The organism is Streptomyces sp. NPDC047315 (assembly GCF_040643215.1).
Taxonomy (GTDB): Bacteria; Actinomycetota; Actinomycetes; order Streptomycetales; family Streptomycetaceae; genus Streptomyces.
This window is the reverse complement of record NZ_JBEYTZ010000028.1, coordinates 1-57,671: the sequence shown is the minus strand read 5'-3', so window position 1 is coordinate 57,671 and position 57,671 is coordinate 1. Positions and strand designations below refer to the sequence as shown.

The 57,671-nt window shown below is 70.7% G+C and carries 46 protein-coding genes, 1 tRNA gene and 1 pseudogene (1 of these 48 running past the window's edge); 28 read left to right on the top strand and 20 right to left on the bottom strand.

Annotation, left to right across the window (positions count from 1 at the left end):
- A protein-coding gene (locus tag ABZ842_RS28560) for a flavoprotein (RefSeq protein ID WP_361542765.1) crosses the window boundary here: on the top strand, positions 1-526 show its 3' portion. Its footprint begins 32 nt before the window's first position; 526 of the gene's 558 nt are visible here — the last part of the coding sequence; its start codon lies beyond the left edge, outside the window; it ends in the stop codon at positions 524-526.
- Here ABZ842_RS28560 and ABZ842_RS28555 read toward each other — a convergent pair whose 3' ends face one another.
- The 4 genes from ABZ842_RS28555 to ABZ842_RS28540 form a co-directional block, all read right to left on the bottom strand.
- Positions 527-2,224, bottom strand: a complete 1,698-nt coding sequence (locus ABZ842_RS28555; RefSeq protein ID WP_361542762.1) for a relaxase/mobilization nuclease domain-containing protein — start codon at positions 2,222-2,224, stop codon at positions 527-529.
- Positions 2,221-2,670: a plasmid mobilization relaxosome protein MobC gene (gene mobC / locus ABZ842_RS28550; protein ID WP_361542759.1), complete on the bottom strand. Its 450-nt coding sequence runs from the start codon at positions 2,668-2,670 to the stop codon at positions 2,221-2,223. The genes ABZ842_RS28555 and mobC overlap by 4 nt, the downstream gene beginning before the upstream one ends.
- Before the next feature lie 207 nt (positions 2,671-2,877).
- A complete protein-coding gene (locus ABZ842_RS28545; protein WP_361542756.1) occupies positions 2,878-3,798 on the bottom strand; it encodes a DUF2637 domain-containing protein in 921 nt (306 codons plus the stop codon).
- Positions 3,799-4,045: 247 nt separating this feature from the next.
- Complete coding sequence (locus ABZ842_RS28540) at positions 4,046-5,302, bottom strand: DUF3631 domain-containing protein (protein ID WP_361542909.1); 1,257 nt, start codon at positions 5,300-5,302, stop codon at positions 4,046-4,048.
- 294 nt (positions 5,303-5,596) lie between these two features.
- Between ABZ842_RS28540 and ABZ842_RS28535 the strand changes: the two genes are divergently transcribed.
- From ABZ842_RS28535 to ABZ842_RS28525, 3 genes are all read left to right on the top strand, one after another.
- On the top strand, positions 5,597-6,109 hold the full coding sequence (locus ABZ842_RS28535) for a helix-turn-helix transcriptional regulator (RefSeq protein WP_361542753.1): 513 nt from the start codon (positions 5,597-5,599) through the stop codon (positions 6,107-6,109).
- Positions 6,110-6,235: 126 nt separating this feature from the next.
- Entirely contained in the window at positions 6,236-6,613 is a 378-nt protein-coding gene (locus tag ABZ842_RS28530) for a helix-turn-helix domain-containing protein (protein WP_361542750.1), read from the top strand.
- A gap of 32 nt (positions 6,614-6,645) precedes the next feature.
- Positions 6,646-8,151: a LacI family DNA-binding transcriptional regulator gene (locus ABZ842_RS28525; RefSeq protein WP_361542747.1), complete on the top strand. Its 1,506-nt coding sequence runs from the start codon at positions 6,646-6,648 to the stop codon at positions 8,149-8,151.
- 670 nt (positions 8,152-8,821) lie between these two features.
- Here ABZ842_RS28525 and ABZ842_RS28520 read toward each other — a convergent pair.
- The 3 genes from ABZ842_RS28520 to ABZ842_RS28510 all read right to left on the bottom strand — a co-directional run bounded on the left by ABZ842_RS28520 (position 8,822) and on the right by ABZ842_RS28510 (position 11,811).
- Entirely contained in the window at positions 8,822-10,411 is a 1,590-nt protein-coding gene (locus tag ABZ842_RS28520; protein WP_361542744.1) for an endonuclease NucS domain-containing protein, read from the bottom strand.
- Positions 10,412-10,722: 311 nt separating this feature from the next.
- Positions 10,723-10,796, bottom strand: a tRNA-Pro gene (locus ABZ842_RS28515).
- An 88-nt stretch (positions 10,797-10,884) separates the two neighbouring features.
- Entirely contained in the window at positions 10,885-11,811 is a 927-nt protein-coding gene (locus tag ABZ842_RS28510; RefSeq protein WP_361542741.1) for a metallophosphoesterase, read from the bottom strand.
- A gap of 166 nt (positions 11,812-11,977) precedes the next feature.
- Here ABZ842_RS28510 and ABZ842_RS28505 point away from each other — a divergent pair, with 166 nt between their 5' ends.
- Positions 11,978-12,439: a GatB/YqeY domain-containing protein gene (locus tag ABZ842_RS28505; protein WP_361542738.1), complete on the top strand. Its 462-nt coding sequence runs from the start codon at positions 11,978-11,980 to the stop codon at positions 12,437-12,439.
- A gap of 213 nt (positions 12,440-12,652) precedes the next feature.
- Here the strand turns inward: ABZ842_RS28505 and ABZ842_RS28500 are convergent, their stop codons facing one another.
- Complete coding sequence (locus ABZ842_RS28500) at positions 12,653-15,007, bottom strand: transglycosylase domain-containing protein (protein WP_361542735.1); 2,355 nt, start codon at positions 15,005-15,007, stop codon at positions 12,653-12,655.
- Positions 15,008-15,489: 482 nt separating this feature from the next.
- On the opposite strand from ABZ842_RS28500, the gene ABZ842_RS28495 reads away from it, so the two are divergent.
- Positions 15,490-15,834, top strand: coding sequence for a WhiB family transcriptional regulator (locus ABZ842_RS28495; RefSeq protein WP_361542732.1), 345 nt, complete (start codon positions 15,490-15,492; stop codon positions 15,832-15,834).
- Between the two features lie 255 nt (positions 15,835-16,089).
- Here ABZ842_RS28495 and ABZ842_RS28490 read toward each other — a convergent pair whose 3' ends face one another.
- Together ABZ842_RS28490 and ABZ842_RS28485 are read right to left on the bottom strand one after the other, a co-directional pair.
- Complete coding sequence (locus ABZ842_RS28490; protein ID WP_361542729.1) at positions 16,090-17,730, bottom strand: ArsA family ATPase; 1,641 nt, start codon at positions 17,728-17,730, stop codon at positions 16,090-16,092.
- Positions 17,727-18,800, bottom strand: a complete 1,074-nt coding sequence (locus ABZ842_RS28485; RefSeq protein WP_361542726.1) for an ArsA-related P-loop ATPase — start codon at positions 18,798-18,800, stop codon at positions 17,727-17,729. Before ABZ842_RS28485 ends, ABZ842_RS28490 begins: the two co-directional genes overlap by 4 nt.
- A 119-nt stretch (positions 18,801-18,919) precedes the next feature.
- Here ABZ842_RS28485 and ABZ842_RS28480 point away from each other — a divergent pair, with 119 nt between their 5' ends.
- From ABZ842_RS28480 to ABZ842_RS28460, 5 genes are all read left to right on the top strand, one after another.
- Entirely contained in the window at positions 18,920-19,078 is a 159-nt protein-coding gene (locus tag ABZ842_RS28480) for a hypothetical protein (RefSeq protein ID WP_361542723.1), read from the top strand.
- A complete protein-coding gene (locus ABZ842_RS28475) occupies positions 19,075-19,560 on the top strand; it encodes a RidA family protein (protein WP_361542720.1) in 486 nt (161 codons plus the stop codon). Before ABZ842_RS28480 ends, ABZ842_RS28475 begins: the two co-directional genes overlap by 4 nt.
- A gap of 451 nt (positions 19,561-20,011) precedes the next feature.
- On the top strand, positions 20,012-22,987 hold the full coding sequence (locus tag ABZ842_RS28470; protein WP_361542717.1) for a PQQ-dependent sugar dehydrogenase: 2,976 nt from the start codon (positions 20,012-20,014) through the stop codon (positions 22,985-22,987).
- Positions 22,988-23,240: 253 nt separating this feature from the next.
- Positions 23,241-24,101 (top strand): NUDIX hydrolase, encoded by an 861-nt coding sequence (locus ABZ842_RS28465; protein WP_361542714.1) that lies wholly within the window; start codon positions 23,241-23,243, stop codon positions 24,099-24,101.
- The gene (locus ABZ842_RS28460; RefSeq protein ID WP_361542711.1) at positions 24,098-24,928 is read left to right on the top strand and encodes an MBL fold metallo-hydrolase; all 831 of its coding nucleotides are present in this window, start codon (positions 24,098-24,100) and stop codon (positions 24,926-24,928) included. Before ABZ842_RS28465 ends, ABZ842_RS28460 begins: the two co-directional genes overlap by 4 nt.
- A gap of 110 nt (positions 24,929-25,038) precedes the next feature.
- Here the strand turns inward: ABZ842_RS28460 and ABZ842_RS28455 are convergent, their stop codons facing one another.
- Positions 25,039-25,713, bottom strand: coding sequence for a Crp/Fnr family transcriptional regulator (locus ABZ842_RS28455; protein WP_361542708.1), 675 nt, complete (start codon positions 25,711-25,713; stop codon positions 25,039-25,041).
- Between the two features lie 464 nt (positions 25,714-26,177).
- On the opposite strand from ABZ842_RS28455, the gene nth reads away from it, so the two are divergent.
- The 3 genes from nth (at position 26,178) to ABZ842_RS28440 (ending at position 29,429) form a co-directional block, all read left to right on the top strand.
- Positions 26,178-27,131 (top strand): endonuclease III, encoded by a 954-nt coding sequence (gene nth / locus ABZ842_RS28450; RefSeq protein ID WP_361542704.1) that lies wholly within the window; start codon positions 26,178-26,180, stop codon positions 27,129-27,131.
- Between the two features lie 53 nt (positions 27,132-27,184).
- Entirely contained in the window at positions 27,185-28,087 is a 903-nt protein-coding gene (locus ABZ842_RS28445) for a CoA pyrophosphatase (RefSeq protein ID WP_361542701.1), read from the top strand.
- A gap of 142 nt (positions 28,088-28,229) precedes the next feature.
- Complete coding sequence (locus tag ABZ842_RS28440) at positions 28,230-29,429, top strand: MarP family serine protease (RefSeq protein WP_361542698.1); 1,200 nt, start codon at positions 28,230-28,232, stop codon at positions 29,427-29,429.
- A 111-nt stretch (positions 29,430-29,540) separates the two neighbouring features.
- Here ABZ842_RS28440 and ABZ842_RS28435 read toward each other — a convergent pair whose 3' ends face one another.
- From ABZ842_RS28435 to ABZ842_RS28410, 6 genes are all read right to left on the bottom strand, one after another.
- Complete coding sequence (locus tag ABZ842_RS28435; protein ID WP_361542695.1) at positions 29,541-29,729, bottom strand: hypothetical protein; 189 nt, start codon at positions 29,727-29,729, stop codon at positions 29,541-29,543.
- A 99-nt stretch (positions 29,730-29,828) separates the two neighbouring features.
- Positions 29,829-30,758, bottom strand: a complete 930-nt coding sequence (locus ABZ842_RS28430; RefSeq protein WP_361542692.1) for an alpha/beta hydrolase — start codon at positions 30,756-30,758, stop codon at positions 29,829-29,831.
- Positions 30,759-30,939: 181 nt separating this feature from the next.
- The gene (locus tag ABZ842_RS28425) at positions 30,940-31,407 is read right to left on the bottom strand and encodes a phage holin family protein (protein WP_361542690.1); all 468 of its coding nucleotides are present in this window, start codon (positions 31,405-31,407) and stop codon (positions 30,940-30,942) included.
- A 59-nt stretch (positions 31,408-31,466) separates the two neighbouring features.
- The gene (nhaA, locus tag ABZ842_RS28420) at positions 31,467-32,897 is read right to left on the bottom strand and encodes a Na+/H+ antiporter NhaA (protein ID WP_361542687.1); all 1,431 of its coding nucleotides are present in this window, start codon (positions 32,895-32,897) and stop codon (positions 31,467-31,469) included.
- Between the two features lie 295 nt (positions 32,898-33,192).
- Complete coding sequence (gene acs / locus ABZ842_RS28415; protein WP_361542684.1) at positions 33,193-35,148, bottom strand: acetate--CoA ligase; 1,956 nt, start codon at positions 35,146-35,148, stop codon at positions 33,193-33,195.
- 345 nt (positions 35,149-35,493) lie between these two features.
- Positions 35,494-37,980, bottom strand: a complete 2,487-nt coding sequence (locus ABZ842_RS28410) for a bifunctional SulP family inorganic anion transporter/carbonic anhydrase (RefSeq protein WP_361542681.1) — start codon at positions 37,978-37,980, stop codon at positions 35,494-35,496.
- A gap of 282 nt (positions 37,981-38,262) precedes the next feature.
- Here ABZ842_RS28410 and ABZ842_RS28405 point away from each other — a divergent pair, with 282 nt between their 5' ends.
- A complete protein-coding gene (locus tag ABZ842_RS28405) occupies positions 38,263-39,648 on the top strand; it encodes a hypothetical protein (RefSeq protein WP_361542678.1) in 1,386 nt (461 codons plus the stop codon).
- Between the two features lie 262 nt (positions 39,649-39,910).
- Here the strand turns inward: ABZ842_RS28405 and ABZ842_RS28400 are convergent, their stop codons facing one another.
- A complete protein-coding gene (locus tag ABZ842_RS28400; RefSeq protein WP_361542675.1) occupies positions 39,911-40,906 on the bottom strand; it encodes an ATP-binding protein in 996 nt (331 codons plus the stop codon).
- A gap of 102 nt (positions 40,907-41,008) precedes the next feature.
- On the opposite strand from ABZ842_RS28400, the gene ABZ842_RS28395 reads away from it, so the two are divergent.
- Complete coding sequence (locus tag ABZ842_RS28395) at positions 41,009-41,848, top strand: oxidoreductase (RefSeq protein ID WP_361542672.1); 840 nt, start codon at positions 41,009-41,011, stop codon at positions 41,846-41,848.
- A gap of 387 nt (positions 41,849-42,235) precedes the next feature.
- On the opposite strand, the gene ABZ842_RS28390 is transcribed toward ABZ842_RS28395, so the two are convergent.
- The gene (locus ABZ842_RS28390) at positions 42,236-43,141 is read right to left on the bottom strand and encodes an HAD-IB family hydrolase (protein ID WP_361542669.1); all 906 of its coding nucleotides are present in this window, start codon (positions 43,139-43,141) and stop codon (positions 42,236-42,238) included.
- Positions 43,142-43,608: 467 nt separating this feature from the next.
- Here ABZ842_RS28390 and ssd point away from each other — a divergent pair, with 467 nt between their 5' ends.
- The 7 genes and pseudogenes from ssd to ABZ842_RS28355 form a co-directional block, all read left to right on the top strand.
- Complete coding sequence (gene ssd, locus ABZ842_RS28385) at positions 43,609-44,709, top strand: septum site-determining protein Ssd (RefSeq protein WP_361542666.1); 1,101 nt, start codon at positions 43,609-43,611, stop codon at positions 44,707-44,709.
- The gene (locus ABZ842_RS28380; RefSeq protein WP_361542663.1) at positions 44,706-45,854 is read left to right on the top strand and encodes a TadA family conjugal transfer-associated ATPase; all 1,149 of its coding nucleotides are present in this window, start codon (positions 44,706-44,708) and stop codon (positions 45,852-45,854) included. The genes ssd and ABZ842_RS28380 overlap by 4 nt, the downstream gene beginning before the upstream one ends.
- On the top strand, positions 45,851-46,711 hold the full coding sequence (locus ABZ842_RS28375; RefSeq protein ID WP_361542660.1) for a type II secretion system F family protein: 861 nt from the start codon (positions 45,851-45,853) through the stop codon (positions 46,709-46,711). The genes ABZ842_RS28380 and ABZ842_RS28375 overlap by 4 nt, the downstream gene beginning before the upstream one ends.
- On the top strand, positions 46,708-47,475 hold the full coding sequence (locus ABZ842_RS28370) for a type II secretion system F family protein (RefSeq protein ID WP_361542657.1): 768 nt from the start codon (positions 46,708-46,710) through the stop codon (positions 47,473-47,475). Before ABZ842_RS28375 ends, ABZ842_RS28370 begins: the two co-directional genes overlap by 4 nt.
- A gap of 128 nt (positions 47,476-47,603) precedes the next feature.
- Positions 47,604-47,795 (top strand): DUF4244 domain-containing protein, encoded by a 192-nt coding sequence (locus ABZ842_RS28365; protein WP_361542654.1) that lies wholly within the window; start codon positions 47,604-47,606, stop codon positions 47,793-47,795.
- Complete coding sequence (locus ABZ842_RS28360) at positions 47,782-48,150, top strand: TadE family type IV pilus minor pilin (RefSeq protein ID WP_361542651.1); 369 nt, start codon at positions 47,782-47,784, stop codon at positions 48,148-48,150. The genes ABZ842_RS28365 and ABZ842_RS28360 overlap by 14 nt, the downstream gene beginning before the upstream one ends.
- Positions 48,147-48,551, top strand: a pseudogene (locus ABZ842_RS28355) (Rv3654c family TadE-like protein); the annotation flags it as partial. The gene ABZ842_RS28360 and the pseudogene ABZ842_RS28355, both read left to right, overlap by 4 nt.
- A 63-nt stretch (positions 48,552-48,614) precedes the next feature.
- Here the strand turns inward: ABZ842_RS28355 and ABZ842_RS28350 are convergent.
- On the bottom strand, positions 48,615-51,074 hold the full coding sequence (locus tag ABZ842_RS28350; RefSeq protein WP_361542648.1) for a DEAD/DEAH box helicase: 2,460 nt from the start codon (positions 51,072-51,074) through the stop codon (positions 48,615-48,617).
- Positions 51,075-51,156: 82 nt separating this feature from the next.
- Between ABZ842_RS28350 and ABZ842_RS28345 the strand changes: the two genes are divergently transcribed.
- The 5 genes from ABZ842_RS28345 to ABZ842_RS28325 all read left to right on the top strand — a co-directional run bounded on the left by ABZ842_RS28345 (position 51,157) and on the right by ABZ842_RS28325 (position 57,388).
- Positions 51,157-51,510 carry an STAS domain-containing protein gene (locus tag ABZ842_RS28345; RefSeq protein WP_361542645.1) on the top strand — a complete coding sequence of 118 codons (354 nt, stop codon included), beginning with the start codon at positions 51,157-51,159 and terminating at the stop codon, positions 51,508-51,510.
- A 142-nt stretch (positions 51,511-51,652) separates the two neighbouring features.
- Entirely contained in the window at positions 51,653-52,099 is a 447-nt protein-coding gene (locus ABZ842_RS28340; protein ID WP_361542642.1) for an ATP-binding protein, read from the top strand.
- A gap of 349 nt (positions 52,100-52,448) precedes the next feature.
- A complete protein-coding gene (locus ABZ842_RS28335; protein WP_361542639.1) occupies positions 52,449-54,866 on the top strand; it encodes a sodium-translocating pyrophosphatase in 2,418 nt (805 codons plus the stop codon).
- A 232-nt stretch (positions 54,867-55,098) separates the two neighbouring features.
- On the top strand, positions 55,099-55,689 hold the full coding sequence (locus ABZ842_RS28330) for a small secreted protein (RefSeq protein WP_361542636.1): 591 nt from the start codon (positions 55,099-55,101) through the stop codon (positions 55,687-55,689).
- A gap of 103 nt (positions 55,690-55,792) precedes the next feature.
- Positions 55,793-57,388, top strand: a complete 1,596-nt coding sequence (locus ABZ842_RS28325; protein WP_361542633.1) for a methyltransferase — start codon at positions 55,793-55,795, stop codon at positions 57,386-57,388.
- The last annotated feature ends 283 nt before the right edge of the window (positions 57,389-57,671 follow it).

The window sequence follows — 57,671 nt, the reverse complement described above, 5'->3', positions numbered from 1 at the left end:
GCCCTTCCTGTACATCGTCGTGTGCGCGTCCGGCATCGCCGGTGACGTCGGCAAGCTGATCACCGCCGCCCAGGAGGCAAACTGGGACGTGGGCGTCGTCGCCACCCCGCAGGGCCTCGGTTTCATAGACACCGGGGCGGTCGAGGCGCAGACCGGCTACCCGATCCGCTCGGCCTGGCGCCGGCCCGGCGACCCGCGGCCCTTGCCGCCCGCCGACGCCATTGCCGTGGCCCCGGCGACGTTCAACACGATCAACAAGTGGGCGGGCGGCATCTCGGACACCCTCGCGCTGGGCATCCTGTGCGAGGCGTACGGCATGGGCATCCCGATCGCCGCGCTCCCGTACCTGAACGCGGCCCAGGCCGCCCACCCCGCGTACGCACGCAGCCTCGACATGCTCCGTGAGATGGGCGTCCTGATCGGCTCGTACGAGCCCCACAGGCCGAAGGCCGGTGGTGGGGCCGACCGCTACCGCTGGGAGGAAGCCCTGGAACTGCTCACCCCCGAGTTGCCCGCGCGGCCTTGATCAGCGCCGTCGAGACCTTGAGGGCTGCGGCGGCGAAACCGCTGCAGCGGTCGCAGTCGGTACGGACTCGCCAGGCCGGTATGTCGTGCTCCGGGCCTGTGCCGCACGGGCGCGGGCGCTGGGTGCCGGCCTTGCGCTGAGGCGTTGGACGCGCCAGGTCAGGACTCGCACGGGGTGGCGGGCATCGTCCAGCGCACGCTGGTCGGCGGCCTGCTGCAGTAGCCGCTTGGGGTCATGCCCTGACGTCTTGGCGTCCGCGAGCACGGCAGCGAGCGCGTCGAATGCCGGGTCCTCCAGGATCTGTTCTGCGTACTCGGGTATGGCCTGATGGATGAGGAGGATGTGCCCCTCCACCACGTGCTGGGGAGGGCGCCTCTGGGCAAGCGCGGCTAGGGGCTGGGGTGCCGTCTGGTCGTAGGCAGTTTGGAGGTGGAGCAGGGCCTGGCGGGCGGCGGCTACCTGCTGGTCGTGGTGGCGGCGCTGATGCCAGCGGGCGGCGGCGATGACGGCGAGGATCGCGGTGTCGAGGAACATCGCCAGCAGAGCGCCGTTCCTGGGGACGGGCTCGCGGACCATGGCCCGCACGGCGCCGCGCAGGGCACGGGCGTGCTGGTGATCGGCCTGGATGCGGGAGCGGGTGGCTCGCTCGAACTCCTCGGCAGCCCGACGGAGCGGGAACCGAACACCCTGGGGTGCGAGGAGTGGCAGGGCATCGAGGGCTTCGCCGAAGGCTGCCAGGTGTGCCTGCGCGGCGGGATCGTCCTGGTGTTCCAGGTGGTGGGGTATGCGCTCTGTGGCGGCGGTCGCCTGGTGCCAGGGGTTGGTCCTGCGTGGCTCCGGCTGCTGCTGGTCGGTGGCGTCGAGGCGTCGGCGAATCTGGGGCAGCGACAGGTCCGGGGCGAGCGTGGAGCCGGAGTACCAGACAGGTTCGCCGTTCTGATTGGTGTCGTCGGCGAGGGCGACCGTGTAGCCGCGTACGTCGCCGGAGGGGAAGTGCTTGATGTCGACGAGGACGCTGTCGGTGTGCTGGAGCAGGTGGAGGAACTCTTCGGTGCTGGTGGCGGCTGCTGCGGCGGTGCGCACCGTGGTCCGAAGGCGCTCGCGGGCTGTGCGGGTCTGTCCGGCGCGCTTGGCCTTCTCCTGTTCGGCGCGGGTGGGTCGCTTCGCGGCGGTGCGGTCGCCGCGCACGACCTGGTGCAGCCCGTACTCCCTCTCGATGGTGGCGAGTTCGCGGTCGGCGGTGAGGTAGTCGTTCCAGTGGCGGGCGGTGCGCAGGTCGGCTCGGACTTTGGTGGCGGCGATGTGGATGTGGTCGGGGGCGTGGCGGACGGCGACCCAGCGGCAGGCGTCGGGGTCGTCCGTGGGGGCGATGCCGGTGGCGGTGACGACTCGGCGGGCGATGTCGGCCCAGTCGTCGTCGCTGAGGTGGCGGTCGGTCTCGGCGGCGCGGATCGAGCAGTGCCACACGTGCCGCTCGGGGGCGCGGCCGAGCCGCTTCGCCTGTTTGACGTGCAGGTCGAGGTCGGCGACGAGCTGTTTCTTGGCGGCGTCGAAGTCGTCGGTGCGGCCGGGGTCGGGGGCGAAGTCGTCCCACGAGGCGACGAGGTGGGGGTCGGTGTGGTCTTTGGCCTTCTTGGTGTCGTACAGGTAGCGGATGAGGCCGGCGGTGCTCTTGCCGCTGCTGATCTTCGCGATCATCGGGCCGCCTTGTTGGTGACGGCCTGGTTCGCAGCGTGCCCGATGTGGCGGACGGCCGTGCCGACGGCGTCCAAGGTGTGATCGGCCTGGGCGAGCAGGGTGCTGTCCCCAGGGTGTGGGTGGCCGCCGGAGTTGACCTTTCGGGCGATCTGGTTGACGTTGTGGCCGATCTTGGCGACCTGCTGGCGCAGGGCGTTCAGCTCGTCGATGTAGTCGTCGAGTGAGGTGCGCTGGCTGGCCAGGGTGAGGTCGCCGTCGATGTAGGCCATGACGGCGGTGGCGACGAGGTGGGCGCCGGAGATGTTCAGGGAACGAGCCTTGGTGAGGATCTTGGTCTTCTCGGCGGTGCTGTAGCGGGCATCGACGCGCTGCTTGCGCTGGGCGGTGTCGCGAGCGCGGCGGCGGGCGACGCGGTGCAGGGCGGCTTCGTCGGCGGCACGCGGCAACGGCGGCTGGGTATCGGTGGGCTTTTCCGGATCGGGCACCCCCTGGTGCCCGACCGCCTCCGCCACCCCCGGGGCGGAGGCTTCCCCGTGGGACCGGCCCTTGGACGGTCCAGCGGCATACCTTGCTGACGCGGTGGTGGTTGCTGTGGTTGTGGTCATCTCCTGTCGCGTGGTGGGCAGTTCGTGCTTTGGTGCGGGCATGGCGACCTACTCGGTGGGGTGTGGATCGGGGAGTGCGGTGATGTCGGGTCGACTCGTCGCCGAAGGGGGACTCGTCCCCGCGCTGACGTGCGCGGGGACGAGAGATGCGGGACGCGGTTGGCAGCGGCCGGTGGTCAGGAAGCGATCGCCGCTGGCGAGGTCTCGCGGTTCGGCTGCTGCGGCTTCGTCGAGTTCGGCCTGGAGCGCGTCCTTGACGCGCTCAGCCTCGTCCTTGCCGATCGTGCGCCCGGTGCTCCGAACCGTTTCCTCGATGTGGCGGCGTGAGGCTTTGCCTCCGCGCCCTCGGGGCGCATGCCGGGCGACAGCGAGCAGTTCGGGATCGACGGCGTCCACCTCCTCTTCGTCGGACGCACGGGAAGCGGCGGAGGAATTCGCCACATCGGCAGCGTCTTCCGCCACGTCTGCCGGGGCGCCCGCCACCTTGAACTGCGTAGGCAGCCGGACGTCCCAGGTGGCGCCGCCGGCAACCGGATCGGTGTCTTCCCGGTCGGCAGCCAGCGCGAGGTCACGCTGGATGATCTGGTAGAAGTGCACCGCGCCGGCCAGCGCGAGCGGGGGGAGCGCGGAGAGCACGGCTACGGTCCAGTCGCCGAGCTGCAGGCCGCCGCCCAGGGCCTGCTGGTTGAGGCGTACGGCGTGGAGCGCATTGGCCCAGATGCTGAGCGCGGTGGCCAGAATGACGAGGATCCACACGTACAGGCGGGCAGCCTTCGACGCGGTGCGTACCAGGAGCAGGGTGCCGATGCCGATGGCGATGAACCCGTCGATGACGAGCGGGAAGCCGATGGCAAAGAGTGGGCGGATGTGGGCGGCGACGGCCATCTGTCGCAGGGCGTCGTAGGACAGAACGAAGCCGATGACGCCGAGCAGCGCGATGCCGAAGCGGATGGCGCCGGTCCTGGGCACGGCGGATTCGGGCGCGGTGGGTTCGTGCGGGGGCAGGGGAGACCTCCGGTGGTTGGGGGCACCTACGAGCAGCCAGGGCAGCGGGGCACGGCGCTGTGGCTGCGAGGTGCTGAGACTCGTACCACTCGTCGCGTGCCTGGTCAGCGCAGGTACGAGTGGCGTGGTGATGTCGAGACGACTCGTTGCGGGCTGTTCACCCGTCCCTGCGCTGACCTGCGCAGGGACGAGTGATGCGAGTGGAGTCGAGTCAGGCTGCGGGGCCGGGCTGCGGCTCGTCTGTCGCCTTCGGCTCGGGGCAGTAACGCGCCCAGGTGTCGAGGAATTGGTTGCGCGCGAAGCCCTTGGCCTGGGTGCCGTCGGGGAAGCGGCGGTTGGCCGAGCCGATGCCGTAGGGCTTCAGGAGCAGCTGCAGTCCGCGCGGGGTCAGCCCGTTGGCGCCGTATTCCGCCCACGGTGCTTCCCTGTCCGCGTTCAGGGACTCCAGCAAGTGCTTCGTGCTGAGCACGGCCGGATCGCCCACAGCGGCGAAGGCGCGGCGAATGCCGACGAGGAGACGGGTGCGCAGACCGCCCTCCTCGTCCTGACCGGCCTCGTAGTCGGTCATGGTGCGGCAGGCGGTGCGGGCGAGCGCGGGCCAGTCGCCTCCGGCGAGGTCGGCGATGATGACCAGCGGTTCCCAGGTGTCCGCCGCTCGGTCCTCGACCGGCATGGGCGGCTCCATCTCCATGGCATGCGCGTACAGCGGCTGGAGCCAGGCGTGGAGGCGGTCGCGGATCGCGTTCAGGGCGGGGGTGTCCCGGCCGGTGCGGAAGGACGCCACCTTCTCGCCCGCCGCGCGGCGGCGCATGCGGATGACCACCGCCCGGTCCTGGATCGTGTCGGGCAGGTCCCCGATCCCGGCGAGCGCGGCCATGGCGAAGGTGGGGAACTCCTGCACCTGGTGCTCGGGCCCGGACACCCGCAGCGTCGGCCTGCCGCGCTGGTGCCCGGCATTGATCAGCCCGCGCACCTCCTCGTTCTTCTCCGCGGCCCTGGGGCTGCTGAAGAGGGTGTCTGCCTCGTCGACCAGTAGGGTGGGCGGGTCGTCCCCGTCGATCGACCGGAAGATCGCCGCCGCGCTGGCGTTGACCGTGATCAGACGGTTGTGCACCGTCTCGGTCACCACATCCAGCAGCCTCGATTTACCGCACCGCTTCTCCGGAGCGACGATCGCCAGGCGAGGTGCGTGCTGCCACGCGCGCTGCAGATGCGTCGCCGCGATCCACAGTGCCACCGCCGTGACGGCCTCCTCGTTCGGCATCGCCACATACCGCTTGAGCTGCGCCCGCAGGTCGTCCAGGATCTGGGTCCCCTCGGGCAGCGGTGTTGACGAGGCGGCGTCATCGTGGCCCTCCCCTGCCGAAGGCACAGCGGCGCCGGACGACTGGCCGGGGGCGGCGACTGGGGGCCACGACGTGCCGGAGCCGTCGGGAAAGGATGGCGTATTCGGCTGGGCATCGGTCATACTGGGCATCAGCTCCTCTGCTTGCGGGCCATATGGGACGGCAATCCCGGACTCCGCAGGTTGATCGCTAGGGATGGCGGTTGAGAGGTTTGCGCTTGAGCCCCCGGCATCGCCGGGGGCTTCTTTCATGTGACGTGCGGGCGTGCGGACTCCTGAGGTCGGTGGGGTGGGGATGCCACCACTATGCCACATGAATTGCGGATCGCAGAAGCATTTTGCATCTCGCAGTGAGATGTTACTGTTGAGACTGTGCTGCAAACCGCAGTGCATCGCTACGAACGGAAGGAGGCGCCGGTGGCGGAGGAAGAACCGTCCGAGGGCGTCCTGCTCAGCGGCGAGGCGAACGTCGCAACCCGCATCAGGGTGGAGCGCGAGGCGCGCGGCTGGAGCACCAATGCCCTGTCCGACCGGCTCAACGAGGCCGGCTTCGAGATGAACCCGTCCGCGGTCTGGCGGATCGAGAACGGGAAGCGCCGCATCAACCTCGACGACGCCATCGGCTTCGCCGAGGTCTTCGGCATCGACCTGCGCAACCTCGTCGGCCCACCGCAGCTGGCGGCCAAGGCCCGTGCCATGGAGCTCATCGACGAGGTCGTGGACGCGTTCCGTGCGACCCAGAGAGCCAACATGGCCTTCACGGAGGCACGCGACGCGCTCGACACCTACCTCGCCGAGCACCCCGACATCCGCGAGGAAGCCGACCTCATGGTCCAGAGCGCCATCGCGGAGGAGGCCAGCAAGACCATGCTGAAGATGCATGGCCCTCCGCCCGGTGACCGCGACGGTCGCCCCACCGACGAGGCATAGCTTCCGACACCCCCTCCCGACCTGGACCCGCAAACCCCCAGGCCGGGCACCTCACCCACATCCCTAGCGATCGACCGGCGGGTCGGCGTTGCCGCGCCCTGGACCCGCCAGAAGAGGATCCACCCCTTGCGCCAACCCGCGATAACCCCTGCCTCCGAACCGACTTCGCCCGCCGAGGCCGGCCTGCCGCGCCTCTACGTCCCCGAGGAAGTCGCCGCCGTACTCGGCTGCTCCGCCTGGTGGGTCAAGGACCGAGCTCGCCGCCGGCTCATCCCGTTCACCCGCGTCGGCCGTGCTTACCGCTTCTCGGACGAGCACCTCGCGGAGATCATCCGCATGCACGAAGAGCGCCCAGCCGTGAATGCGCGGCGCCCTGGCGTCGCTGCTGCGCCGACGCGCAAGCCTCCCACTCGGCACCGGCCTGATGGGGCTGTGCCCGCCGTCCGGCTCCAGGCCCGGCCGCCGCGCCGGATGGCCAAGTCCCAGTACGGAACCGCTGCTTAACGCACCCCACACGCCAGAAGGGAGGGAAATCTGTGGGGTACGCAGAGAAGCGCAGCGGCTACTGGCGTGGCCGTTACAAGATCGAGGACGGCAAGTACGGCACCGTCGCCGATTCCACGGGCGCCGTGGTCAAGTTCGCCACCAAGCGCGAGGCCAAGCAGGCCGCAGACGCCGAAGAGGTGACCGTTCGCCGTGGCCAGTGGCGCGATCCGGGCCTCGGCCAGGAAACCTTCGGCGAGTACGCGAGCCGCTGGTACGCCGCCCAGGACCTGGCCGCCTCGACGATGCAGAACTACAAACGCCACATCGAGGAGCACCTGCTCCCCGACTTCGAGGACAAGGCGCTCGCGGGCATCCTGCGCACGGACGTCGAGCTGTGGGAGAAGAAGGAGCGGGCCGCGTACGCGGCCTCCAGCGTCAAGACCTGGCGCGCGACGCTCCACCTGATTTTCGAGGACGCGATCGACGAGGGCCTGATCACGTCGAACCCGGCGGCCAGGCGACGCGGACGGGGCAAGCGCGCCGGCCGCTCCCGTGACCGAGGCCCGGAGAAGGTCGTCACCGACGCGCTCGGCATCCTGCTCACCGCCGAGCGGGCGGCCCTGCTCTCCGGTCGCGACGACGAGTTCGTCGCCACGGTCCTCAAGGGCTACACCGGCAATCGGTGGGGCGAAATCGTCGGCCTGGAAACGGAGTTTGTCCGGCCTGGCACGTTCCGCGTCGAGTGGCAGCTGTACGAGCTGGACACTGGCGGGCTGGTGCGCTGCCCGCCCAAGGACGACAGCTACCGCGACATCGACTCGACGGACTGGCTGTCCGCCTTGGTCTTCAACCACATCGCCCGTACGAAGCCGACTCCCTGCCCCTGCCACGGCAGGACGTACGTCTTCCGAGGCCAGGGAACGGCGCGCACCGGTGGACACCAGGGCGCCAAGCTCGTCGACGTCGCACGCCGCGCCGGAGTCTCCACCGGCACGGTCTCGAACGTCCTCAACCACCCCGACCGCGTACGCGAGGACACCCGCATTCGCGTCGAACTCGCCATCGCGGAGCTCGGTTTCATACGGGGCGGCACCACGTCGGAGCACGCGGCCCACTGGCGCCGAAACGGCTTCGCCACCTGGCTGTTCACCCCAGCGGTCTCCGGCTGGTACCCGAAGAAGGCGCCACAGGAAGCCCGCCCGGTGCCGATCCTCGGCGAGCCCTGGCCCGGCATCCCGGCCCGAGGCCGAGGGGCGGCCGCTCGGGCGGACGCCTGCTGGCTCCCGATCGCCAAGGGCCTCACACCCCACGGCCTCCGCCATACGCACCGGACGATGATGGAGGACCTCGGCACCGAGAAGGTCCTCATGGACGAACGGATGGGCCACATCGACGGCTCGGTCTCCGCCCGCTACGCCCACGTCACGCCCGGCATGCGCCAGCGCCTTATGGCCGGCCTGACTGAGCAGTGGGAGGCATCTCTCGATGCTCGCCGATCCATGTGCCCGACGTCGCCGGTCGCGGCGCTTGACCGGCTACTCGGAGGACGTGGTTAGGACATACGAAGACGGAGAGCCGCGGTGTCCCCGGTGTCGCACCGTACCGGGGACACCGGGGCGCCTGGTGACGTTAGGGGCTGAACGGACTCTCCTGAACGTTGGCGAGCAGCGCACGATCTGTGAACGGCTCGCGGTTCGCCATGTGGGCGAAGACGACCTCCGCCGTGCCGCCGCGCGCACTGCCGGGGTAGAGCGTCAGCGGTCAAAATGCCCCGGCCAGGAGCTCCCGCCCGGCCCAGCATGAGAACGCGCTTGTGCTGACCTGGCCGGCGCCCTATCCGATCCACCCTCCGAGCTTCGTCCAGAGAGTGAGCAGCTCGCGAATGACGGAGACGGGCCAGGTCAGCGGTCACCGCGAGCCGGCGCAGGAAGCGCGCGGCTCGGGTCTCCTTTCCCTGTAGCTCCGGACCGGCCGGCGAATCCACATCCAGTAACTTCCCCTCGGCGCTGTCGAGGAGCAGGGCGAGATCATCCACGGTGCGACGCCGTGCTGGATCCGCTGCTCCGGCGATCGTGAAGTGGATGCCGTCGGCCCTCAGCCGGGCGCGCAGGCTCCCGCCGTCCTGTTCGTCCATCGGAACCCGTCAAATGTCTCGACGTGGCCACACCGTGGAGGCCGCCGGCTAGACACGTGAACCGAGTATCTGAGAGGTGTGATCCCGTGAAGTCAGCGCCTCCCGTCCGCACCGCCGAGATATTCGATGCGGAGCGTGTTGACCTCATGGCGGTACGTCGTGAGGAAATCTCGAAGGGTCACGAGCTTTCCCCCGTAGGTGTTGAGCTGCCAGGCCATGACGAACTCCGGGGCGTGGGATGAGTATCGGGTCGCCTGCCCGTCCTCGACCAGCCAGAGTCCGCGTTCGTCTTCTGGGGCTGGCGGCCCGGGGCGGTCGCTGATGATCTCAAACATCATGTAGCGCAGCCCGAGGCGGCGAACAAGATCCAGATCAGTCATCCAGGTGGTGCCGCCGTGTCGAGTTGCCATCCAGTTCCCCAGATCGCGGTACACCTCGTGGACGTAGTGGTGAAAGCCTGGCGCACCCCCGGTGCTGTTCGCACACAGCCTGCCCTCGGCGACGGAGCGACTGCCGTCAGGGAAGCGGGCGACGGCTTTGATGCGTGGTTCCCACAGGGTGAGCTCATCCGGCCATCCATAGATGACGGTCTGAATCAGGTCGCAGGGGTTGTAGATCCACAGGACGACGTCAATGTCGCCTGGTTGCTCGGCAACTCGCTCCAGCCACGCCCGGACGAGCATCTCCCACTCGGAGTTGCCGCCGAGGCTGGTCATGGCCTGATCTACAAAAGAGTGCCACCGACTGGTGATCCGGGGGTTGGCAGAGCCGATGTACTTGAATTGCCCGTCCCCGCGATCATGGCCAGCCAGCATCTGCAGCCAGTCGCGTTCCTCATATGCCCCGTTACCCAGGGCAAACGCTCCGGTGCCCCGATACCCGGTGATCTCCCAATCGGAATTGCCTAGGAGGGTGCCCAGCACTCCCGGGTAAGCCGACTCGACTTTGACGCATCGAACGCGCGCGTTGATTTCGCACCACGCCTCGTACTCGGCCGGGTGCTCCGCACCGTACCCGTCTACTTCCGGGGAGTCCGACAGCGCGCTGCCCCACTCCACGGTGCCGACACCCAAGTACAGGCCGTAGTGCGCGATGACGCTGTCTTTGGCGCTGATGCGTTCAAAGTCGGCAGCAAGAAGGTTGGGCGCGCCGATCTCCGCAGCGATCTGCCGTATGTGTTTCCATCCGCGGTCTCGGTCTTGGGGGCTCGCGTAGAGGTAGATGCCGTGCACCGGTGTGATGTACTGCTCAGGGGACAGTGGAAGCATCGCGACGCGCTCAGCGCTGAGCGTCCCATCGTCATGCACCTGGAGTTCGTAACCGCGAAGATCATGGCTCCAGTCACGGGCCATGTTGCTCACCGGGACGAGTAGTTCGCGCCAGTCGGTCGACACGATGAGGGCGCGGATGCGGTCAGGCGCGACCTGCTTGTCGCGCTGGAGAAGCTCTGCGTACTTTGCGACCTCGTGCAACGCCTCACGGGACGTGGAAGTAGCACGCTTCAACTCGATGATCACCCACAGGCCGTGTCGGTCACGAGCAAGGATGTCGATCCAGCCCCTCGTACGGAGCGGCGGGTCGCTCAGCGCAAACTCGCATCGGACGAGGGTCAGTCCTGGTTCGAGAACGTCTAGCTGCTCCGCCAAGAGGTCCCGGAGCTCACGTTCGAGTAGCGCGGTCATGAACGAAGACAGTAGCGGTGCGGGCTGACATGGACCCCGGGGCGGCGGGAGCTCACCATTCGGGCGATCCGCCGGCACGGCGGAGCCATCAGGCGCGGATGAGGTACGTTCGCGGTCGAGTCGACGACTGCACGTTCGCGAACGTGCAGGTGTGGGTCGGCGCAGCCGAGGCATGTTGCTACTGCTCGACGATCACCTGCTGGGAGACGCCGACCAAGATCTTCTCCCAGATTTCTCCCAAACGATCTCTGGAGACGCAGGAAGGGCCTGATCCTCGATGAGGATCAGGCCCTTGACCTGGTGTTTCTCTGTCGGGGTGGCGGGATTTGAACCCACGACCTCTTCGTCCCGAACGAAGCGCGCTGCCAAGCTGCGCTACACCCCGATGTCACCGCTGTCGCGGCGACATCGATTACTTTAGCCCACCCGCGCGCTCACGCGAAATCCGCTTTCGCGGGGTGGGGCCGGGTGGGCTACGGGCGTTCGACCAGGGTCAGCAGGGTGGCCTCCGGGGGGCACGCGAAGCGGACCGGGGTGTAGCGGTTGGCGCCGCAGCCCGCGGAGACGTGGAGGTAGGAGGTGCGGCCCGCGGAGTCGTGGGTGGAGAGGCCCTTGACGCGGTCCGTGTCCAGGTCGCAGTTGGTGACGAGGGCGCCGTAGAAGGGGATGCAGACCTGGCCGCCGTGGGTGTGGCCGGCCAGGATCAGGGGGTAGCCGTCGGCGGTGAAGGCGTCCAGGCAGCGCAGGTAGGGGGCGTGGACGACGGCGAGGGAGAGGTCGGCGTCGGGGTCCGGGCCGCCGGCGACCTCGGGGTAGCGGTCGCGCTTGATGTGGGGGTCGTCCAGACCGGTGAAGGCGATCTCGCCGGCGTCGAGCTTCAGCCGGCCGCGGGTGTTGGTGAGGCCGACCCAGCCCGCCGCGTCGAAGGCGTCGCGGAGGTCCGTCCAGGGGTTGTGGATCGCGCCGACGACGGGCGGGTTGCCGTTGAGGCCGTGGCGCCCCTGGACCTTTTCGAGCAGGTAGCGGGCGGGGTTGCGCGGCCGGGGGCCGTAGTAGTCGTTGGAGCCGAAGACGTAGACGCCGGGGAACTCCATCAGCGGGCCCAGCGCGTCCAGGACCTCGGGGACGCCCTCGGGGTCGGAGAGGTTGTCGCCGGTGTTGACGACGAAGTCGGGGCGCAGGCCCGCCAGGGACTGGAGCCAGGCGCGCTTCTTGCGCTGGCCGCTGACCATGTGGATGTCGGAGACCTGGAGGACGCGCAGGGGGCGCATGCCCTTCGGGAGCACGGGGACGGTGATCCGTCGGAGGCGGAAGAAGCGGGGCTCGAACGCCGCTGCGTAGACGATGCCGGCCGCGCCGACTGCCGTGACTGTCAGGGGGATTCCGTACCGTGCGCGCATGCGCCCATCGTCGCAGACCCGACACGCCCCTTCCGACCTCGGGCGGGGCCGCCCGGAGCAGTGGCGCTGCGGAGGGTGACGGGTGGTGGCGCAGTGTGGTGGAGTGCGGCGGGTCCCGCCCGAAATGGGTGGGCGGGACCCGACCCGTACCTGTCACACTTTCCCCATGACGCTCAAGGCCAAGCTCAAGGAAGACCTCACCGAAGCGATCAGGGGGCGGGACGAGCTGCGCTCGGCGACCCTCCGGCTGACCCTCGCCGCCATCGCCAAGGAGGAGGTGGCGGGTACGACCGCCCGCGAGCTCTCCGACGACGAGGTGCAGAAGGTGATCGCCCGCGAGGCGAAGAAGCGGCGGGAGGCCGCCGACGCCTTCGCCAAGGGCGGGCGGGGCGAGCAGGCCGAGCGTGAGAAGGCGGAGGGCGTGGTCCTCGACGAGTACCTGCCGAAGCAGCTCGGCGACGACGAGCTGCGGCAGATCGTGGCCGAGGCCGTCGCGGAGGCGAAGGCCGGCGGGGCCGAGGGGCCGCGGGCCATGGGGGCGGTCATGAAGATCGTGAACCCGAAGATCGCCGGACGCGCGGAGGGCGGTCGCGTCGCCGCGGTCGTGAAGCAGCTCCTCGCCGAGTGACGCGGCAGTTCCAGGTGGGGTGACACGGCAGTTCCCGGCAGGGTGACACGGACCTCCGCTTCGGGTGACACGGACCTCTGCTTCGGGTGGTGCCGCGCATCCGGTTCGGGTGGTGCCGCACCTCCACGGCGCCGACGAACCGTCCGCCGTCGCGTACGACAGCAGGGCCCGGGTCATCCGACCCGGGCCCTGTCCGTTTGCTCAGTCCGGCGGCTACTGCGTGCCGCCGCCTTCGCCGTCTCCCTCTCCGTCGCCGCCGCCGATCACGCCCGGCGGGATGGTGATCCCGGGGATGGAGTCCTCGCCGCCGCCGGCGCCGCCTTCCCCGTTGCCGTTGCCGTCACCGCCGCCGTTGCGGTTGTTCCAGCCGCCGTCGCCGCCACCACCACCGCCCCGTCGGTCGCCGTCCCCGTCGCCGTCGCCGTTGTCACCGTCGTCCCGGCGCCCGTCGCCGCGGTCCCGGCCGGAGTCGCCGCCCTGGTCCTGGTCCGTCTTCGGCGCGTCGGGGATGGCCACCCGGTTGAAGGACGGGGCGTTCTTCCCGTCCAGCGCGCCGGTCATCGCCATCCGCCAGATGGAGCCGGGGACCTCACCGCCGAAGACCTTCGGCTTGTACCGGCCGCCGATGGTGATGTCGAACATCTTCACCTGCTGCGTCGCGCTGCCGACCCACACCGCTCCGGCCAGGTTCGGGGTGTAGCCGACGAACCAGGCGTTCTTCCGCTCGTCCGTCGTACCCGTCTTGCCCGCGTTGTCACGGCCGCTCAGTCCGGCCTTCGCGCCCGTGCCCTCGTCGGACACCACGCCGCTCAGCAGCGAGTTGATCGTGTCGGCGGTCTTCTCGCTCATCGCCCGCTTGCAGTCGGTCTCGGGCACTTCGAGGTTCTTGCCGTCGGCCGTGCGGATCGACTCGATGGCGACGGGGGTGCAGTACGTGCCCCGGTTGGCGAAGGCCGCGTACGCGCTCGCCATCGTCAGCGGGGACATGCCCTCCGAGCCGAGCGTGAGGGAGGAGGGCGCGGCGCGCAGCTTCTCGCCGTTGCCCACGACCAGGCCCAGCTTGTCGGTCATCTCCTTCACCGGGCAGAGGCCGATGTCGGCGATCATCTGGACGAAGTAGGTGTTGACCGACTTCTCCATCGCCTCCTTCAGGCTGTACGGGCCGACCTCCGACTCCAGCTCGTTCTTGAGCTTGGCGCCCTCGGTGTTCACCCACGGCTTGCCGCTGGAGCAGCCCTGGATCGGGCTCGGGTACGCCATCTCGTACGGCGCCGCGTACGACTGCGAGGCCGGTCGTCCCTGCTCTATGGCCGCCGCCGCCACGAACGGCTTGAAGGTCGAGCCGACCGGGAAGCCGAAGTTCGAGCCGTCCATCTTCTTGTCGACGGAGTAGTTGATCTGGGTCTCGTTCCTGTCGAAGCCGTACGGCTTCGACTGGCCCATGCCCATGATCTTGCCCGTGCCCGGCTCGACGAGGGTCACCGCGGTGGCGACCTTGTCGGACTGGTACACGTACTCCTTTATCGACTTCTGGACGGACGCCTGCGCCTTCGGGTCGAGCGTCGTCTTGACCGTCAGGCCGCCGCGGTTCCAGAGCTTGGCCCGGTCCTCTTTGGTCTTGCCGAAGACGGGGTCGGTCAGGAAGACGTTGCGGACGTAGTCGCAGAAGAAGCCCGCGCCCTTGACGGCGGTGATGCAGCCGTTCTGGGGCTTGCTGACCTTGAGCTCGATCGGGGTCGCCTTGGCCTGGTCCGCCTCGGCCTGGGTGATGTTGCGGACGTCGGCCATGCGCTGGAGGACGATGTTCCGGCGCTTGCGCGCCTCCTCCGTGTCATTGACCGGGTCGTACCGGCTGGGGGACTGCACGATGCCCGCGAGCATCGCCGACTCCTGCAGGTTCAGGTCCTTGGCGGGCTTGGAGAAGTAGCGCTGCGACGCGGCCTCGATGCCGTACGCCTGCTGCCCGAAGAAGGTGATGTTGAGGTAGTTCTCCAGGATCTTCTTCTTGCCCAGCTCCTCCTCGACCTGGATCGCGTACTTCAGCTCCTGGATCTTGCGGCCGAGCGTCTGCTGGGTGGCCTGGGCGACCTTGTCGGGGTCGTCGCCGGCCTCCTCCACGAAGACGTTCTTCACGTACTGCTGGGTCAGCGTCGAGGCGCCCTGCGCCACCCCGCCCGACTGGGCGTTGCGGTTGAGCGCGCGCAGCACGCCCTTGAGGTCGATCGCGCCGTGCTCGTAGAAGCGCGAGTCCTCGATGGCGACGATCGCCTTCTGCATGTACGGGGAGATGTCCTCCAGCGGGACCACCGTGCGGTCGCGGGAGTACACCGAGGCGATCAGGTCGCCCTTGGAGTCCAGGATCGTGGTGCGCTGGCTGAGCGGCGGCGTCTTCAGGTTGGCCGGGATCTCGTCGAACCCCTTGACCGTCCCCTTCGCCGCCAGGCCCAGCGCGCCGGCAGCCGGAAGGGCGATGCCGGCCAGCACTGCTCCGGAGAGCACGCTGACACCGAGGAACTTGGCGGCTTGCTGGGTCGCTGACAGACCCCCACCGGAGCGCGTCTTTGGCATGGAAACAGCCTACGTTCTCATTCGCCGGACACGGGCGCATCCCTTGGCCTAAGCTGCTCCCAACTGTCACAGCAGTGCGGTTGTGCATCAAGCCATTCGCGGAATTCGTCGAAAGTCATTCCTGCCGGCGTGGCGTGTCCCGTAGTCATCGGGGTCTGACGAAGGCCAAAGTGGAATCCGGCATTCCGCACCTTGCAGACGTGCTGCCGTGTCCGGTTTCGCAATAAACCTGCTTTATGTTCAGCCCGATGTGCATCGTGAACTGTCCGATGTGTCTGGTTCATTCGGGTTGGTTCCTCATGTCCCCAGGTCACTCCCCTGGGTGATCTGGCGCGTACGCATAGTCCGTTCGGGCCATTCGAGATTGGGCCCGCAGGGGGTGTTGCACCGCGCCTGCCTTCCGTAACGTCCTCAACTGGCAGCGGTGAATATGCCGCTACCGCCGTGGGGGAGCCTCGATTCGGGAGAGGACGGCAGCCGGGATGGGCTGGGTAACCGACTGGAGTGCGCAGGCAGCCTGCCGCACTACCGATCCGGATGAACTGTTCGTACAAGGGGCCGCGCAGAACAGGGCGAAGGCGGTGTGCACCGGGTGTCCGGTGCGGACCGAGTGCCTGGCGGACGCCCTCGACAACCGCGTGGAGTTCGGCGTGTGGGGAGGGATGACCGAGCGGGAACGACGTGCGCTGCTGCGCAGGCGGCCCACGGTCACCTCCTGGCGCAGACTCCTCGAAACCGCACGCACGGAGTACGAGCGCGGTGCGGGCGTACTGCCCGTCGGGCTCGACGACGACGAGACGTACGCGGCCTACGCGGCCGTGGGGTAGGTCACTCCGCGGGGTGGGTCGCCCCGCTGGCGCGATCGATTACGCCGGCTCCCGCGGGAGTCCGTCGGGTGGGTACGGAGCGGACCGGAAAGCGGTCTGCGGCCTTCCGTACCGGCTGCGGCTCCGGAGTGCCGGGTGCGTGCGCCGGTGTGTACGCCGTAATGGCGTGCCGGAAGTGCGCGCCGGTGTGTGACTGCTACGTGTCCGTGTCCGGTGTCCTGCTGCGGCTTCGGTGTGCCTCCGGGCGCGCCGGCGTCACGCTTCAGCGTCGCCGGCCGCTGCCAGCTGGTCGCCGATGGCGCGCAGACCGGCCAGGTCGTGCACGTCGCCGGGCAGCGCGGTCACCTGTGCCACCGCGACCTCGGGATGGAGCGCGGTGAAGCGGTCCCGTGTGCGCTGCTCGCGTGCGAGCACCTGCATGCGCTCGGCGTGCAGGCGCAGCAGACCGGCCGTCAGCTGCGCCGTGGTGTGCTCGCTGTCGGCTTCGGCGTCGGTGCCGGCTTCGTCCGGGGCTTCGTGCGTGGCTTCGGGGCGTGCGTCCTCGGCGAAGACGTCACGGGGGGAGACGTCTTCGTACTCGGGTGGTGCGGAGTGCTCGGGGGGACTGGGCGAGTGGTCCACGGGCGGGGTTTCGGGAGAGACGTCCGTGGCCTCACGAACACCAGTCTTCCCTCCTCCATGATCCACAATGCCGGTCGCGGCAAGATTTTCTGAGGAATCGGATTCCACTTCAGTCTGACTGGTCGGGCCGGCCGGATCGCTCAGGTCGGCCGCGTCCGCGGACTCCAGGGCGTCGGTCAGGTCGGACTCCAGGGGCTCGTACTCCTCGTACCCCTCGTACTCCTCATGATCCCCAGGCTCCTCGGGCTCCTCGGGCTCCTCGGGCTGCTCGTGATCCTCGGAGCCCTCGTACTCCTCGTGATCCTCGGAGCCCTCGTACTCCTCTGACTCCAGGGTCTCCGCCGCCGTCAGCGCCCGCTCGGCCGTCAGCCGGGCCGCCCCGCTGTCGTGGACCCGGTTCAGGACCAGGCCCGCCAGCGGCATGTCCTCCTCCGCCAGCCGTTCGACGAAGTACGCCGCCTCCCGCAGCGCGTCCCGCTCCGGCGCCGCCACCACCAAGAAGGCGGTGCCGGGGGCCTGGAGCAGCCGGTACGTCGCGTCCGCCCGGGTGCGGAAGCCGCCGAACATGGTGTCCATGGCCGTCACGAAGGTCTGCACGTCCCGCAGCAGTTGCCCGCCGAGCAGCTTGCCCAGCGTCCCCGTCATCATCGACATGCCGACGTTCAGGAACTTCATCCCCGCCCGGCCGCCCATCTTCGCCGGGGTCATCAGCAGCTTGATGAACTTCCCGTCCAGGAACGACCCCAGCCGCTTCGGCGCGTCCAGGAAGTCCAGCGCACTGCGCGACGGCGGGGTGTCGACGACGATCAGGTCCCACTCGTCCCGGGCCCGCAGCTGTCCAAGCTTCTCCATCGCCATGTACTCCTGCGTGCCCGCGAAGCCGGCCGACAGGGACTGGTAGAAGGGGTTCTCCAAGATGGCGCGGGCCCGCTCGGCGTCCGCGTGCGCCTCGACGATCTCGTCGAACGTGCGCTTCATGTCGAGCATCATGGCGTGCAGTTCGCCGGCCGGCCCGGTGCCGTCGGGCTCTATGCCCTTGACCCGGCGCGGGGTGTTGTCGAGGGAGTCGATGCCGAGGGACTGGGCGAGCCGGCGGGCCGGGTCGATGGTGAGGACGACGACCCGCCGCCCGCGCTCGGCCGCCCGTACGCCGAGCGCCGCGGCCGTGGTCGTCTTGCCCACGCCGCCCGAGCCGCAGCACACGATGATGCGGGTGGCGGGGTCGTCGATGAGCGTGTCGACGCGGAGGGGAGTGGCCGACGCGTCCAGGGTCATGAATCGGTCCCTTGCTTGGCACGCCCCTGCCGGGGCTGCTGGGGCTGCTGGGCGGCACTTCGCGGGGCGGTACGAGCCGAGGTACGGCCCCCCTCGCCCTGCTCCTGCTCCTGCTGTTCCGTCTGCGCGCGCAGCTCCTTCGACAGGCGGTAGAGCCCCGCCAGGTCCACGCCCTCGCTCAGCAGCGGCAGCTCGTACGACGGCAGTTCCAGACGGCCGAGCGCCGACCGCTGGTCCCGCTCCAACTCGACCCGGCGCGCGTGGTCCGACGCCTGGTCCAGCAGCGGGTCGACCAGCTCGGCCGCCCCGCCGACGCCGGCCGCGGCGAGCGCCCGCACGATGTCGGTGCGCTTGCCGTTCGCCGCCAGGTGCAGCGCCTCCTCGTCGAGGATGTGCGGCCGGACCATGTTCACGATGACCCGGCCCACCGGCAGGCCGGCGGCGCACAGCTCCGCGACGCCGTCGGCGGTCTCCTGGACCGGCATCTCCTCCAGCAGCGTCACCAGGTGGACCGCGGTCTGCGGCGACTTGAGCACCCGCATCACGGCCTGCGCCTGGTTGTGTATGGGGCCGAACTTCGCGAGCCCGGCGACCTCGTCGTTCACGTTCAGGAAGCGGGTGATGCGCCCGGTGGGCGGCGCGTCCATGACGACGTAGTCGTACGCGTACGAGCCCTGCTTCGTCCGTCGCCGCACCGCCTCGCACGCCTTGCCGGTCAGCAGCACGTCCCGTACGCCGGGAGCGATGGTGGTGGCGAAGTCGATCGCGCCGATCTTCTTCAGTGCGCGCCCGGCGCTGCCGAGCTTGTAGAACATCTGGAGGTAGTCGAGCAGGGCCCGCTCGGCGTCGATGGCGAGTGCGTACACCTCGCCGCCCGCCGACGATACGGCGATCTTCCGCTCCTCGTAGGGGAGCGCCTCCGTCTCGAAGAGTTGTGCAATGCCCTGCCTCCCCTCGACCTCGACGAGGAGGGTCCGCTTTCCCTCGGTCGCGAGGGCGAGCGCGAGGGCGGCGGCGACCGTGGTCTTACCGGTGCCGCCCTTGCCGCTGACGACCTGGAGCCTGCTCACACTTTCGAGACTAACCAGTCGGGCCGCGGGCTACGCACGAGGCCGTGTGCGGGCTGCGTCACGTGCGCCCCGGCACGTGCGGATCACGTGCACCCGGCACGGGCGGATACAGTCGGCCCATGACCAAGTGGGAATACGCGACGGTGCCGCTCCTCGTGCACGCGACCAAGCAGATCCTCGACACCTGGGGCGAGGACGGGTGGGAGCTCGTCCAGGTCGTGCCCGGGCCGAACCCCGAGCAGCTCGTGGCGTACCTGAAGCGCGAGAAGTCGTCGTGAGCGGTGCCGGCGGCGGTGCCGTCGAGGCGCGCCTGGCCGAGCTGGGGCTGACGCTGCCTGAGGTCGTGCCGCCGATCGCCGCGTACCGGCCGGCCGTGGTGTCCGGGCCGTACGTCTACACGGCGGGCCAGCTGCCGATGGTGGAGGGCAAGCTTCCGCTCACCGGCAAGGTGGGTGCGGAGGTGACCGCGGAGGAGGCCAAGGAGCTGGCGCGCACCTGTGCGCTCAACGGCCTGGCCGCCGTCAAGTCCGTCGTCGGCGACCTGGACCGGATCGCCCGGGTGGTGAAGGTGGTCGGGTTCGTGGCTTCGGCCAGTGACTTCACCGGGCAGCCGGCCGTGATCAACGGCGCCAGCGAGCTGCTGGGCGAGGTCCTGGGGGAGAAGGGCGTGCACGCGCGCAGCGCGGTGGGTGTCGCGGTCCTCCCGCTGGACGCGCCGGTCGAGGTCGAGTTCCAGATCGAGCTCACGCCGGAGGCGTGACGCCGCCTGGACGTACCGGGCGCTGTGGACCTCTTCGCCACTGACCTCTTCGCCACCAACCTCTTCGTCACGGACCCCTTCGTCACGGACGAGAACACCGGTCGGCGCGTTGGACGCCCTCGACGGCCCCGACGACCCCGCTGACATGACGCCGCGATCGGCACTGAACCGCCGGTCAACACCTATGAGGCCCCGTGCCTGCCGATTCCTCCGGCAGGCACGGGGCCTCGTGCGTCTGCGGCAATCCCGTGCACCTCTCTTGACGTGGACGCGTCGCCGGGTGTGCTCTGTCCACGGTTAGGAACGCTTCCTATCCATCTGAACAAGCATCTGAACGAGCACCCTGAACGAGCATCCGAACGATCCCGTGCGACCGACTTCGATCGAAGGGATCCGAGCGCCGTCATCCGAACGACCGTTCCGCCCCCGTCGAACCCGTGGGAGGAAATCCGTGGCACCAACCCCCCGCCGCCGGACGCGCAGCGCGATCGGCGTACTCGTGGCTGCGGCCACAGCAGCGTTAACCGTGGCCCTGCCGGCGACGGGCGTCGCCCAGCCCGCCTCCGGGAAGGCCGCCCCCGTCCGGTACGAGGCCGAGTCCGCGTCCATCTCGCAGGGCGCGGTCGAGTCCAACCACGCCGGGTTCTCCGGCGCCGGCTTCGTCAACTACACCAACGTCGCCGGCAGCTACGTCGAGTTCACCGTGAACGCCGCCGCGGCCGGCAACGCCACCCTGGCGATCCGCTTCGCCAACGGCACCACCGGCAACCGTCCCCTGAACCTGTCCGTGAACGGCGGCGCCGCCCCCACCGGCGTCGACTTCCAGCCCACCAACGGCTGGACCGGCTGGACCACCGCGAACACCACCGTCGCGCTCAAGGCCGGCCCCAACACGCTCCGGCTCACCGCGACCGACGCCGCGGGCGGACCGAACCTCGACTACGTCGACGTCACCGCGGCCGACGGCGGCGCCGCCACCGACCACGAGGCCGAGACCGGGACCGTCTCGCAGGGCGCGGTCGAGTCCAACCACGCCGGCCACTCCGGCACGGGCTTCGTCAACTTCCAGGCCGTAACGGGCGCGTACGTCGAGTTCACCGTGGACGCCCCGCAGGCGACCAAGACCAGGCTGGACTTCCGCTACGCGCTCGGCGCCGCCGGTAGCCGGGCCCTGGACGTCACCGTGAACGGCGCCCCCGTCGCGGACGACCTCGCCTTCCCCAGCACCACCGCCTGGACCAACTGGCAGACGGTTCCGGTCGAGGCCACCCTCACCGCGGGCGTCAACAAGATCCGGGCCACCACGTCCAACGGCGACGGCCCCAACCTGGACAAACTCACGGTCACCCCGACCGGCCCGGCCGACACCGAGCGCCCGGGCGCACCTGCCAACCTGCGCAAGGACAAGGAGCCGACGGCCTCCACGGTGTCGCTGGCCTGGGACGCGGCCTCCGACAACGTCAAGGTCACCGGCTACGACATCTATCAGCACGGCCAGCTGGAGAAGCAGGTGAACGGGGACACCCTCGCCGCCACGGTGGAGGGCCTGGACCCGGAGACGACGTACGACTGGACCGTCTTCGCCCGTGACGCGGCGGGCAACGTGTCGGTCGCCAGCAACGCGGTCACCATCGCCACCCTGCCGGCCCCGCCGGACAACCAGGCGCCGACCGTCCCGGGCAACCTGCGCACCACCGGATCGACCGCGACCAGCGTCGACCTGGCCTGGAACGCCGCCACGGACAACGTCAAGGTGACCGGTTACGAGGTCTTCCGCGACGGCGTGCTCGCCGAGACGGCCGACGCCACCACGGCCACCGTCGCCGGCCTGACCGCCAGCACCTCGTACCGGTTCAAGGTCAGGGCCTTCGACCTGAAGGGCAACAAGTCCGACTTCAGCCCCGAGATCACCGCCTCCACCGGCGGCAGCCAGCCGGGCGGCGTCCCCGACCCCGGCACGGTCAGCACGATCGCGAGCGGCGTGGACGTCGGCTGGGGCGTCGCCTTCCTGCCGGACGGCGCGGGCGTCTACACCGAGCGGAACACCTTCAACGTCTACCGACTGACGAAGTCGGGCACGAAGACCCTGCTCGGAAAGGTCCCCAACTCCCAGACCACGGGCGGCGAGGGCGGCCTGATGGGCGTCGAGGTCAGCCCGAACTTCGCCACCGACCGCTACCTGTACTTCCTGCACACCTCCGGCGACGGCAACCGCATCGCCCGGATGAAGCTGGAGTCCAACAACACCCTCAGCGGCTACACCGTGCTGCTGGACGGCATGCAGAAGAGCCGGTTCCACAACGGCGGCCGGCTCCGCTTCGGCCCCGACGGCAAGCTGTACGCCTCCATGGGCGACGCCCAGAACCCCAGCCTCGCCCAGAACCGCAACTCGCTCAACGGCAAGATCCTCCGGATCAACCAGGACGGCAGCATCCCGTCGGACAACCCCTTCGGCAACGCCGTCTGGTCCATGGGCCACCGCAACCCCCAGGGAATCGACTTCGACTCCAAGGGACGGCTGTGGCAGGCCGAGTTCGGCGACGGCACCATGGACGAGGTCAACCTGATCCAGAAGGGCGGCAACTACGGCTGGCCGTCCTGCGAGGGCACCAACGGCAGCTGCTCCGGCTACCTCCCGCCCAAGAAGACCTGGCCGACCTCCTCCGGCTCCCCCAGCGGGCTGACCGTGGTGAACGACCACGTGTTCGTCGCCACCACACGCGGCGAGCGGGTGTACCGGCTGCGGATCGACTCCTCGTCCAACCTGGTCGAGCAGAAGACGTACTTCCAGGGGACGTACGGCCGGCTGCGCACGGTCGAGGTGGACCGCGACGGCGACATCTGGCTCACCACGTCCGCCGACAAGGACGGCACGTCGGGCAACGACCGGATCCTGCTGATCGACGTCGTCTACTCCGGCGGTCCGCCGACCGGTGAGTTCAAGCTGACCAGCAGCGCCTTCGGTGACAACGGGACCATCCCCGCCCGCTTCACCTGCGCCGGCGACAGCGGGGCGGGCCAGGACACCTCGCCGCCGCTGGCCTGGAGCGCCGGCACGACGAACGCACGCGGTTACGCGGTCGTCTTCACCGACGTGGCCAACAGCGGGAACAAGCTGCACTGGGCGATCTGGGACATCCCGCCCGCCAAGCTCGCCCTGCCCGAAGGACTGGGGTCGGGCTTCGCGGTGCCGGGCCAGGACGGTGCGAAACAGAAGGCCATGGGCAGCGGGGCGAACTCCCAGAAGTACTTCGGCCCCTGCCCCGGCGGCTCCACCCATCCGTACACCTTCACGCTGTACGCGCTGAACGCGGCGACGGTGCCGGGGCTCTCCTCGTCCTCGTCGATGGCGCAGATCGAGACCGCGATCAAGAGCGCGAGCACGGCGAACGTGAAGCTGCGCGGCAACTCCAACGCACGGGCGTGAGCGCGAGCGCGCCTTGAGGAGCGCGCATTGAGAAGGGCGTGAGAGCAGCATGAGAGGAGCGGCCGGGTGCGCGCACCCGGCCGCTTCCGCGCGCACAGCCGTGAGCCGTAAGCCCGCGCACGCGAATCCGTTGTAGGGGCCACTCTCGTTCCACGTGAAACAGCGCCGCCGACGCCGTCGCTCCGACCGGGTACTCCGGCGCCCTGACCCCGGCACCCTCGAACATCCTGCTGGATGCGCATAGCATCCGGCCATGTCCCAAGGTCAGTGGTACCCCCCGGAGTGGCCCGACCGGATCCGTGCACTTGCAGCCGGTGAGCTGACCCCCGCGCCGCCGAAGCGCGCCGCCACCGTCATGCTGCTGCGCGATGCGCCGGGCGGTCCCACCGTGCACATGCTGCGCCGCCGCGCCTCCATGGCCTTCGCCGGCGGTGCGTACGCCTATCCCGGTGGCAAGGTGGACGCCCGCGACTCCCGGCCGGTGCGGTGGGCGGGGCCCTCGCCCGCCGAGTGGGCCGAGCGCCTCGGCGTGGACGAGGCATCGGCCCGGGCCGTCATCTGTGCGGCGGTCAGGGAGACGTACGAGGAGTCCGGTGTCCTGCTCGCCGGTCTCACCCCCGACACGGTCGTGGGCGCGGCGGACGGTGACTGGGAGGACGATCGACAGGCGCTGGTCGACGGCGACGCCGCCTTCGCGGACTTCCTGGAGCGGCGCGGGCTCGTCCTGCGCTCCGACCTCCTGGGCGCCTGGGCCCGCTGGATCACCCCCGAGTTCGAACCCCGCCGCTACGACACCTGGTTCTTCGTCGCGGCCCTCCCCAGCGGCCAGCGCACCCGCAACGCCTCCACCGAAGCCGACCGCACGGTGTGGCTCAGACCCTGCGACGCGGCGGCCGGCTACGACCGGGGCGAGCTGCTGATGATGCCGCCGACCATCGCCACCCTGCGGGACCTGAGCGGGTACGAGACGGCCGCCGCCGCACTCGCCGCGGCCCGGGAGCAGGACCTGACGCCCGTACTGGCCGAGGCACGGCTGGAGCAGGGCACCCTGGTGCTCAGCTGGCCGGGACACGACGAATTCACCAAACGCATCCCCACCGGGGGGACCCGATGACCGAAGCCGCAGCACTTCCGGGCCAACCGCGCGGAGGCGTCCACTCCGGGCCCGCCACCGACCGCGCGGTCAACGTCCTCGCCCCGAACCCTTCGGCGATGACCCTGGACGGCACGAACACCTGGATCCTCGCCGAACCGGACTCCGACCTGGCGGTCGTGGTCGACCCCGGGCCGCTGGACGACGCGCATCTGCGCCGCGTCATCAGCACCGCGGAGCAGGCCGGCAAGCGCATCGCCCTCACCCTGCTCACCCACGGACACCCGGACCACGCCGAGGGTGCCGGCCGCTTCGCCGAACTGACCCGTACCAAGGTGCGGGCCCTCGACCCCGCGCTGCGGCTCGGCGACGAAGGGCTCGAAGCGGGCGAGACCATCACCGTCGGCGGGTTGGAGCTACGGGTGGTGCCCACCCCCGGGCACACCTCGGACTCGCTCTGCTTCCACCTGCCCGCGGACGCCGCCGTCCTGACCGGCGACACCGTCCTGGGGCGCGGCACCACGGTCGTCGCCCACCCGGACGGGCGGCTCGGCGACTACCTGGACTCCCTGCGCCGGCTGCGCTCTCTGGCGGTCGACGACGGGGTCCACACCGTCCTGCCCGGTCACGGGCCCGTCCTGGAGGACGCACAGGGCGCCGTCGAGTACTACCTCGCGCACCGCGCCCACCGGCTGGCCCAGGTGGAGACGGCGGTCGAGAACGGCTTCCGCTCCGCGCCTGAGGTCGTCGCCCAGGTGTACGCGGACGTCGACCGGACGCTGTGGCCGGCGGCGGAGCTGTCCGTACGGGCGCAGTTGGAGTACCTGCGCGACCACGGGTTGATCTGACCTCGCCACCCGGCTCCTGACGGGCCGTACGCATGCGGAAGGGCGCCCCGGAAGCTCGGCTTCCGGGGCGCCCTTCCTGTGCGTCTAGGCGTGTGTTCGTGAGAGCGGGCTCAGCGCGAGCGCTTCGCCAGCCGCTCGACGTCCAGCAGGATCACCGCACGCGCCTCCAGCCGCAGCCAGCCGCGCTGGGCGAAGTCCGCCAGGGCCTTGTTCACCGTCTCGCGGGAGGCGCCGACCAACTGGGCCAGCTCCTCCTGCGTCAGGTCGTGGACGACGTGGATGCCCTCGTCCGACTGCACGCCGAAGCGGCGCGACAGGTCGAGCAGGGCGCGGGCGACACGGCCCGGCACGTCGGAGAAGACCAGGTCGGACATCTGGTCGTTGGTCTTGCGCAGCCGGCGGGCGACGGCCCGCAGCAGCGCCGAGGCCACCTCGGGCCGGGCGTTCAGCCACGGCTGGAGGTCGCCGTGACCGAGGCCGAGGAGCTTGACCTCGGTCAGCGCGGTCGCGGTGGCCGTGCGCGGGCCCGGGTCGAACAGGGACAGCTCGCCGATGAGCTCGCCGGGGCCGAGCACCGCGAGCATGTTCTCGCGGCCGTCGGGGGAGGTGCGGTGCAGTTTGACCTTGCCCTCGGTGACCACGTAGAGGCGGTCGCCGGGGTCGCCCTCGTGGAAGAGCGCGTCACCCCGGGCGAGCGTTGCCTCACTCATCGAGCCGCGCAGCTCCGCCGCCTGCTCGTCATCGAGCGCCGCGAAGAGCGGGGCGCGCCGCAGAACGTCGTCCACGAGTTCTCTCCTTGTCGACCTGCTCAGGGACCGTGGCCCCCATGATGCCGGACCGTACAGTGCCCGTCCGGGGGACACCGCGCACGAGACGCGAAGGACAGCTTCGCCGCGTCGGACCTGGCAAGTAAATATTCGTGCGATCAATCACAACAAGTTTGACGCACCGGTGCGCGTGTTCGTGCGCCAGGGGCCCGATTGGGTCCGGATCAGCGGTGACCGGGGCGGATGTCAGTGGTGGACCGTAGGCTGGCCGGGTGTCCAATTCGCCGGTGAGAACGCAGGCCGAGGGGGCCGAAAGAGTGTCCGGTAAGCAGAATTCCGCTGTGGGCGAACAGTCTCCCGCAAGTGTCCGGAATGTCGCACATGTCGAGAATTTCGATGGTGGGGCGGGATCGGTCGCGGCCGGAAAGCGGAGGGGCGCGAAGGGCTCCGAGAAGTCAGTGACGGGGGAGGTCCCGGCAGAGGTGAAGGCTCCGGCAGGCGCCAAGCGGACGCAGAAGAGCGGTGCGGCCAAGCAGCCGGCAAAGGCGGCAAAGGCAGCTAAGGCGACTAAAGCTGCAAAGGCGGCAAAGGTAAGTAAGACCGACAAGGCGGCCGAGCCGGCCAAGACGGCGAAGGTGGCCAAGGCCGCCAAGCCCGAATCGCGGCTCGCGATGGTCCGCCGCGCCCGCCGCATCAACCGGGAGCTCGCGGACGTCTATCCGTACGCCCACCCCGAGCTGGACTTCCGCAACCCCTTCGAGCTGCTGGTGGCCACGGTCCTGTCCGCCCAGACGACCGACCTGCGGGTCAACCAGACCACCCCCGCGCTCTTCGCGAAGTACCCCACTCCCGAGGACATGGCCGCCGCCGTGCCCGAGGAGGTGGAGGAGATCATTCGCCCCACCGGCTTCTTCCGCGCCAAGGCCAAGTCCCTGCTCGGCCTCTCCACCGCACTGCGCGACGACTTCGGCGGCGAGGTCCCCGGGCGTCTGGAAGACCTGGTGAAGCTGCCCGGAGTGGGCCGCAAGACGGCCTTCGTCGTCCTCGGCAACGCCTTCGGCGTCCCCGGCATCACCGTCGACACCCACTTCGGTCGACTGGTCCGCCGCTGGAAGTGGACCGAGCAGGAGGACCCGGAGAAGGTCGAGGCGGAGATCGCCGCCATCTTCCCCAAGTCGGAGTGGACGATGCTCTCGCACCGGGTGATCTTCCACGGCCGCCGCATCTGCCACGCCCGCAAGCCCGCCTGCGGCGCCTGCCCCATCACCCACCTCTGCCCTTCGTACGGCGAGGGCGAGACCGACCCGGAGAAGGCGAAGAAGCTCCTGAAGTACGAGATGGGCGGCCAGCCCGGACAGCGGCTGAACCCGCCCGCGGACTACCCGGGCCGCCCAGCCCCGCCCCTGGGAGCCACCGGAGCCACCGGAGCCGCCTGATCATCGGCGGAACGATCTGAGCACCCCGATGCGTTGTTGGACGAGGGGGTGCCATGCGCGCAGGTGAAGAGACATCCAGCAGGCTCTGCGAGGCCGATGTGCACGACGGTCAGGCGTACGACGCGGACGCGTCCGGACGCGCCCCGAGCGGCGGCCCCAAGGGCGGCCCGAGCGGAGGCACGCCCCCGGGGACGCGTCCGACGGCGCCCACGGGCCCGCCCGCGGGCCCGCTCCCGCCCCTCGCGGCCGACGGTCCGCTCCCAGGGGCGGCCGGAGCTCCGCCCGACCCCGACGTGACGCTGTCCACCTCGGGACTGCCACCCTGGCTCGCCCCCGTCGTGCAGGTCCTGGACACCGTCCAGGGCCGCCAGCTCAGCCGCTTCCTCCCGCCCGAGAGCGGCAGCGGCCGACAGTCCGCCGTACTGATCCTCTTCGGTGACGGCGCCACCGGACCCGAGCTGCTGCTCATGGAGCGCGCCGGCAGCCTGCGCTCGCACGCCGGACAGCCCGCCTTCCCCGGCGGCGCGCTCGACCCCGAGGACGGCGACCCGAACACCACCGGACCACTGCGCGCCGCCCTGCGCGAAGCCCACGAAGAGACCGGGCTCGACCCCGCCGGCGTACAGCTCTTCGGCGCCCTGCCCCGGCTCTACATCCCGGTGAGCCGTTACGTCGTGACGCCCGTGCTGGGCTGGTGGCGCACCCCCAGCCCCGTCGGCGCGGTCGACCCCGCCGAGACCGCCCGCGTCTTCACCGTCCCCGTGGCCGATCTCACCGACCCGGCCAACCGCGCCACCGCCGTCCACCCCCTCGGCCACAACGGCCCCGCCTTTCTGGTGGAAGACGCCCTGGTCTGGGGTTTCACCGCGGGAGTGATCGACCGCATCCTCCACTTCGCGGGCTGGGAACGGCCCTGGGACCGGACCAGGCAGGTCCCGCTGGACCGTCACGCATGACAGGCTTGCCCCGCCCCGGTGCGCCCGCCGTGCTCCGCCACGGCGCGCCGACCGGCGTCGTTCTCCCCATCACCGATTCCCCGGACGGCGTGCCTCCGGGACCGAAACCGGGACCCCCACTGCGACTGCGAGGCAAACGACGGTGAACGTGCTCGACATCCTGTTGCTGCTCGCGGCCGTGTGGTTCGCGATCGTCGGCTATCGACAGGGCTTCGTCGTCGGCGTCCTGTCGGTGATCGGCTTCCTCGGCGGCGGCCTGCTGGCGGTCTACCTGCTCCCGGTCCTCTGGGACGAACTGACGGACGAGTCACAGGTGTCCACCGGCGCCGTGGTCGCCTTCGTCGTCGTCGTGATCGTCTGCGCCTCGATCGGGCAGGCGTTCACCACCCACCTCGGCAACAAGCTCCGCCGGCACATCACCTGGACCCCCGCGCGCGCCCTGGACGCCACCGGTGGCGCGCTCGTCAACGTGGTCGCGATGCTGCTCGTCGCCTGGCTGATCGGCTCCGCGCTCGCCGGCACCACCCTGCCCACCCTCGGCAAGGAGGTCCGCAGCTCCAAGGTGCTGCTGGGGGTGTCCCGCGTGATGCCCGATCAGGCGTCACGCGTCTTCGACGACTTCTCGGCCGTCCTCGCGCAGAACGGCTTCCCGCAGGTCTTCAGCCCGTTCTCGAACGAACCGATCAACAACGTCGAAGCGCCCGACCCGGCCCTCGTCGGCAGCCCGGTGGCCGCCGCCGCGAAGAAGTCGATCGTCAAGGTCGTCGGCACGGCGAACAGCTGCGGCAAGGTCCTCGAAGGCACCGGCTTCGTCTTCGGCAAGGAACGCGTGATGACGAACGCACACGTCGTGGGCGGCGTCGACGAGCCGACCGTCCAAATAGGCGGTGAGGGCAGGCTGTACGACGCCGAGGTCGTCCTCTACGACTGGCGGCGCGACATCGCCGTCCTGGACGTGCCCGGGCTCAAGGCCAAGCCGTTGAAGTTCGCCGACGCGGACGCCCGCACCGGGAACGACGCGATCGTCGCCGGCTTCCCGGAGAACGGCGCGTACGACGTCCGCTCCGCGCGCGTACGGGGCCGCATCGACGCCAACGGCCCCGACATCTACCGCCGAGACACGGTCCGCCGTGACGTCTACTCGCTGTACACGACTGTCCGCCAGGGGAACTCGGGCGGCCCGCTGCTCACGCCCGGGGGCGAGGTGTACGGAGTGATCTTCGCCCGCTCGCTCGACGACAAGAACACCGGCTACGCCCTCACCGTTGACGAGATCGCCGACGACATCTCGACGGGCCTGACGGCGAACCGCCGCGTCGACACGGACAGCTGCGCGCTCTGAACTCCCCGGGCCCGTGTACGTGGACCGGGTGCCGTGTACGTGGTCCGGGTCCGTAGACCGGGCCCGTGCGCGCGGGCGGAGTCCCGAGAAGGGCCCCGCCCGCGGGCGCGGTCAGTCGCGCGGGTGCCGCAGCCGTGCGGACATCCACCGTGCGCGGCGCCGCAGGATGCGGGGAATCCCCATGTCCTGCGCCCCGTGCTGATGGGTCCGGCCCTGCGGACCGTCACCGTCGGGAGAGCCCGGCCCACCGGCCGGGCGGCGGTTGCGTGCGGCGTCACCGTAGTCGTACGTCCAGCCCATACCGGGACGTCTGCCCGGGCCCCAAGGTCGGTAACCGCATTGGGCGCGGTCAATTGTCCTATGCGTCAGGCATTTGGCCGTTCGATGGACATGTGTACGTTACCGGTCGGGCTCGGGGTCCTTCAGCCAGTTGATCAGCTCGGCGGAGAACGCCATCGGGTCCTCCTCGTGGGGGAAGTGCCCGAGGCCGTCGAAGAGCCGCCAGCGGTACGGAGCCTCCACGTACTCCCCCGAACCCGCAGCGCTGCGCGTGCGCATCGCCGGGTCGAGCGAGCCGTGCAGATGGAGCGTCGGAACCCGCACCGGTCGCTTCATGCGGCGGTTGAACTGGATCCCGTCGGGGCGCGCCAGCGAACGCACCATCCACCGGTAGGGCTCGATCGAGCAGTGCGCGGTCGACGGGATGCACATCGCCCGGCGATAGGTGTCCAGGACCGCCCCGTCCGGCGGCTTCGGCCCCGACCAACTGCTGATCAACTCGCCCACCAGCGCCCCGTCGTCCGCGACGAGACGGCGCTCCGGCAGCCACGGGCGCTGGAAGCCCCACACGTACGAGCCGGCGCGGGTCTGTGCGAAGTCCGAGAGCATCGCCGAGCGCCACCGCCGCGGGTGCGGCATCGAGACGACGGCCAGTCGACGCACCAACTTCGGCCGCATCACCGCCGCCGTCCACGCCAAGTAGCCGCCCAGGTCGTGCCCGACGAGCGCGGCGTCCGGCTCCCCGAGGGACCGCACCACGCCCGTGATGTCGAGGGCCAGGTTCGCCGGGTCGTAACCGCGGGGGGTGCGGTCGCTGCCGCCGACGCCCCGCAGGTCCATCGCCACCGCGCGGAAACCGGCGTCGGCGAGCGCCGGCAGTTGGTGCCGCCAGGTCCACCAGAACTGCGGGAAGCCGTGCAGCAGCAACACCAGCGGCCCGTCACCCATTTCCGCGATGTGGAAGCGCGCGCCGTTGGCTGCCACGTGTCGATGGGTCCAGGGTCCGTCGATGCGTACGGGGCTGCCGGGACCGGAGTCAGGGGCCGTCATGCCCCGAGCGTGCCACACCGGGACGCCCGACGCGGCGTCGGCAACGGCGCGACGACCGTCCGACGCACGCTCGACGACTGCCTGACGCACGCCCGACGACCGCCCGACACCGGTCCGACGCTTGCTCAACCGGCAACCGGCAACCGGCAACCGGCAAGCGCCGACCGGCAAGCGCCGACCGTCAACCGCGGGTGAGCTCGCGCTCGGTCGCGGCCGGCAGCGCCGGCTTCCGGTCCGACTCCGGCCGCGGGCGCGGCTTGACGTTCTGCAGCACCGCCGCGGTCTGCTTGGCCGAGGCGATGGACTTCTCCGGCGGCTTGACCTTCTTGAACTTGGAGACGGCCAGCAGCGCCAGCACCGCGGCGAGCAGCACGAACGCACCGCCCACGATCAGGAACGACCAGGCCAGGCCGAGCCCGAGGTTGTGGATGCCGTACGCCGCCGCGAAGCTGAACACCGGCAGCGAGAAGAGCAGGAACACGCCCGCGATGCTGATCGCGATCGCACCGGTGGCACCCCGCTTGACGTCCTGTCGCAGTTCCGCCTTCGCCAGGGCGATCTCGTCGTGCACCAGTGCGGACATCTCGGCGGTCGCCGTGGCGACCAGCTGTCCGATGCTGCGCTCGGCACTGCTGCCGGGGTCGCTCATCGCTGCTCCCTCTCTCTCCTGCGGCTTCCGGGGCGCCCCCTCGTACGCGCCCACCAGCATCATGCCGGACGGTCGCTCCCCGTGCGCGCTGCCCCCGCGTCCGTGCCGTCGGGGAGCACGGCCGACTCCGCGAGGCGCCGGTGCTCGGCCGCCTTCCTCTCGTGGATCTCCGCCATGCGCAGGTGGTACGCGGGGTCGCCCTCCTCGTACACGTCCGGGATGCCGTCCCCGTCCTCGTCGCGCTCCTCCGCGTCGGTGAGCGCCCGGTACTTGCGCACCCGCAGCTTGAGCAGGACCGCCGCCAGCACCGCCGCTATCAGCGAGCCCATCAGCACCGCGGCCTTCACCTCGTCGGTGAGCGCCGGGTCGTCGGCGAAGGCGAGTTCGCCGATGAGGAGGGAGACCGTGAAGCCGATGCCGGCGAGGGTGGCGACGGCGAAGACGTCGGGCCAGGCGAGGTCCTCGTTCAGCTCCGCGCGGGTGAAGCGGGCCGCGAGCCAGGTGCCGCCGAAGACGCCGAGCGCCTTGCCGAGCACCAGGCCGAGGACCACGCCCAGCGTCTCGGGCTGGGTGAAGACCCGGCCGATCGCCGAACCGGAGACGAGCACTCCGGCGGAGAAGAGCGCGAACAGCGGCACGGCGAGGCCGGCGGAGATCGGGCGGACCAGGTGCTCGACGTGCTCGCCGGGGGAGTGCTCCTCGCCGTCGCGGCGGGTGCAGCGCAGCATCAGGCCCATGGCGACGCCGGCGATGGTGGCGTGCACGCCGCTGTTGTACATCAGGGCCCAGATGACCAGGGCGAGGGGCACGTACACGTACCAGCCGCGGACGCCCTTGCGCAGCAGCACCCAGAAGACCGCGAGGCCGATCACCGCGCCGGCCAGGGCCGCGAAGTCGAGGTCGCTGGTGAAGAAGACCGCGATGATGAGGATGGCGAAGAGGTCGTCGACGACGGCGAGGGTGAGCAGGAACGCGCGGAGCGCGGACGGCAGCGAGGTGCCGATGACCGCGAGGACGGCGAGGGCGAACGCGATGTCCGTGGCGGTGGGGACGGCCCAGCCCTGGGTGGAGCCGCCGCCCACGGTGGCGGTGACGAAGTAGACGAGCGCGGGGACCGCCATGCCGCAGATCGCGGCGACGACGGGGAGCACGGCGGCCTTGGGGTCGCGCAGCTCACCGGCGACGAGTTCGCGCTTGAGCTCGATGCCGGCGACGAAGAAGAAGATCGCCAGGAGTCCGTCGGCCGCCCAGTGCTGGATGGAGAGGTCGAGACCGAGGGACTCCGGGCCTATGTGGAAGCCGCGGACGGACTCGTAGCTGTCGCCCAGCGGGGTGTTCGCCCAGATCAGGGCGGCTATCGCGGCCAGCAGGAGGAGCACGCCGCCGACGGTCTCGGTACGCAGCGCGTTCGCCACGAAGGTGCGCTCGGGCAGCGAGAGGCGCCCGAGGAACTTGCGGGGCGGGGTGGGGGTGGGTGCTGCGGCGGGCATGGTTGGAAGACCTCCGGTCGGTCGGGCAGGGCAAAGCACATGCCGACCAGACTTCCCGGCGCACCTCAGGTTTTTGTCGCGTCCTTGACGCAATCCTTACTGTACCCAATGGGCGCAAGGGCGCATCCGGTGTGTCTTCACTGTAGGCGTCCACGGCGTTTTCGCACGTCGGAGGGGTGACACAGCAGTGACGGGCGGTTGCCGGCGCAGCTGTGGCGCGAGCAACCGCCCGTCACTGGGATGGACGTACGGACGACCTACCTACGGCCCTGCGGGCCTATGGCGGTCGTAGGGATCAGTCCTCCGACGGCGAGCTGGGCAGCTTCGACTGGATCAGGTCCATGACCGAGGAGTCGGTGAGGGTGGTCACGTCGCCGAGCTCGCGGTTCTCCGCGATGTCGCGCAGCAGCCGCCGCATGATCTTGCCGGAGCGGGTCTTCGGCAGCTCGGCCACCGGCAGGACCCGCTTCGGCTTGGCGATCGGGCCGAGGGTGGCCCCGACGTGGTTGCGCAACTCCGTGACCAGGTTCTCGTCCTCCGACGCGGTGCCGCGCAGGATCACGAACGCGACGATGGCCTGGCCGGTCGTCTCGTCCGCGGCGCCGACGACCGCCGCCTCGGCCACCTTCGGGTGGGAGACCAGCGCCGACTCGACCTCGGTGGTCGAGATGTTGTGGCCGGAGACGAGCATGACGTCGTCGACGCGGCCGAGGAGCCAGATGTCGCCGTCGTCGTCCTTCTTCGCGCCGTCGCCGGCGAAGTACTTGCCCTCGAAGCGGGACCAGTAGGTGTCGATGAAGCGCTGGTCGTCGCCCCAGATGGTGCGCAGCATCGAGGGCCACGGCTCGGTGAGGACGAGGTAGCCGCCCCCGCCGTTGGGCACCTCGTTGGCCTCGTCGTCCACGACGGTCGCCGAGATGCCGGGCAGCGCGCGCTGTGCCGAGCCGGGCTTGGTCTCCGTGACGCCCGGCAGCGGCGAGATCATCATCGCGCCGGTCTCGGTCTGCCACCAGGTGTCCACGATGGGCGCCCGGCCGCCGCCGATGTGCTCGCGGTACCAGATCCACGCCTCGGGGTTGATCGGCTCGCCCACCGAGCCGAGCACGCGCAGGCTGGAGAGGTCGAACTTGGCGGGGATGTCGTCGCCCCACTTCATGAACGTGCGGATCGCGGTCGGCGCGGTGTAGAGGATCGTCACGCCGTACTTCTGCACGATCTCCCAGAACCGGCCCTGGTGGGGCGTGTCGGGGGTGCCCTCGTACATCACCTGGGTGGCGCCGTTGGCGAGCGGGCCGTACACGATGTACGAGTGGCCGGTCACCCAGCCGATGTCCGCGGTGCACCAGTAGACGTCGGTCTCCGGCTTGAGGTCGAAGACGGCGTGGTGGGTGTACGCGGCCTGGGTGAGGTAGCCGCCGGAGGTGTGCAGGATGCCCTTGGGCTTTCCGGTGGTGCCGGAGGTGTAGAGGATGAACAGCGGGTGCTCGGCGTCGAACGCCTCGGGGGCGTGCTCGGTGGACTGGCGGTCCACGACGTCGTGCCACCACACGTCGCGGCCCTCGGTGAAGGCCGTCTCCTCGCCCGTACGCCGGACCACCAGCACGTGCTCCACCTGCGGGCACTTGGCGACGGCCTCGTCGATGGCGGGCTTGAGCGCGCTCGGCTTGCCGCGGCGGTAGCCGCCGTCGGCGGTGATGACGATCTTGGCGTCGGCGTCCTGGATGCGGGAGGCGACCGCGTCGGCCGAGAAGCCGCCGAAGACCACGGAGTGCGCGGCGCCGATGCGGGCGCACGCCAGCATCGCCACGGCGGCCTCGGGGATCATCGGCAGATAGACCGCGACCCGGTCGCCCTTGCGGACGCCGAGCTCGGTCAGGGCGTTCGCCGCGCGGGACACCTCGTCCTTGAGCTGGGCGTACGTTACCGAGCGGCTGTCGCCGGGCTCGCCCTCGAAGTGGATGGCGACCCGGTCGCCGTTCCCCGCCTCGACGTGGCGGTCGACGCAGTTGTACGCCACGTTGAGCTTGCCGTCGGCGAACCACTTCGCGAAGGGCGGGTTGCTCCAGTCGAGGGTCTCGGTCGGCTCGGTGGCCCAGGTGAGCCTCTGCGCCTGCTCGGCCCAGAAGCCAAGCCTGTCCGCCTTGGCCTGCTCGTACGCCTCAGCCGTGACGTTGGCGTCCGCGCTGAGCGCGGCCGGCGGTGCGAACCGCCGCTCTTCCCGCAGCAGGTTGGCCAGGCTTTCGTTGCTCACGACATCTCCCTTTCCCAGGGCGTCCTCAAAATGGCTCTTTGTCCCGGGGGCTCTGTGTGTCCCGGGCCATAGCTCATCAGCCGAAGGGCCGGGTGACAAGAGCCTTCCGACAAATGGTTTAGACCTGTCCAGGCTTTTACCCTGCGGGAGCTCGGGGGTGCAGGGTTCCCGGTGCGCGCCCGGCGTGTCGTGCGGCCCCTCCTCTCCGGGCGGCGGAGAGGAGGGGCCATACCCTTCCACGGATGCGGGAGCCGGTCGGTTCAACGGCGGGCGGCCCGATTTTTCGGAGCCGGTCGGCCGGGCCGGATCCTCCTTCGAGGGAGGAGCGGGTCGGCCGGACGGAGGTCAGTTCCGCACCGATGTCTGTACCGCCGTCGGTGCCGGTGCCGGTGCCGGTGCCGGTGCTCGTGCCGGTGTTGGTGCTTGGGCTGGGGGCTGCACTCGGTTCCGTACCGATGTCTGTACTGGCACCAGCGGGGCGCCGGACGGTGCCACCCGGTCGAAGACCGGCGCGAACGCCGCTTCCGCCGCTTCCGCTGCTTCTGCCGCTTCGTCCCCGTCCGCCAACAAATACGCCTGCGCCTCGCCGACGTGGAAGTACATGCCGTGCAGCCGCAGGGTGCCTGCGGCGAGTCGACGGGACACCGACTCGTGCGCGCGCAGGTGGTCGAGCTGTTGGACCACATTGGTCAGACACAGCTGCTCCACCTCGTCACCGGGCAACTGGCCAGAGAGCCGGGCCACGGAGCTGTCGCCGCGCGCCAGCCGCGCCACGCTGGGCTGGCCGTGGCGCAGCCACCGCTGGAGCGGCGTCCGCGCGCTGTCGTGCGCCGTGTCCATCAGCGTTTGCATGGCGCTGCAACCCGAGTGCCCGCACACGGTGATGGAGTCCACGCCCAACACCTCGACGGCGTACTCGATCGCGGCGGCCACGGAGTCGTCCCCGCTCTCGTCGCCGGGCAACGGGACCAGGTTCCCCATGTTGCGTACGGTGAACAGATCGCCCGGACCGCTCGCCGTGATCATGCTGGTGACCAGCCGGGAGTCCGTACAGGTGAGGAAGAGCTGGGAGGGCCGCTGCCCCTCCCGGGCCAGCCGCGCCAACTCGCCGCGCACCAGTGGAGCCGTGTTGCGCTGGAAGGAGCCGATGCCGTCGGCGAGTTCGCGGCCGGTCGAGGCGGGCTGCGGCCGGTCGTCGCAGTGGTGGTTGCGCCACGGGGTCCACGGGCGGCAGCACCCCTCGCTCTCGACGGCGGGCTCGCTGATCCGGCCCCCCGCCCGACCGGTGAACTCCACCGTCCCGCCGCGGGCCTTGTGGGACGTCTGCCAGTCGTGCAGCGCCTCGTGCGCCGCGTGGTCCATGAAGGTGCCGTCCAACTCGACCACGCAGGCCGCGCCTCGGGGCACCTGACCGAGGGCTCGGGTCAGCCGCGGCACGGCGAGGAAGGTCAACTGGCCGCGCACGCAGACCCGGTGGACGCCCTCGTAGGCGTCCTCGGTGATCCGGGTGCGGGTCAGTCGGTGCAGCGAGACCGCCACCGCCACCGCGATCCCGATGGCGACGCCCTCCAGCACCCCGGTGGCCACGACGGACGCCAGCGTCACCGCGTAGACGAGCATCTCGCGGTTGCGCTGGACGGTCCGCAGATGGGTGATGCTGACCATCTGGACGCCGACCACCATCACCAGCGCGGCGAGCGCGGCCAGCGGGATCAGATCGAGCACGGGCACCAGCAGCAGGGCCGCCAGGACGATCCACAGGCCGTGCAGCATCGTGGAGCGTCGACTGACCGCCCCCGCTGACACATTGGCCACGGTCCGCACCGCGACCCCGGCGACCGGCAGTCCGCCGAGCGCGCCGGAGACGATGTTCGCCGCGCCCTGACCGGCCAGCTCGCGGTCCAAGTTCGAACGGGGGACGTGCGCTTGGGACGCGCCCTGAGCCGTCTCCGTCCGCTTGGCCAGGAGCTTGTCGACGGCGACGGCCGAGAGCAGCGACTGCACGCTGGTGACCAGCGTGATCGTGACGACGGCGGCGACGAGGCCCGGCAGCGGGCCGTCGGGCAGCTGCGGGAGGGCGTGGCTGCTCCAGGAGGGCAGGTCGACGCGCGGCAGGCTCAGCCCGGCGACCGCGGCGAGCGCGGTCGCCCCGAAGACGGCGACGAGCGCGGCGGGGACCGTACGCACGACCCGCCCCGTCCGGCCCGGGATGCGCGGCCACAGCAGCAGGACCGCGACGCTGAGCGCGCTGACCGTGACGGCGTCGGTGTGCAGGTCGGCCAACCGGTCGGGGAGCGCGAGCGCATTGCCGAGCGCGGAGCTCTCGGGGGTGCCGCCGAGCACGATGTGGAACTGCGCCAGGGCGATCGTGACGCCGATGCCGGCGAGCATGCCGTGCACGATCGCTGGGCTGACCGCGAGTGCCGAGCGGGCCACCCGCAGGGCGGCCAGGCCCAGTTGGGCCAGGCCGGCGAGGACGGTGATGGCGCAGGTCATCCGCCATCCGTACTGATGGATCAGATCGGCGGTGACCACGGTGAGGCCGGCGGCCGGGCCGGCCACCTGGAGCGGCGAGCCGCCGAACCTGCCGGCCACGATCCCGCCGACGGCGGCGGCGACCAGTCCGGCCTGGAGGGGCGCGCCGGTGGCGAGCGCGATGCCGAGGGAGAGAGGCAGCGCGATCAGGAATACCGAGATGGATGCGGACAGGTCCGCTCCGGCGATCGTGAAGCGGTCGATCGCGAAGCGGTTGAAGCGGCTCTTGACGGTGGCGCGGGACTTGCGGGATCCCCCTGGCGGGGTGTCTTTGCTGGCGCGGACGCAAGCAGGCATGGTTCCCGTCTCCTCCGGGCAGCGCGGTCGCGGAACGTGGGGACGCGGCCGTGGGTCACGGCGTGCAGTGGCGGGACATTCAACGCTCAGTAAATTGATCGTAATGGAGAGTAAAGAGCCCTGGGGAGAGGGCGTGGCAAATAGGTCAATCTTTCACCCGTTCCGGTGATTGGTGGGGTTAGCGCGGCCCGTCACGCGCCCTTTTTCACCGTCGCGGTGCGACTTTGTCGACTCGGCTGAGCCAGTCATAAAAACACAAAGTCATATGAAAGAGGTGGGCGGATGAAGGCCGTCACACAGAGGGCCGCCGCGGGCGCGGCGGCCACCGCGCTGATCGCAGGTCTGGCGGGCTGCTCCCTCATCGGCGAGGGCGGCAAGGAGGGCGCGCCGGCGGCCAAGGAGGGCCCCGCGCCCAAGGCCGCGCCGCGGATGATCGGTGACGGATCGACCTCGTTCACCGGGGCCCAGCCCAAGCAGCTCAAGCCCAAGCGATTGAAGCCGGGACAGAAGCCGCCGCAATTCGTGGTGTTCTCGTGGGACGGCGCCGGGGAGGACAGTCAGAAACTCTTCTCCCACTTCCGCGACATCGGCAGGAAGTACGACATGACGATGACGTATTTCCTGAGCGGGGTCTATCTCCTGCCTGAGGAGAAAGGTTCCCTCTATCTTCCGCCGAAGCATGACGCCGGACGTTCCGACATCGGTTTCAATGACCTCCAGGGCATCAAGGACACCGTGCGGGAGCTGCGCGGCGCCTGGCTTGAGGGCAATGAGGTCGGCACGCACTTCAACGGGCACTTCTGCGGCCCGGAGGGCGGCGGCGACACCTGGTCGGTGGAGGAGTGGAAGAGCGAGATCAACCAGGCCAAGGCGTTCGTGAAGAACTGGAGGACGAACTCCGGCCTCAAGGACGTCGAGGCGCTGCCCTTCGACTACGACAAGGAGCTGATCGGCGCCCGCACCCCCTGCCTTGAGGGGCGCAAGAACTTCGTGAAGGCCGCCAGCGAGCTGGGCTTCCGCTACGACACCAGCGGCATCAACGACCAGATCTGGCCGGAGAAGGAGTTGGACGTCTGGGACCTCGGCCTGCAGATGGTCCCCTTCCCCGGGCGCGGCTTCGAGACCCTGTCCATGGACTACAACTTCATGGTCAACCAGTCCGGGACGGTCAAGGGCGACCCCGCCCAGCACGAGTACTGGGGCCGGCAGATGCGCGACGGTCTCGTCCAGGCGTTCGACCGCGCGTACAACGGCAACCGCGCTCCGCTGATCATCGGCAACCACTTCGAGTCCTGGAACGGCGGCACGTACATGCGGGCCATCGAGGACACCATCGCGACCGTGTGCGTGAAGAAGGACGTGCAGTGCGTGTCCTTCAAACAGCTCGTCGACTGGCTCGACGCCCAGGACCCGAAGGTCGTCGCCAAGCTGCGGAACCTCAAGGTCGGCGAGGCGCCGGCGGAGGGGTGGCCGGGCTTCATGGCGGCGCAGCCGGCGGGTTCGAAGGCGAAGCCCGCCGGAACGGACGGCGCAGTGGACGGTCCGGCTGAGGACGCGAAGGCGGGCGGGAGCGCGGGGGGCCCGGCGGGCGGCGACGCGGCAGCCGGGGGAAACGAAGCCGCGGTCCGTGAGGACGAAGACGGCGCTGGGGCCGCGGGCGTCGAATGATCGCGGTGCGCCCCGGCGCAGCCGCCGTCGGCCGGGGCGCTTCTTGCACCCTCGGCCGGGTGGCTGCTGTCCGGGAGGCTTCGGGCGCCCTCGGCCGGGCCGCCGGTAGCCGGGGAGCCTCTTGTCGGGGGCGCCGGCCCTGAGCGCAGTGGTCGTGGGGGCTCGGGTGGCAGGGGCTTCGGCCGTGGGGGCTTCGGTCGTGGGGGTGCAGGGCCCGCCGTTCCGTCCGGCGGGCCCGTGGCCCCTGGCATCGCATCCGGGATCAGGCCGGCAGCGGCGAGCCCGCGCCCACCGCCTGTTCTCCGAGGACGAAGGCGGGGTCGACCTGGGCCGCCAGGTCGGCGCCCGTCTTCGCGTTCCCCCAACTCTCCGCGTTCTTCAGGTGGAAGTGCACCATCTGACGGGTGTAGCGGGCCCAGTCGCGCTGCGCGTACATGGCCGCGGCGGTGCGCTCCAGGACCTCCAGGGACGCACGGTTGTCCGCCTCCAGCAGGTCGAAGCGCTGCGGGCGCCCCTTCTCCATCGCCCGCACCCAGTCGGAGTGCCCGAACGAGACCAGCAGGTCGTCCCCGACCTCCGAGCGCAGGAAGTCCAGGTCGTCCTCGCTCTGGACCTTGTTGCCGACGACCTTCAGCGCGACCCCGAAGTCCCGTGCGTACTCCTTGTACTGGCGGTACACGGAGACGCCCTTGCGCGTCGGCTCGGCCACCAGGAAGGTCATGTCGAACCGGGTGAACATCCCGGAGGCGAACGAGTCCGAGCCTGCGGTCATGTCCACCACGACGTACTCGTCCGCCCCGTCGACCAGGTGGTTCAGACACAGCTCCACCGCGCCGACCTTGGAGTGGTAGCAGGCCACGCCCAGGTCCGACTCCGTGAAGGGGCCGGTGGCCATCAGCCGGACCTCGCCGCCGTCCAGTCGGACCGCGTGGGCGCAGGCGTCGTAGACGGGGTTGTCCTCGCGCACACGCAGCAGCCGTGAGCCCTCGCCGGGGGGCGTGGTTTTGATCATGGTTTCGACCGAGGTGATCCGGGGGTTGGCGCCCCGGAGGTGGTCCTTGATCAACGGCAGGTGCGCGCCCATCGCGGGCAGCGCGGCGGCCTGTTCGTCATCGAGCCCCAGTGCTGCTGCCAGGTGCTGGTTGATGTCTGCGTCCACCGCGATGACGGCGGCCTCGCCAGCGGCCAGATGGCGGATGAAGAGCGAGGACAGCGTGGTCTTCCCGCTGCCGCCCTTCCCTACGAAAGCGATCTTCATGTTCACCTAGGGTAGCCGCATGGTTGCCTGTTGTTGTCAAGCTGTACGGTGAAGACCACTCGAAGGAAGGGCGTGCGCCCAGGGCGCGTAGCCTCCTTACTCATGAGCACGAATGCCACACCCGCCTCTTCGACCGACCCCCTGGCGGCCCTCGGTGCGCTGCCGGGCGTCGCCGACTCGGTGGGTGCCGTGCGCACGTCGATCGACCGGGTCTACGGGCACCGGATCATGCGGCGGCGCAGCAATGAGGTCACGTCCGAGGCCGCCCTGCGCGGAGCGCGCGGCTCGGCCGCCCTCGCCGGTGCCGATTGGGCGCTGGAGGAGGTCCGCAGGCGCACCGACTTCGGTACGGACCCGCAGGCCCTCGCGGTCGGCGCGGCCCTGCGGCTGACCGCCGAAGCAGGGCAACTGCTGTCCGTGTGGCGGCAGTCACCGCTGCGAGTGCTCGCCCGGCTGCACCTGGTCGCGGCCGGCGGCGGCGCGGCCGACGAGACCGTGGGCCGTCCGCGACTGGCGGGCGAGGCGGTCGACGAACCCCTGATTGACGCTCCCCTCCCGGACGCCGACGAGGTCAACGGTCGGCTGGAGGGGTTGGCGGAGCTGATCGTGGTGGGCACTGCAGCACCGGCGCTGGTGAGCGCGGCCGTCGTGCACGGCGAACTGCTCGCGCTGCGGCCCTTCGGTTCCCACAACGGGCTGGTGGCGCGGGCGGCCGAGCGGATCGTCCTGATCGGCAGCGGGTTGGACCCCAAGGCCATCTGCCCGGCCGAGGTCGGGCACGCGGAACAGGGGTCGGCCGCGTACGTCACCGCCTTCGGCGGCTATCTGTCCGGTACGGCGGAGGGCATGGCGGCCTGGATCGCGTACTGCGGGCGCTCGGTGGAGCTGGGTGCGCGGGAGTCGACGGCGGTCTGCGAGGCGCTGCAGCGCGGCGCCGCCTGACGGGCCCTTTCGCGTACGGGGCCTTGTGCGGGGTTCTTCCCGGGGCCTCTCGGGGCTGCTCCGGCCGCTGGAGTCCTGGTCGCGGCCCCGAACAGGGTTGCGGCGGTACCGGTTCCGGTACCGCCGCTGGCATGTCCGCCGAGTTACCAAGCGTCCTCGATGATGTGCCCATCAGGTCGGGTACTGCTGCCCTCACCTGGTGCGGCTGGCCCGTATTCGACGGGTCGACGTCGCGTGGGTGCCCGGTTTTCATGCTCGGTCCGTGGGGCCTTTGATGCGTGTTGAGGTGATCCTTTCGGATGTCCTTGGTCTCGCGGGCCGTTGAATCCTTTGTACTCCAGCGTGGGGTGAAGCGGAACCCCTCGCTACACTTCTTTACTTTTACCTTCAAATACGGGCAAAGCGGTCGACGGCCCGTGCGGACTGGGCGATCACTTGCGCCGCAGCCGCTTGGGCCGCGCTCCTGCGGCGGCTGGCGTACCAGACGAGCCCTGCCGTCGCCGCGGCAGCGCCCACCGCGGCTGCCGCCACGAGCGCCGGGCGCGGCGGCATCGAGAAGGCGGGCAGCCGCTGCTTGAGTCGGACCGGTCGATTGAAGACCAGAATCGGCCAGTCCCGGGCGGTCGCTTCCCGACGCAGAGCCCGGTCCGGATTCACCGCATAGGGGTGGCCGACGGACTCCAACATCGGCACGTCGGTGATGGAGTCGCTGTAGGCGTAACAGCGGGAGAGGTCGTATCCCTCCGACTCGGCGAGTTCGCGGATGGCTTCCGCCTTCGTCGGGCCGTAGGCGTAGTACTCCACTTCGCCGGTGAAGCAGCCGTCGTCGCCGACCACCATCCGGGTCGCGACGACCCGGTCCGCGCCCAGCAGCTCGCCGATCGGCTCGACGACCTCGGCGCCCGAGGTGGACACGATGACGACGTCACGGCCGGCGGTGTGGTGCTCCTCGATGAGGGAAGCGGCTTCGTCGTAGATGATGGGGTCGATCAGATCGTGAAGGGTCTCGGCGACGATCTCCTTCACCTGCTGGACGTTCCAGCCCTTGCACAGGGCCGAGAGGTACTCGCGCATCCTCTCCATCTGGTCGTGGTCGGCGCCGCCCGCGAGAAAAACGAACTGGGCATAGGCGGTCCGCAGTACGGCCCGCCGGTTGATCAGGCCGCCTTGGTAGAAGGACTTGCTGAAGGTCAGCGTCGAAGACTTCGCAATGACCGTCTTGTCCAGGTCAAAGAACGCAGCTGTGCGAGGCAAGGAGTGGTTTTCCACGAGCTGAGCATAGGTGCCCGCCATTCGGCGTACTGCTCGGGCGTGTGGGTTTGCCTGAGAAGGCTCTCGGGTACACCATGGAAGTCACGGATCGTTCGCGACCGTGCTAACCCGGACCGGCTCCTCCCCCCCCGAGCCGGCCGGAGAGACGACCCCCGCTCTCCCCCCCGGCGGGGGTCGTCGCATGTCCGGGTGGGTGTCCCGCCCCGTTTCGAGATCCACTTCGATCGCCCCCTCCTGAGCGCCTTCGGTCCGTGACCGCTCGATGCCACTCTGCATCGTCACCGTGCGTAGCGGAAGGGGTGCGCAGCGGGAGTCACTGGTATGGGGGACCGAGATATTCACAAGTGGTGAGTTGTCCACAGTTTTTCGGCATGATCCACACGATTTTCGGGGGTGCTGCACGGTGAATCCACCCGCGTAGTTCGCGGCGTCTGGAATCACCGATCTCGCAATCGAAGCGGGGTCGCGGCAATCAAGGGGTGGACAGCGTGGCTGGATCTATCACATCGCGCAGGGACCCGGTCCTCGAAGGGCGCCGGGAGGGCCCTCTGATCGTCACCGAAGACATGGAGCTGCTCGACGATCTGCTGCGGCTGTGCGCCGCCGCCGGCGCCGAGCCGGACGTGCACCATCGGATCCCCGAGCGCCGGGGCAGTTGGGAGGCCGCTCCCCTCGTCCTTGTCGGCGACGACGCGGCGGTGCACTGCCGGGGCGCCACGCGACGGCGCGGGGTGCTCCTCGTCGGCCGGGAGCAGGACGACCCCGCCGTCTGGCGGTACGCGGTCGAGATCGGGGCCGATTCCGTGCTGCGCCTGCCCGATGCGGAAGGCTGGCTCGTCGACCGCATCGCCGACGTCGTCGAAGGGGTCGCCGAGCAGGCGCTGACCGTCGGCGTCATCGGCGGACGCGGCGGCGCCGGGGCGTCCACCTTGGCCTGCGCCCTCGCCGTCACCGCCGCGCGCGGCGGCCGGCGCACCATGCTCGTCGACGGCGACCCCCTCGGCGGAGGCATCGACGTCCTGCTCGGCGGCGAGCGCGCCGAAGGCCGCAGGTGGCCGGATTTCGTCGGGTCCAAGGGGCGGGTGGCCGGCGGCGCCCTGGAGGAGTCCCTGCCTGAGTTGCACCGGCTCCGGGTCCTCAGCTGGGATCGAGGTGACTGCGTCGTCGTCCCGCCGCCGGCCATGAAGTCCGTGCTGGCCGCGGCCCGACGCCGCGGTGGAGTGGTGGTGGTCGATCTGCCGCGCCGCTTCGACGAGGGCGCGGTGGAGGTGCTGGCCCAGCTCGATCTGGGGCTGCTGGTCGTCCCCGGCGAGCTGCGCGCGGTCGCCGCGGCCAATCGCGTCGCCTCGCTGGCCGGGATGGTCCTGAAGGACCTGCGGGTCATCACCCGCGGGCCGTACGCCACCGGGCTCGACGAGCAGTGGATCGCGAGCTCCCTCGGGCTGCCCCTCGCCGGCGAGCTGCCCTGGGAAGCCGGGCTTCCGTACGTGCTGGACGCCGGAGCGCCGCCGGGCGGCACGGCCGGCCCCCTGGCCCGGTTCTGCACCGCCTTTTGGGACCGCGCACTGGCCGAGGGAGCGGTCTCATGAGCACGGGACTGCTGGATGCCGTGCGCCGGCGCCTCGCCGAGAGCGGGGCGGAACCGACCCCGTCCCGGGTCGCGGTCGCCCTGCGGGCGCAGGAGCGCCTGTTGGGCGACGCCGAAGTCCTCGGCGGTACCGAGTCCCTGCGGTGCGAGCTGGTGGGCACCGGACCTCTGGAGCCGCTGTTGGCCGACCCGGACGTGACGGACGTGCTGGTGTCGTCGCCCGACCGGGTCTGGGTGGACCGTGGACGCGGCCTTGAGCTGTCCGACGTGGCCTTCGCCGACAAGGCGTCGGTGCGCCGACTGGCCCAGCGGCTCGCCGCAGTGGCCGGTCGACGGCTGGACGACGCCCGACCGTGGGTCGACGCCCGGCTGCCAGACGGCACCCGGATGCACGCCGTGATCCCTCCCGTGGCCGTCGAGTCGACCTTCCTTTCGCTACGGGTGGTGCGCCCCCGGGCGTTCTCCGTCGCGGAGCTGGTCGCGGCGGGCACCGTGCCGCCCGGTGGGGACCGGGTGCTGCGGGCCCTGGTGGACGCCAGGCTGTCGTTCCTGATCAGCGGCGGCACGGGGACCGGCAAGACGACCCTCCTGTCCACGCTCCTCGGGCTCGTGGGGGAGCACGAACGGATCGTCGTTGCGGAGGACTCCTCGGAGCTGAGGCCCGACCATCCGCACGTGGTGCGCCTGGAGTCCCGCCCGCCCAATCAGGAGGGCGCCGGCCGGGTCACCCTGCGGGACCTGGTGCGTCAAGCGCTGCGGATGCGCCCCGATCGGCTCGTCGTCGGCGAGGTCCGAGGAGAGGAAGTGACCGAACTCCTCGCCGCGTTGAACACGGGGCATGAAGGCGGTTGCGGCACGGTCCATGCGAATGCCGCGGCGGACGTCCCGGCCCGACTCGAAGCCCTCGGGACCGCGGCCGGGCTCGACCGTGCGGCCCTCCACAGCCAACTGGCCGCGGCCCTCGCCGTGGTGATCCATCTCACCCGGGGCCGGGACGGTCGGCGGCGCATCGCCGAAGTGCACGTCCTGGAGCGGGACCGGGCCGGGCTCGTGGTGACCGTGCCCGCGCTGCGCCGCACCAAGGACGCCTTCACCCACGAACGGGGCTGGGCGCGGCTGCGGTCGCTGATCGGGGACGCGTCATGAGGGCCTTGGAGCCGGCGCACGCGGCGGCCCTGTGCGCGGGGGCGGTGGCCCTGCTGCTGGCGGACGGTCGCAACCGGGCCGCTGCGCGGTCGCGGCTGGCGCTCGCCGGCAGCGGTGCGGTGCAGACGCCGTCGAGGTGGTCGTGGCGGCGGCCGGGGCTGATGGCCCGCGTGGGGCGGGAGTGGTGGTGCCTCCCGTTGGCGGTGCTGCTCGCGGTCGTCGGAGGGTCCCTGCTGCCGCTGGTCGCGGGTGCGGTGGCGGTCCCGCTGGTGCGTCGGCGGTTGCGAGGGCGCGCTGAGGCGCGGGCGAGAGACCGCCGCGCCGACGAGGTCATCGCCCTGTGCGGCGCGGTCGTCGCTGAGTTGCGGGCCGGTCTCCAGCCGGGGCAGGCGCTGATGCACGCTGCGGGAGCGGGTCGGGCGCTGGGGGCCGCCGAGCCGGCGGTCGTCGCCGCGGTCCGGTTCGGGGGCGACGTCCCGGCCGCTCTGCGGGACGCGGCCGGGGAGCCCGGAGCGGAAGGACTGGCCGGCGTCGCGGCGTGCTGGAGCGTGGCCGTCGACGGAGGAGCGGGGCTGGCGGCCGGTCTGGACCGCCTGGAAGCCGCTCTGCGGGCCGAACGGGAGCAGGAGGAGGACCTGCGCGCCCAGCTGGCCGGCGCGCGCTCCACGGTCGCCCTGCTGGCTCTCCTGCCGGTCGCGGTCCTGGGCATCGGTACGGCCGTGGGAGCCGATCCCTTGCGTGTCCTGCTGCACACGCCCGCCGGCCTGCTGTGCCTCTTGGTCGGCGCCGCGCTGGAGACGGCCGGGATCTGTTGGGCCGCCCGGATCGTGCGGGGCACGCGGAAGGGGCAGTCGTGAGCAGCGTGGTGCGCCTGTGCTCCGTGGCCGTCCCGCTCCTGCTGGCCGCCCACGCCCTCGCCCTCCTCGCCGTCCACCGCAGGGAGCGCCGGATGCGGCTGCGCATCGAGGAGTTGCGGAAGAGCGAGCCTGCCGGACGCCGCCTGCGGCTTCCCTACCGGACGTGGGCCAGGCGCTGGACTCCGCCGCTGGGGGCGCTGCTCCTGGTGTACGTCCTCGTCGACGGGGTGGCCGGCGGCGTCATCGGGCTGGCAGCCGCCGGAGCCGTCCATCGCTGGCAGCACACCCATGCGTCGGCCGAAGTCCCGGCGGATGACCCCGTGGCGGCCCGACAGCTACCGCTCGCCGCCGATCTGTTGGCGGCCTGCGCCTCGGCAGGTGCGGGGCCGCGCGAGGCGGCGGCGGCAGTGGGGCAGTCCCTGCCGGGACCGGTCGGCGAGCAGCTGATACGGACGGCGGCCGAGCTGCGGCTCGGTGGTGAACCGGCCCAGGCGTGGGGTGGGTTCGCCGCCGTCCCGGGCGCGGCGGAGCTGGCGCGCTGCCTGGCACGGGCGGACTACACCGGCGCCCCCGCGGCTGAGCCGGTCTCCCGGCTGGCGCACCGGCTCCGCGCCGCGCACGCCAGGACGGCGGTCGCCGGCGCCCGTAAGGCCCAGGTCCTGATCACCGCGCCCGTGGGGCTGTGCTTCCTGCCCGCGTTCCTGGTGGTCGGCGTGGCCCCGGTCGTCCTCGGCCTGGCCGCCGGACTCCTCGACCGCGGCTGACTCCGCCCTCTGCACGGCCGGCGCCCGTCCACAACCGACGGCCATGCACATCCGGCCCTGACTACGCCCAACTCCCGACCACAACCGACCCCGACCACAACTGACCCGGATCACACCAGGAGTTCGACATGATCAACGCAGTCCGTCGTCGACTGTTCCCGCGGATGCGCGGTGACAGCGGCATGGTGACGTCCGAATACGCCTTGGGGACAGTCGCGGCCTGCAGCTTCGCCGCCGTCCTCATCGACCTCCTCACCGGCGGGTGGGCGCGGGACCTCCTGAAGGTCGCGATCGCCAGGGCTCTCGATGCGCAGTTCTGACCCGGTGCGCGCGGCGCGGGACCGAGGTGCGGTCACCGCGGAGGCGGCGGTCGTCATTCCGGCGCTGGTCGCTCTCGCCATGGCCCTGATGTGGGGCCTGATGGCCGTGGCGACGCACATCAGATGTGTGGACGCCGCCTACGTGGGCGCCCGGGCCGCCGCGAGGTCCGAGCCGCGGGACACCGTGCTCGCTCTGGCCCGGGCCACCGCCCCGGCGAAGTCCCGGGTCACGGTGACCCGCTCCGGAGAGTTCTGGCGCGTACGGGTGGAGGCCGATGCCCCCGGCCCCGGAGGTCTCGGGCTCACCCTGCGCGCCGGAGCGGCGGCCCTCACGGAGGACGGAGACGTGCCATGACGCGGCATACACAGCGGCGTGCACACCAGGACCCGGGCCGGGGGAAGGCCGGCCGCGGCGGGCGCTGGAGCCGGGGCCACGGCTGGGGCCGGGGCTGTCGGGATCGTGGGGCGGCGACCGTGTGGGTGGCGCTGGCGGCGACGGTGCTCTGCGCGCTGTTCGGAGCCGTCTTGGCCCTGGGGCAGGTGGTGATCGCCTGTCACCGGGCTGGCGGCGCAGCGGATCTGGCCGCCCTCGCTGCGGCGGACCGTGCGCTCGAAGGGCGGGAGGCTGCCTGTGCCGGGGCGCGGGCGGTCGCGGACGCCCAAGGCGCGGACGTGGTGCGGTGCGCCCTGGTGGGGGAGTTCGCCGAGGTGACCGCCCGGGCTCGCGTCGGCCCCTATGCGCCGACCGCTCGGGCCCGGGCGGGCCCCGCGGCACGGTGGGGCGCCCCGGAGGCCGCTCGGCTCCCCGGCCGCGCTCCGTCAGGGCGTTTCGTCGGGGGCGGCGCGCAGGAGTTGGGTGAGCAGCCGGATCGCGCCGCGCTTGTGGAGGGGCTCGTTGCCGTTGCCGCACTTGGGCGACTGGATGCAGGACGGACAGCCGGCTTCGCACTCGCACGCGGTGATCGCTTCGAGCGTCGCGCCCAGCCAGGCGCGGGCCGTGTGGAAGGCGCGCTCGGCGAAGCCCGCGCCGCCCGGGTGGCCGTCGTAGACGAAGACCGTCGGGAGCAGGGTGTCGGGGTGCAGCGGCACGGAGACGCCCCCGATGTCCCAGCGGTCGCACGTCGCGAACAGGGGCAGCATGCCGATGGAGGCGTGTTCGGCCGCGTGGAGGGCGCCGCCGAGCTGTTCGGGGCCGATGCGCGCGGCGTCCACCTGGTCGTCCGTGACGGTCCACCACACGGCCCGGGTGCGCAGGGTGCGCGGCGGCAGGTCCAGCTTCGTCTCGCCCAGCACCTCGCCCGTCATGAGCTTGCGGCGCAGGAAGGAGACGACCTGGTTGGTGACCTCGACCGAGCCATAGCACAGGCGCGCGTCGCCCCAGGGGACTTCGACGTCGGTTTCGAGCACGGAGATCGACGTGGTGTCGCGGGCCGTCGTGGAGTACGGCGGGACGGCCTCCTCCACCAGGGCCACCGAGTCCTCCAGGTCCAGCCGCCGCACCAGGTACGTGCGCCCTTGGTGGAGGTGGACCGCGCCCTCGTGGACGGAGGCGTGCGCGGCCGACTCGTCGACGGTGCCCAGGAGCCGGCCGGTGCCCTCCTCCACGATCTGGACCGGCCGGCCGCCCCCGCCGCGGATGTCGGTGAGGTCGGCGGCCCGCTCGCGCCGGGTCCAGTGCCAGCCCGTGGCCCGGCGCCGCAGCAGCCTCGCCGCTTCGAGTTGGGGCATCAGTTCGGCGGTGGCCGGGCCGAAGAGCGCCAGATCGGCCTCGGTGAGGGGCAGTTCCGCGGCGGCGGCGCACAGGTGCGGGGCGAGGACGTACGGGTTGTCCGGGTCCAGGACGGTGGACTCCACCGGCTGCTGGAAGAGCGCTTCGGGGTGGTGGACCAGGAAGGTGTCCAAGGGGTCGTCGCGGGCGATCAGAACGGCCAGGGCGCCCTCGCCGGAGCGGCCGGCGCGGCCCGCCTGCTGCCACAGCGAGGCCCGGGTGCCGGGGTATCCGGCGATGAGGACGGCGTCCAGCCCGGAGACGTCCACCCCGAGTTCCAGCGCGGTCGTGGCGGCGAGGCCGAGGAGTTCGCCGGAGTGCAGGGCGCGCTCCAGCGCCCGGCGCTCCTCGGGCAGATAGCCGCCCCGGTAGGCGGCGACCCGCCGCGGCAGCGAGCGGTCGACCTCCGCCAGGTGCTCCTTGCTGATGACGGAGATCAGCTCGGCGCCCCGCCGGGAGCGCACGAACGCGACCGTGCGGACGCCCTGCACGGTCAGGTCGGTCAGCAGGTCCGCCGTCTCGGCGGTGGCGGTGCGGCGCACCGGGGCGCCCTTCTCGCCGTGGAGTTCGGTCAGCGGCGGCTCCCACAGGGCGAAGACCAGTTCGCCGCGCGGCGAGGCGTCGTCGGCGACCTCGCGCACGGGCACCCCGGTGAGCCGTTCGGCCGCGACGGCCGGGGCGGCTGCGGTGGCGGAGGCCAGCAGGAAGACGGGATCCGCCCCGTAGCGTGCGCATATCCGGCGCAGCCGGCGCAGCACCTGGGCCACGTGCGACCCGAAGACGCCCCGGTAGGTGTGGCACTCGTCGATGACGACGTAGCGCAGGGAGCGCAGGAAGGAGGACCAGCGGGGGTGGGACGGCAGGATGCCCCGGTGGAGCATGTCCGGGTTGGTCAGGACGTACGTGGCGTACTGGCGGACCCACTCGCGTTCCTCGACGGGGGTGTCGCCGTCGTAGACGGCGGGCCGGACCCGGTGGCCCAGGGGCGCGGCGAGTTCCTTCACGGCCCGGCACTGGTCGGCGGCGAGGGCCTTGGTGGGGGCCAGGTAGAGGGCCGTGGCGCCGCGCCCGTTGGGGGCCTCGGAGCCGTCGAGGACGGTGGAGAGCACCGGAGCGAGATACGCCAGCGACTTCCCGGAAGCGGTTCCGGTGGCGATCACGACCGAGTCGCCGTCCAGGGCGTGCTCGGCGGCGGTCGCCTGGTGCGTCCACGGGTGGTCGATCCCGGCCCGTTGGATGGCGTCGACGACTTCCGGACGGATGCGGTCCGGCCAGACTGCATGCCGACCGGGTCTGGGGGGCAAGTGCTCCGTATGAGTGATGCGCGCGGCTCGGTTCGCCCTCGCGGCGAGCCGGTCGAGGACCTCACCGGGGGAGGGGCGGGTCTGCCCGCTCTCGGGTGGTCGTCTGGGACGGAGATTCTTGGCCATCGGCACCGAGTGTGTCACTGGCGTGACGGACAATGGTCCCAAGGCGTCGTGCATGGCTGCAGGTAAGTGATTGAATGCCATCGCGGCTGGCGACCGTCCCCCGGCTCCGCCGGGGAGACCTGAAGAGGGGGCGGACGCTCGATAGCAAGGTGCTGGAGGATCCGTGGACCTGTCCCTGTCGACTCGCGTTGTGTCCGGTCCCGCCGGCGACCGTACGGTCGTCGAGGTCGGTGGCGAGATTGATGTGTATACCGCGCCCAAGCTGCGCGAGCAGTTGGTCGAGCTGGTGAACGACGGCAGTTATCACCTGGTCGTCGACATGGAAGGCGTGGACTTCCTCGACTCCACCGGGCTGGGCGTGCTGGTGGGTGGCCTCAAGCGGGTGCGTGCCCACGAGGGCTCGCTGCGCCTGGTCTGCAACCAGGAGCGCATTCTCAAGATCTTCCGGATCACGGGCCTGACGAAGGTGTTCCCGATCCACACCACGGTCGACGAGGCTGTCGCGGCTGCCGACTGAGGTCGGGCCGAGGCCGTTTCGAGAACACCTGCAAGACCGCCGGCGGCACACGGGGCCGTCGGCACCACCGGAAGATCGGGGGAGCCGGACAGCCAGTCCGGGTGCCCCCGATAGGCCCGCCCGTACGTCCGAGGGGGATCTCATGACCACCGTCGAGCTTCGCTTCAGCGCTCAACCCGAGCATGTCAGGACCGCCCGATTGGTGGCTGCTGCGGTGGCGCGCCGGGCCGGGGTCGACGAGGCCGTGCTGGACGAGGTCCGGCTCGCGGTCGGCGAGGCGTGCAGTCGCGCCGTCGGGCTGCACCGCAGCCACGGCATCACCTCGCCCATCAAGGTCGTGCTGACCGAGGAGGACAAGACGTTCTCCATCGAGGTGGGCGACGAGGTCTCCGGCGGCCCGGGTGGTGACGCCTCCCAAGGCGGCGCCGCGGGGTCGTACGGCGGCGCGGACGACGAGACCGACGGCGAGGACGACATGGGCCTCGCGGTCATCAGCGGCCTCGTCGACGACGTGGAGGTCTCCTCCACGGAAGAGGGCGGAGTGATCCGGATGAGCTGGCCGACGACCCCCGTGTCCGTCGTGCCCTGACCTTTTCCGGCCCCGAGCCGGGCCCCACGTTCTGACCTCCGGGCTCCCAAGCCGCGGCCCGGAGATCAGATCCAGGGCTCGGCCTCGGGGCTCGGCCTGAGGACCCGGCCCCTTCGAAAAGACCCTGCTGAGCAGGGTCTTTTTTCTTTTTCTCAGATCATTTCATAGATCATTGATCATGCGTCAATGCTTTCGCCCCATTACTTCTTTCGGGCACATTTACGGAACCTGATCTTTTGTCGAGCGGCGCCTGAAGGTCACTTGTCATTTCTTGCACTCTGTTTTGATCAGGTTCCGCTCCCTACAATCCGTCCACATCTTGAGCTCTGGACGACGTCAAGGAGGACGAATGGCGGGGCTCTACAGCTTTGAAATGATCGATCACTCCACCTCTCTCTCGGCTGCGGTGCTCACCGACGACAATCGGCTCATCGTGATCGTCATCGCCGTGGTCGCGCTGGCGGCGCTCGTCGTGGCCCAGCTGCTGGTACGCCAGGTGCTGGCGGCCGGCGAGGGCACCGAGTCGATGAAGAAGATCGCGGCGGCGGTGCAGGAAGGCGCAAATGCCTATCTCGCCCGGCAGCTGCGCACACTCGGCGTCTTCGCCGTCGTGGTGTTCTTTCTGTTGTTCCTCCTTCCGGCGGACGACTGGTCGCAGCGCACCGGCCGATCTTTGTTCTTCCTGGTGGGCGCGATTTTCTCGGCGGCCACCGGTTACATCGGCATGCGGCTGGCCGTACGGGCAAATGTGCGGGTGGCCGCTGCCGCCCGTGAAGCGACCCCTGGCCCGGGCGAGCCGGAAAAGGACCTGACTGCCGTATCCCACCGTGCGATGAAGATCGCATTCCGTACCGGCGGCGTCGTCGGCATGTTCACCGTCGGCCTCGGCCTGTTCGGCGCCTCCTGCGTCGTCCTCGTCTACGCCGCGGACGCCCCCAAGGTCCTGGAGGGCTTCGGGCTCGGGGCCGCCCTCATCGCGATGTTCATGAGGGTCGGCGGCGGCATCTTCACCAAGGCCGCCGACGTCGGCGCCGACCTCGTGGGCAAGGTGGAGCAGGGCATCCCCGAGGACGACCCGCGCAACGCGGCGACCATCGCCGACAACGTGGGCGACAACGTCGGCGACTGCGCGGGCATGGCCGCCGACCTCTTCGAGTCGTACGCCGTGACCCTCGTCGCGGCCCTCATCCTCGGCAAGGCGGCCTTCGGCGACGCCGGACTCGCCTTTCCGCTGATCGTTCCGGCGATCGGCGTGGTCACCGCGATGATCGGCATCTTCGCGGTCGCCCCGCGGCGCGCCGACCGCAGCGGCATGACGGCCATCAACCGCGGCTTCTTCGTCTCCGCCGTCATCTCCCTCGCCCTCGTCGCCACGGCGGTCTTCGCCTATCTGCCCTCCTCGTACGCCGACCTGGCCGGCGTCACCGAAGCGGCCATCAAGACGAACGACGGCGATCCGCGCGTGCTCGCCCTGGTCGCCGTGGCCATCGGCATCGTGCTCGCCGCCCTGATCCAACAGCTCACCGGCTACTTCACCGAGACCAGCCGGCGCCCGGTCAAGGACATCGGCAAGTCGTCCCTCACCGGCCCCGCCACCGTCGTCCTCGCCGGCATCTCCGTCGGCCTGGAGTCCGCCGTCTACACGGCGCTGCTGATCGGCCTCGGCGTGTACGGCGCGTTCCTGCTCGGCGGCGCGACGATCACCCTGGCGCTGTTCGCCGTGGCGCTCGCCGGCACCGGCCTGCTGACCACCGTCGGCGTGATCGTCGCCATGGACACCTTCGGGCCGGTCTCCGACAACGCGCAGGGCATCGCCGAGATGTCCGGCGACGTCGAGGGCGCCGGCGCCCGGGTCCTCACCGACCTGGACGCCGTCGGCAACACCACCAAGGCCATCACCAAGGGAATCGCCATCGCCACCGCCGTACTGGCGGCTGCGGCGCTCTTCGGCTCGTACCGAGACGCCATCGCCACCGCGGCGCGGGACGTCGGCGAGAAACTGGGCGACGGCGCCCCCGTCAACCTGGTGATGGACATCTCCCAGCCCAACAACCTCGTCGGGCTCGTCCTCGGCGCCGCGGTCGTCTTCCTCTTCTCCGGCCTGGCCATCAACGCGGTGGCGCGCTCGGCCGGTGCCGTGGTGTACGAGGTGCGGCGGCAGTTCCGCGAACACCCCGGGATCATGGATTACACCGAGAAGCCGGAGTACGGCCGGGTCGTCGACATCTGCACCAAGGACGCCCTGCGCGAGTTGGCCACCCCGGGGCTGCTCGCCGTGCTCACCCCCATCGCCGTCGGCTTCTCGCTCGGTGTCGGTGCGCTCGGCGCGTTCCTCGCGGGCGCGATCGGCACCGGCACGCTGATGGCCGTCTTCCTCGCCAACTCGGGGGGCGCCTGGGACAACGCGAAGAAGCTCGTCGAGGACGGCCACCACGGCGGCAAGGGCAGCGAAGCCCACGCCGCCACCGTCATCGGCGACACCGTCGGCGACCCGTTCAAGGACACCGCGGGACCCGCGATCAACCCGCTGCTCAAGGTGATGAACCTGGTGGCGCTGCTGATCGCACCGGCGGTCGTCCAGTTCAGCTACGGAGAGGACGCCAGCGACGGGGTACGGGCGCTGATCGCGGTGCTCGCCATCGCCGTCATCGTCGTGTCGGTGTACGTGTCCAAGCGGCGCGGCATCACCGTCGGCGACGACGAACCCAGCGCCAAGGGCGCGGAGCACGGGGCCAAGTCCGCCGACCCCGCGGCCGTGCAGACGTGACGTAGGTAAGCGCCCGGAACATACCCGTTCATCCGGTCCGTCCGTCCGCCCGTCCCCCCGAGGGACGACGGACGGGCGGACCGGATCGATTCGCGGGGTGTGTCCTGTCTCTCCACGTCACCCTTGGTGCAAATGGCTTCAATAGCACATGAACCCGGCGTTCAGCCGGCGAATGTCGCCCACTTGGCGTGTAAGTTCCGGGGCGCAAGGAGCCTTGGAAGGGACCGATCCGGTGAACAAGAAGCTTGCAGCCGCACTGTCCGGTTGCGCGGTACTGGTACTGGCACTGTCCGGTTGCGGCAGCAGCGAGGACGAGAACACGGTCGACGACTGGGCCAAGAAGTACTGCGACCAGGCAAAGGCCCAGTTCAAGAGCAAGGCCGAGGCCGAGCAGCTCATCCGCTCGACCGCGACCGACGGCAAGCCGGCCGACATCCAGGCGGCCGACTCCAAGGCGTTCCAGGACCTGGCCGACGCGAACAAGGCGTTCGCCGCGGCCTTCAAGAGCGCGGGCACCAGCCCGGCCGAGGAGGACGCGGAGCTCGTCAAGGCGGCCGTTGCCGAGCGCGAGGCCAACGCCAAGTCGTACCTCGACCTGAAGAAGCAGATGGACGGCCTCGACGTCCAGGACCAGCAGACCTTCGCCGACGGCCTCAAGGGCGTCGCGGACGGCCTCGCGAAGGTCGAGGAGAACGAGAGCGCCTGGAACAAGCTCCGCGACAGCGAGACCGGCCGGGCGATGGCGAAGCAGCAGGGCTGCAAGCCGGTGAAGGTCGTCACCCCGCCGAAGTCGGGCGGAGCGTCGGGCTCCACCGCGCCCTGACGGACCGACGGATCGACGGACCGAAAGGCCGACGGCACGGCGATCCGGCGCGGCGCCCAGAGCGAGGCGATCCGGAGCGAGGCGATCCGGGGACAATGAGCGGGTGAGTACGACCGCAGTCATCCCCCGGATCCCCTCGCCCGACCACGCGCCCGACCTGCGCGCCGCGCTCCTCGCCGCGGACTTCACCGCCGACGGCCTGTTGGAGCTGCTCGGAGCCCCCGCGTACGCCGCACTCGCCCGCAGCGAGACCGTGCCCGCGCTACGGGCCACCCGCGGCGACGGCGCCCTGGCCGCCCTCGTACGGCTCTTCCTGCTCCAGGAGCCCGTGGCGTACGAGCGGGCAGCGGCCGTACTCCCCGTGGCCGAATGCATCGCCGACGGCTGGCTCGCGGCCGAAGGCCCTGGCGACTCCGACAGTGCGTACTCCGACAGTGCGTACTCCGACAGTGCGTACTCCGACAGTGCGTACTCCGACGGCGCGACCGTGCGCGCGACCGTCGACGTACGGCCGTACGGCGGGCCCGCCGGCGAGGACTGGTTCATCGTCTCCGACCTCGGGTGCGCGGTCGGCGGCGCGGCGGGCGCGGGCGGCCAGGGCGAAGGCGTCGTCCTCGGCGTCGGCGGCGCCTCCACCACGCTCGCCGGCATCACCGTGCGCACCCCCGTCGCCGCCGCGCTCGACCTCGGCACCGGCTCCGGCATCCAGGCGCTGCACGCCGCCCGGCACGCCACGCGCGTCACCGCGACCGACCTCAACCCCCGGGCCCTCGACTTCACCCGCCTCACGCTCGCGCTCTCCGGCGCCCCCGAGGCCGAGTTGCTGACCGGCTCCCTCTTCGAGCCCGTCGCGGACAAGACGTACGACCTGATCGTGTCGAACCCGCCGTTCGTGATCTCGCCCGGCGCCCGCCTCACGTACCGGGACGGCGGAATGGCCGGCGACGACCTGTGCCGCACCCTCGTCCAGCAGGCCGGCGACCGGCTGAACGACGGGGGATACGCGCAGTTCCTGGCCAACTGGGAGCACGTGGACGGCGAGGACTGGCAGGACCGCGTACGGGCGTGGGTGCCGCGCGGCTGCGACGCGTGGATCGTCCAGCGCGAAGTGCAGGACGCCACGCAGTACGCCGAGTTGTGGCTGCGCGACAGCGGCGACCACCGGGGCGACCCGGCCCGGTACGCGGCGCGGTACGAGGAGTGGCTGGACGAGTTCGACGCGCGTCGCACCCGGGCGGTCGGCTTCGGCTGGATCACGCTGCGGAAGGCCGCGGCGCAGCAGCCGTCGATCGTGGTGGAGGAGTGGCCGCACCCGGTGGAGCAGCCGTTGGGCGAGGCCGTCGTCGCGCACTTCGCCCGCCAGGACTACTTGCGTACGCACGACGACGCGGCGCTGCTCGCCGACCACTTCGTGCTCGCCGCGGACGTCGTCCAGGAGCAGGTGGGGGAGCCGGGCGAGGAGCACCCCGAGCACGTGGTGCTGCGACAGGGCCGCGGGGTGCGGCGGGCGACGAAGGTCGACACGGTGGGGGCGGGGTTCGCGGGCGCGTGCGACGGGTCGCTGAGCGCGGGCCGCATCCTGGACGCGATCGCGCAGCTGCTGGGGGAGGACCCGGTGGCGCTGCGGGACCGGACGCCGGTGGCGCTGCGGTTGCTTGTGGGCGAGGGCTTCTTGGAGCCGGTGTCCCTGCGGGCCTGAGGCGGCACGCGCGGTTGCTCGCGCCCCTGCCCCGCTCGCCGTTTCCGCGTGCGTGCATTGGCCTCCGCGGCCCGGTGGAGGGTTGCTCGCGCAGTTCCGCCCCCTCGGCCCCAGAGGGCCTGGGGGGACCCCAGCGCCCCTGACACGCCGCCGTTGCGCTTCGGGTGCGTTGGTCTCCGCGGCCCGGTGGTGGGCTTGTCGCGCAGTTCCCCGCGCCCCTGTTTCGCTGCTCCCGTCACTTGCCTGCCGGCTGGGGCCAGGGAGTTTGGGGGCGCGGGGAACT

What these genes read in the sequence shown, in the direction of transcription:
- ABZ842_RS28555 (WP_361542762.1), bottom strand. Translation starts at nt 2,224, where the DNA reads ATGATCGCGAAGATCAGCAGCGGCAAGAGCACCGCCGGCCTCATCCGC.
- ABZ842_RS28540 (WP_361542909.1), bottom strand. Translation starts at nt 5,302, where the DNA reads ATGACCGATGCCCAGCCGAATACGCCATCCTTTCCCGACGGCTCCGGC.
- ABZ842_RS28520 (WP_361542744.1), bottom strand. Translation starts at nt 10,411, where the DNA reads ATGACCGCGCTACTCGAACGTGAGCTCCGGGACCTCTTGGCGGAGCAG.
- ABZ842_RS28510 (WP_361542741.1), bottom strand. Translation starts at nt 11,811, where the DNA reads ATGCGCGCACGGTACGGAATCCCCCTGACAGTCACGGCAGTCGGCGCG.
- ABZ842_RS28505 (WP_361542738.1), top strand. Translation starts at nt 11,978, where the DNA reads ATGACGCTCAAGGCCAAGCTCAAGGAAGACCTCACCGAAGCGATCAGG.
- ABZ842_RS28500 (WP_361542735.1), bottom strand. Translation starts at nt 15,007, where the DNA reads ATGCCAAAGACGCGCTCCGGTGGGGGTCTGTCAGCGACCCAGCAAGCC.
- ABZ842_RS28495 (WP_361542732.1), top strand. Translation starts at nt 15,490, where the DNA reads ATGGGCTGGGTAACCGACTGGAGTGCGCAGGCAGCCTGCCGCACTACC.
- ABZ842_RS28490 (WP_361542729.1), bottom strand. Translation starts at nt 17,730, where the DNA reads ATGACCCTGGACGCGTCGGCCACTCCCCTCCGCGTCGACACGCTCATC.
- ABZ842_RS28480 (WP_361542723.1), top strand. Translation starts at nt 18,920, where the DNA reads ATGACCAAGTGGGAATACGCGACGGTGCCGCTCCTCGTGCACGCGACC.
- ABZ842_RS28465 (WP_361542714.1), top strand. Translation starts at nt 23,241, where the DNA reads ATGTCCCAAGGTCAGTGGTACCCCCCGGAGTGGCCCGACCGGATCCGT.
- ABZ842_RS28460 (WP_361542711.1), top strand. Translation starts at nt 24,098, where the DNA reads ATGACCGAAGCCGCAGCACTTCCGGGCCAACCGCGCGGAGGCGTCCAC.
- ABZ842_RS28445 (WP_361542701.1), top strand. Translation starts at nt 27,185, where the DNA reads ATGCGCGCAGGTGAAGAGACATCCAGCAGGCTCTGCGAGGCCGATGTG.
- ABZ842_RS28435 (WP_361542695.1), bottom strand. Translation starts at nt 29,729, where the DNA reads ATGGGCTGGACGTACGACTACGGTGACGCCGCACGCAACCGCCGCCCG.
- ABZ842_RS28430 (WP_361542692.1), bottom strand. Translation starts at nt 30,758, where the DNA reads ATGACGGCCCCTGACTCCGGTCCCGGCAGCCCCGTACGCATCGACGGA.
- ABZ842_RS28425 (WP_361542690.1), bottom strand. Translation starts at nt 31,407, where the DNA reads ATGAGCGACCCCGGCAGCAGTGCCGAGCGCAGCATCGGACAGCTGGTC.
- nhaA (WP_361542687.1), bottom strand. Translation starts at nt 32,897, where the DNA reads ATGCCCGCCGCAGCACCCACCCCCACCCCGCCCCGCAAGTTCCTCGGG.
- ABZ842_RS28410 (WP_361542681.1), bottom strand. Translation starts at nt 37,980, where the DNA reads ATGCCTGCTTGCGTCCGCGCCAGCAAAGACACCCCGCCAGGGGGATCC.
- ABZ842_RS28405 (WP_361542678.1), top strand. Translation starts at nt 38,263, where the DNA reads ATGAAGGCCGTCACACAGAGGGCCGCCGCGGGCGCGGCGGCCACCGCG.
- ABZ842_RS28400 (WP_361542675.1), bottom strand. Translation starts at nt 40,906, where the DNA reads ATGAAGATCGCTTTCGTAGGGAAGGGCGGCAGCGGGAAGACCACGCTG.
- ABZ842_RS28395 (WP_361542672.1), top strand. Translation starts at nt 41,009, where the DNA reads ATGAGCACGAATGCCACACCCGCCTCTTCGACCGACCCCCTGGCGGCC.
- ABZ842_RS28390 (WP_361542669.1), bottom strand. Translation starts at nt 43,141, where the DNA reads ATGGCGGGCACCTATGCTCAGCTCGTGGAAAACCACTCCTTGCCTCGC.
- ABZ842_RS28380 (WP_361542663.1), top strand. Translation starts at nt 44,706, where the DNA reads ATGAGCACGGGACTGCTGGATGCCGTGCGCCGGCGCCTCGCCGAGAGC.
- ABZ842_RS28375 (WP_361542660.1), top strand. Translation starts at nt 45,851, where the DNA reads ATGAGGGCCTTGGAGCCGGCGCACGCGGCGGCCCTGTGCGCGGGGGCG.
- ABZ842_RS28365 (WP_361542654.1), top strand. Translation starts at nt 47,604, where the DNA reads ATGATCAACGCAGTCCGTCGTCGACTGTTCCCGCGGATGCGCGGTGAC.
- ABZ842_RS28360 (WP_361542651.1), top strand. Translation starts at nt 47,782, where the DNA reads ATGCGCAGTTCTGACCCGGTGCGCGCGGCGCGGGACCGAGGTGCGGTC.
- ABZ842_RS28350 (WP_361542648.1), bottom strand. Translation starts at nt 51,074, where the DNA reads ATGGCATTCAATCACTTACCTGCAGCCATGCACGACGCCTTGGGACCA.
- ABZ842_RS28340 (WP_361542642.1), top strand. Translation starts at nt 51,653, where the DNA reads ATGACCACCGTCGAGCTTCGCTTCAGCGCTCAACCCGAGCATGTCAGG.
- ABZ842_RS28335 (WP_361542639.1), top strand. Translation starts at nt 52,449, where the DNA reads ATGGCGGGGCTCTACAGCTTTGAAATGATCGATCACTCCACCTCTCTC.